The organism is Danxiaibacter flavus (genome assembly GCF_041060425.1).
Taxonomy (GTDB): domain Bacteria; phylum Bacteroidota; class Bacteroidia; order Chitinophagales; family Chitinophagaceae; genus Danxiaibacter; species Danxiaibacter flavus.
This window is the reverse complement of the sequence record NZ_JAULBC010000007.1, coordinates 431,071-488,741: the sequence shown is the minus strand read 5'-3', so window position 1 is coordinate 488,741 and position 57,671 is coordinate 431,071. Positions and strand designations below refer to the sequence as shown.

Genomic DNA, 57,671 nt, shown 5'->3' with positions numbered 1-57,671 from the left:
CAACATCGGGACGCAATTTTTTTATTTCGTTTCCAACTTTGATCCAGTTAAATGGATTGATGGAATTGATGGCAACTTTAATATTCAGATCTGTTGGCGCAGGCTCTGTTGAATACTGCGATGATCCGGGAAAAAGAAATGAAGGGTATTGCAGCGAAAAAGTGTAGATAGTAGTGTCACAACCCTCCGTCTGAAATTGCCTTGCAAGCCTTTCATTAAAAGTGGCAATGCCACCGCCACGCAGCGGGTGTGCGGAACCTATGATCACTACTTTCTGCATGCCTTATTATTCTGCTGAAGTTTTATTAATGCCCAGCTTCTTTTCGATCAGGTAAAAATTACGGCCGGGTGAGTTGCGCGAAATTAATTCGCCAATAAAGCCAGCCAGGAACAACTGTGAGCCAATGATCATTATTGTTAAGGCGATGTAGAATGGCGGCCTGTTACTCAAACCGGTCTCGGGATACATTAACCTTGTTATTACCAGGTAAATGCTCATGATAAAACCCAGAAAGAAACAGATGCTTCCCCAAAAGCCAAAAATATGCATGGGTCTTTTGCCATACTTGCCTACAAACATGATGGATGTAAGATCAAGAAAGCCATTTACAAAACGTTCCCAGCCAAACTTGGTGGTTCCGTATTTGCGTGCCCTGTGTTCAACAACTTTTTCGCCTATCTTTCTAAATCCGGCCCACTTAGCCAGCACCGGAATGTAGCGGTGCATTTCTCCGTACACTTCAATGCTTTTGATCACTTTGTTTTTATAAGCTTTCAAACCGCAGTTGAAGTCGTGCAGGTAAATACCAGACGCCTTGCGCGTTGCCCAGTTAAAAAATTTAGAAGGTATATTCTTGGTAAGCGTGTTATCAAAACGCTTTTTCTTCCACCCACTGATCATATCATACCCATCAACCATAATAAGGTCATATAGTGAAGGAATTTCATCAGGAGAATCCTGCATATCAGCATCCATAGTAATAACTACATCACCCAGCGCGGCTTTAAAGCCTTCGTTCAGCGCCGCTGATTTACCGTAATTGCGTTGGAACTTAATGCCTTTGATACAAGGATTTTTAGAAGATAGCTCTTCTATAACCGCCCAGCTATTGTCAACGCTTCCGTCATCCACCATAATAATCTCGTAGGAATAATTATGAGCAGTAACAACACGCACAATCCAATCGGCCAGTTCCGGTAAAGATTCGTCTTCGTTATATAGTGGAATTACAAGCGATAAATTCATTGTAAAAATTACATGGGTTGTTGTACAGAAAATGGATCTTGTGGTTTCTTTTTAGCAACGGCAGCACCAATTGCCGATCCGATCGCGCCGATAATGGCAAAGAACAACACCAGTCCTCCAATAACAAATGGTACAAAATATTTTCTTCCTATCTCAAGGCCTTTTTCTATCTGTTCGTCGCTCATCTGATTTTTGCTTTCCATTTCTTTTCTTGCCTGCTCCAGGGCCTGGTCAATCATATCAGGAAAAATAAATTTCAGTGCGAGAAAAGTATAAACACTTAGTAAAGCAATAACAACAGCCGTTGTTTTAAAACCATGTGCAAAAATGTTTCCAAACGTAACGTAACCGTCCATTTGATTGGCATAGTTGATACAGGCCCAGATAATGCCAACACACAATATTGCATATTGCACAGAGCCCAGCACTTTATTTTGCATGTTGCCGGTAAAATAAATTACCAGTCCAAACACAATTAAAATCAGTGTGATAATAATGCCCTTAACAACCGGAGTGGTTACTTTTTTTTCCATAAGAGTTTATTTATTGATAAAGATATTCCCTTTATTTATAATTCCTACGACTTCACCTTTCAAAGACTTATCGAAGAAAGGCGAGTTGGAAGATTTACTCTTATTGGTCTCTTTAGCTAAAGTTGTTGTGCCCGATGCTTTAAACAAAGTAAGTTCAGCCTGGCTACCTTCTTCAATTGATGCAGCAGAAAGATGAAAGATGCTTCGTGCATTTGAAGAAAAGAGTGCAGCAATTTTATTCGCAGACAGATCAGGCAATACCGACTGCACAACCGCGTAAGCAGTCTGCAGACCTAACATGCCAGCTTTTGCGTATTCAAATTCACAGACCTTATTGTCCCAATCCTGCGGCAAATGATGTGAAGCAATGCAATCAACCAAACCGCTGCGAACACCTTCTTTCAAAGCTTCTACATCCTCTTTGTTCCGGATAGGAGGCGTTACTTTAAGATTGGTATCGTAAGAGGCAAGATCCTCATCATTAAAATACAAATGGTAAGGTGTTACGGAGCAAGTAACCTGAATACCTGCTTCTTTTGCTTCGCGGATATATTCGAGAGACTTTGCAGTAGATACTCCTGTAAAGTGAATGCTTGAGTTTGCGTATTGCGCCAGCTTAAGATCACGTTCTATAATGATTTCTTCGGCCATTGCAGGAATGCCCGGAAGACCAAGTCTTGTAGATACAACACCCTCGTTGATCAATCCGTACTGGCCGATGCTTTTATCCATAGGAACCTGCACAACCACGCCATTAAATGCTTTTACGTATTGAAGCGCTTTTACAAGTAGTCCCGCAGATTGTACCGGATTAGTACCATCGCTGAATGCTGCAGCCCCGCTCGCCTGCATATCATACATTTCAGCCAACTCTTTTCCTTCACCATTTTTGGTGATGGAACCCAATGGCTGAATATAAACAGGCAGGGAAGAAGATTTTTGAACGATGTATTCAACCTGTGTCTTATTCTGAACAACGGGATTTGTATTAGGCAACACAAACACCCTTGTAAAGCCACCGGCAGCGGCAGTGTTGGCACCCGATTCCAGTGTTTCCTTAAATTCATAGCCTGGGTCTGCAAAATGAGCAAATATGTCCACCCAGCCAGGTGAGACCGTTGTGTTTTGCCCATCTACAACCTGGTCGGCACTATCATCAATATTGTCAGCGATCTTCTGAATAATGCCGTTAGAAATGAAAATATCTTTTACTGAACTGTTGTGAGCAGATACTGGATCTGCTATTGTTACCTTCCGGAGCAGAATATTCATGCGAGGCTTAAAAATTTGTGCGCAAGATAGTAGATTTTTCCAAAAAGCCTTTACATTTGCAACCCGTTAAACGGAAACTTTACAGATAAAAGCAGAAATGTTTTGATTTATAAAGTACAGATTCTCTGTCGTTTTTGTTTTGTTTAACAGTTCGGGTGGTGGCGCAGCCCGGTAGCGCACTTGTATGGGGTGCAAGGGGTCGCAAGTTCGAATCTTGTCCACCCGACAAATAAGGTTTCAAACCGATTCAAAAGCTCGTAAATGATTGATTTACGGGCTTTTTTATTTTAGTTTTATTTCAAATAATATCAAAAGAATTCAAATAATTCGAGAGACATTCTATGAGACTTTTTTACGGCCTAAATTGTCTCTTGAAAATGTTATAAGTCATTTTAAATCAGAACATAAGTGTTCTTTTGATATATTTTGAAACGTTTTGATCAAGTAGATTTTTCGATGAACAGCGTGAGTAAAAACACTAAAAATGTTCGTATGAAAAAAATTAAAACCTTTTCTATTGATTTTATATTAAGGAAGACAAAGTCAGATTTCAGTATAGGATACCTATCTGCCAAAATAACGGTTAATGGAAGATCCATTGAATTTTCATTGAATGAGAAAATTCAAATATCTAGCTGGTCGTCTAGCCATGAAAAAGTAATTGGGAAAGGTATCGAAGTCGACTCGATTAATAATTATATCGGTGATGTAAGGTTTCGAATTCTCGAAAGCAAAAGAGCACTTGAGTCAGGTCGATTTGAAATTACCTGTGAATCAATTAAAGATCATTATAATAATTGTCATATAAGCCAGAAACCGCCAGAGTCAGGTCACACATTAGTAGAGCTAATAGATAAACATAAAAAACTTGAATGCCGAGGTGACAACTTGAAGCCAGGTACTACAAAAAATTATGATACAACAGAAAAATATCTTAAAAACTTTCTCAAGGATTACTTTAAAAAAGATGACGTCGATCTGCTGCATTTGGATTATGAAGCTTTATTAGAATTAGAAAATCATATTAGGACGAAACCTTTAAAAAAACATGACCCCTGCCTGGGCAACGGACTTTATAAGCACATGGAACGTGTCGGAAAAATGTTCGGAATGGCGAAGAAGATGAAATGGATAAAAGATAACCCCTTTGATCAATATACTAAGAAACCTAAAAAGGTTTCAAGAGAAAATTTAAAAATTCACGATTTTATTAAAATAGAAAGGGCGTCGTTTAACGATGAAAGATTGCAATTTGCAAAAGACCTTTTTGTATATGATTGTTACATGGGAGTAAGTTATATTGATCTGGTTGGCCTTGAACCAAAACATTTTGAAGGTATCAATGGCAGGTTGTTTTGTACTGTGTACCGTAATAAAAATACAGAACTTTGCGGAATCCCAGTTCCCGATGCTGCCAAAGAAATAATGGATCAATATGCATCATCGTCAAAAGCCATCTCAAGTGGTAAGATATTTCCCTATATCAGTAACCAGGAACTCAATCGATCTCTCAAAATTATTGCTGAGATCCTTAACATACCTCTCGAACTAGATACACGCATGGCAAGAAGATTTTTTGCAAAGGAGATTAACCTAAAAAATGGTGTTCCGATGGAAACAGTTAGCAAGTTGTTGGGTCATAGCAAGATTAGCACAACAAAGAATAACTATGCTGATGTTGATGAAGAAAAGATACTGGAGGATACAGCTGATGTGCAAAACAAGTTTAGTAGAAAGAAAAGTGCTTTGCGATAGGATGTATTAATTATTAAGTGATCGCAGTTAAGTGACTGTTTTGTAACGTGTATCAACTCGTCAGGATTCAAACTATTATTTGAAATGCTTTACCAGTAAAGGTTTTAAGAACTTGTTGGATGGTTGTTCACCAGTTTGTTCACCGCGATGCAAGATAGTTTTTTTCTTTTAATTTTTTCTGATAGCTGGACCGGACGAACCCCTATCTTCCAGTCAGCAGGTGTAATTTCTCATAAAATAAACAAAGATTTAAGTGATAAAGTTAATAATCGTTTTCCGCAAACAGACGGAATAGGCATTCATTAGAATAATTTTTTTAATGCTTATTACAACTTCATTGTTTGGGCAAAAAAAGATAGCAGCTATTGAAAGAATGTGCCAGTATTGATGTTTGGATACCTGCTAAATGAAAGGAGGCATTTGGAAAACTAGCATGTTATTAGTCGAGTAACGCGCCTTTACCTTTTGGAATTGGGATGAAGGCGCTAGTAATTTGTAAGAGTTGTTGTGTTTTTGCCCTAATATCTCTCCTTGAACCATATATAGTGGAGTATAACTGTTTTTAAAGACTAAATCAGTTACCTTGAGTCCAACATGGAATGCAATAGGAATTCTGTGTTAAACGGTTACTTTGAAAAAAATATTTTAAATCTCCCCAATCATCAGTTTAATCACCTTCTTGCCGATTACCATAAAGGTCTTACAGCTGCATTTTCAAAAAAAATAGATATTAGTCTTGTAATTAAGATTTACTGAGACAATCTATAACAGATTTTAGAACAAATAATAGATATTTGTATTTTAATATATTATATGAGTTGTTTGAATCTTGTCTACCGGACATTCAATTTTAAATCGTTTTAGAAGCATGTAATTTTTTCCAGGGAAAAGTGAATTTTGACTTGTTCATAAAGCAAATCATATTAATTCATTTCAAATTTTGCAAAGGTGAGTAAATACGGGAGTGTCTCTACTGATCAGCCATACCACAATTATCAATATTGACTTCTAATAACCAGGTTCTGTTTTTTATGAGAGTAAAATGTGTAGATGGGTTCGAACGATGAAGTGAAAAGAAGAAACTCGTATGTAAGTCAGTTTGAAATTTCTACAAGCCCATTTTTAACTGCATACATAGCCAAGCCCACCCTGCTTTTTACATTTAGTTTTTCAAATAAAGCGTTCCTATAGCCGTCAATTGTTTTAGGGCTAAGGAACATTTTGTGGGCTATCTCATTATAAGTCATTTCAGTACAGGCAAATTTCAAAAACTCCATTTCCCTTTCATTTAGCAAATGAAAAGCATCCTGGGTTTCATTCAGTTCAGAGGGATGTTGAATTGAATGAATTAGTTTACCAGTAATAAAGTCTGTATAATAATAGCCTTTATTGACAATTGAATTAAGTGCATTTTTCAATTCATTCGGTTCAATATCTTTATACAAATAGCCCTTAACTCCTAGTTTAAGCATTTTTACGATCTGCTCCTCTTTTTCGACCATGCTTATTACGAGTATGTTAACTAGCGGATATGTTTCAACAAGCCATTTGACAGCGTCGAAACCATCCATGCCCGGCATGTTTACATCCATCAGAATAATGTCTGGTTGATTATCTTTTTGAATCTTTTGTTGGAGATCAATTCCATTTTCCGCTTCAAATATAATTTCATATTCCTTATCCATCATTTCGAGAATGCCAATCAAGCCCTTTCGAAATAATTTATGATCGTCAACCAACGCTAATTTTATCGGGGCTGTATGTTTCATACGCAAGGTATTTTAATTATTACAGTTGTGCCAACGCCGACAACACTGGTGATTGTCAGCTTCGAATTTATCATTTTGGCCCTTCGCATTGCCTTCATCAAACCTCCTGAAGTGTTAGTTGACAATGTTTTCTCAACATCAAACCCTCTGCCATCATCCTTTAAAGTTAATGTAATTAAATTTTTGGTAAAATGAAGTTTGATGTTTATCTGCTTAGCATGGCTATGCATAATTGCGTTGTCAAGAATCATCTGGGCTATGCGATAGGCAATTAGAGTTTTTGTATGTTCAAGTTTTATTGGTTCACTACTGCACTCAAAAACAACCGGTAGCGATCCCGCTCGGTTGATGCGACCTGTTTCATGTGTCAATGCACTAAAAAGATTAGTGTTTGCAATGCTTTCCAGCTCAATGTCGAATGACAAAGTCTTAACACCTGCCATTAGCTGCCTTGTCATCTCCGTCATCTCTTCGAGTTTTTTCGCGGTTTTATCATTGTCGCTAATGTCCACAGTGTGCAGCGTCATTTTTATTACACTCGCAACCTGGTTGATGTTGTTGTTTAGTTCGTAGTTGATGTGTTGCAGCGTGCGTTCCTGGGTTTCCATACGAGATTCTAGTTGTGCCTCGGTTATACGCGCCTGCGTTTGTCTGTATTTGTTGTTGATGTCACCATTGATTCTACTAAGGATACAGAAAAAAACTAATCCCGTTAGAATCAGCAAAATTAATATTGCGGCAATAGCGTAGAGTATCATTGTAAACCCTCCAATTTAAATTTCTTTTAAAGCTGTTTATTGTCGTGCTACTATCAATAAGATCAATCGATCTTTCAGCTATAGATGTTGTTTTAATAGAAAATAGGTTGATGCAACTTTTTTTCTCAGATGAATCATTCAAACCTACAACGAATTTAATTTTCCATTGATCGAGATTCAGGAAACCAGTTATTTCCAGCAAACAAAACAGGAAAAAACCCTTTATAAGTTGGGACTTTTTCCCGTTGTGCTGGAATGCGGAGTGTTACAATTTTACATCAGCATTTATTTTAATCGTTATAAAAAATTTTATGCTAACACTTCTAAACATACACCTGGATATTTTGGAGTTTCTACCTTCCATGAAAGCATGGGTGTGGTTCTTCGTGATATTTTTTTTAGTGGTATTGACTATTTATCTCTTTAATTGGAAGAGCAGAAAGTTTGTTGTATCGACTAATGTGTTGAAACTGGATGATGATAATAGTAAAAAACCAAAGAAACAAAGATTCGAAAGATTTAAACCGATACTCCCAATGATTGACAAAGTAATTGGAGAGCTTGAGACGAAAAAAGGCAAAGATGATGCGGAAAGCAAAAATATGCAAATGCTTGAGGAACTTCGTAGTCAAATAGATGGCAATGATGAGGCGATAATGATACCTGAACAACCTTTCATTGCCGACCAATGTTATTACTTGCCAACAGCATCTCTAAAAATAACTGCTACTGCACAAGTAACTGTCCTAAGATCAATTACAGACAACTCAATAATCGAGGCAATCTTGTCGGACTTAACTTTGGATACTACAGTAGCAATTGAGCCAGACACGTCCTTATTGTTGGGATTGAACTATAACTCTTTTTCCTTTGCAAATGACGAACTACGACTCAATGTTAACTCTTCATGCTTATTAGAAGGCGTGTCCGTAGTAACAGAAGACAGACTGAGCAATATTATCGCAGAGATAAGCGAGGCGCCAAAGAAGATCCTTTCGGCACAAGCTGCTGCCTCCTTAATGCAGGAGATTGTATTGCCGCAATATGCAATCGCAGAAACTACCACTTACAAGAAAATATTCATTGTTACCTCTGATGAACTCCAAATAACTCCAATAATTTCCAAAGATTGGATTATCGCGATAGATGGAATTACAAAAGAAGATGTGTTGGTGGATGCTACTTTTGAGATTCAACATAATTGCCCGAAGCAATGCTTCAGTCAAAGCCCTGGTAACATCTATTATGGCATTCTCACTCGGCCACTGTTCAAGCTTGCCATGCAGGCTTTGGTAAAAGCGCCTTCCTTTAATAACCAAAGTCCTGTTCTTTATAATGTGCTAATTCCCGACCCGTCAATTGTTATAGAAGTGCCCATTCAAAGATCCTCTTTGGTTAAGAGAACCAATACGCCTAAATTTTCAAATGGCTTGCTAGTAGAAAACTATATTGTTAAACCAAGCGAGTTTGAAAGTTTTGTTTCTATTCCTATCAACATACTCAAAGCAATATTCTCAATTCCTGCACAGCTTTTGAATTTCAAAATTACTCATGTTAAGCAATTGACTGAATTGGAAAATGCTAATCGCGATTTAAACTCCGCAATTGCATTAAATGATCTGTCTAAAAAAATGCAGGATGTTCAAAATTCAATTAATAATTCTGGACGGACAACAGGCGACCTAAGTCTTAGCTCAAATTCTGAAAATAGAAAAGACACTAGAAATGAATTAATGAACGAAATGAATCAGTTGAAGGTTAAGAAGAACTTACTCGAAAAATTGTCAGCCGTCCCAAGAAATAATCTATTTGCCCAGGATATCGAAAATATTAATAACCTCATTCATCAAATTCAGTTGACCCAAACTAAAATTGATGACTTAAGGATGAAATTGATGTCGATAACAAGTTAAAGAATTATTTTATGAACAAGTATGCTGTATTGTTATGTTTGGGGGATTATTATTCCGATAATTCAACTGGATTTTCGCGATTAGGATTCACGCTTAAAAACACAAACGATTTTAATGCCTTCCTCAATAATCAGAATAGCCCTTGGATAGTATCGCCTATGTTGTATGATAAGACTGCTGGCAAAGCCAATATTCAGTTAAAAATTGAAGATGCTATTAGTCGATGCACCAATAATACAGACTGGTTGCTAATCTACTATACAGGGCACGCTTCAAGATTAATGACCAAAACCCCCGCAGGCTTTCCAGATTTCATTACATATTGTGTAACATATTCAGACAAACTTAAGTTTAACTTTTTCCCAGGATTGGATGAATTCTTTACCGAGATTGATTACAATACTGTTATTGATTCTTTTCATGAAAAAGTACCCAATGGGCATTTAATCACTGTATTAGATTGCTGTAATGCGTTTGGGCTGATAGAAAACTTTGGACAACAAACGGATTTTCATACGATCATTTCATCTTGTTCAGACGGAGTTCCAAGCTACTATAACACTAATAGTGCATTTTTTACGGCTTTTAGAAGATGCTGGGACTTGCCGTTTCAACAGCTCGCGTCAAGTCTAAGAAGCATTATGGCTAGCATAAGGGCACCTAACCGACCTGTAACACAAATAGCAAACAATTTTAGTAATCAATCATTAAATGGATAAATATGAAATACACATTTGTTACATTGATACTGTTTTCTTGTTTCACAATAAACACTCTGGCTCAAAAAGGCCTTAATGAGTTTGAAAAAACAAGAGTTGAGGCAATTCTTGATGAACCCAATTCTATAGCACTAAACAAAGTTCTAAAAGGCGATGATGGTTCCGTTGTCACGACCTTGCAAGCAATTCTAAGAAGTCATGCACTGCAGCTAAACAATGTTCCGGGAACCTACACTACTACAAAAGGTTCGCAAAATTCTATGATTTCGTTGAGTGATTTAATTGATGCAACGATTACGAATATCAATAAAGGAGAAAACGCAGCGGTAGTTGTGGTGTATCGAGATATTGTATTTGGTACCTCTGCAGTTCCAACAAAAATTGATTTTACATCGTTAAAAACAATAATAATTCACAAAAATAAGGACGGTTCAAGCTTTTCCAACTATTTGTTAGCAACCAAAAATATTTTTTTTGTTTTTATTGATGTTGACGATGATTTTTACGCTAATCAAGCTGAAAATGAGGACAAAAAATTATCGAACACAATTATTAAAATTAACTACAAGACGAGTTTCTTTAAGAAAAGTTTCCAAGACACAAAAAACGTTTGGCAAGGTGTTATGGGTGGAAACCCGATAACTAGTACACCTAGGCTCAAAATTACTTTAGTCGAAGTGAACTCACAGAGGATAAAAGATCCATGTGATGTAATCGCAAGCAACAAAACAATTGAGGAAAGTCGATTAACCTTTCCAATTCACGAAAAAAATCTTGCATCTTTTCAAATCGGAGTGGAGAACACCAAATATGCCTTGAATAACTTTTCTATAGAAGATGGTAACCTCGTTGTTAAACCTAATGAAGAACAAAAAGAAGCGTGGAAAAGCAGTCTATATTCCATAATTGAAATACATCTTCCTCGGGACATAGACAACTTCAATCCTATTTGGAAGGATGTTTTTGGTAAGGGACGAGGCAGGTCATTTGGACAATATATACATGATGCTATTTTCCAACGAATCGGTATCTATGGTGGTATTAAGATTAGTAAAGATCCTCTGTCCAATCTTTATTCCGGATTCAATTTCGCAATAACAAAAGAGTTAAGCGTAAACCTAGGATGGACCTGGACCAATCAGATTAACCCACAAGTTACAAATATAGGCGAAATTACGTCTTTGGATGACGCGAAAGAATATGCACAAAGGAGTTATACCGTGGGCAAATTTTCCTGGGGCTTAAGCTTCTCGCCTTCAGCTATTGTTGATATGTTCAAATCGAAATAGTTTTTTGTTTTCGAGAACATGTTTGCTTAACTACTAAACTCCTTTTATGCTAATACAAGTCCCAAACATTGGCAAAAAGTTTTGCAACAAAACTCGTTGCCAGGTACCGCCCTCACCAAACTTATTATTGGAGCTATATGCCGCTTACAGAGGTTTGCAGGATTCAAATCGTTTGCCCAAAGACATCTCCTTCGAACAATATTTTTACATCTGGAGTTCGGGAAGAAGAGGGGAAGATGTTGCTGGGTTAGATGATGGAAAAATCAGGGAAGCAACTGGCGCCGACGAACCCCAGCTAATCGACAGGCCGCCCCAAAAATTGAAGGGTGTTATCAGAACTCTCGTGCTCCTGGTTGATTTTGAAGACAGACCACATGCTGAATTTCGAGAACCATCTTTTTACGAGCAAATGCTTTTTGGCAGCATAGATATATTCCCAACCGGAAGCATGGCTGAATACTATAGGAAAATTAGCAACTACGTCCCAGACAGCAATGGAATTGATATACAAGGAAAAGTATTCGGATGGTTTAGGCTGCCCAATAGAAGCGACTACTATACCAACTCTGCTTCCGGTATGGGTAATTATCCGCGTAACTCACAAGGCATGGCAGAGGATGCGATAAAAGAAGCAATAAAACAGGGTGTTGATTTTAACGGATATGATATGCTGGGAGAGGGTTCGGTAACAGCATTGTTCATTATTCACTCCGGTAGAGGTGCAGAAGAAAGTGGAAGTCGTAATGATATTTGGAGCTTGAAATGGTTGGTGCCTAATGAAATTAAAGTTGGGTTAGAGCTTGTAGCCAAAACATTTTTAACCGTGCCGGAAAATTGCCAGATGGGTGTTTGTGCACACGAATGGGGGCACCTTGCGGCAAGATGGGCTGATTTCTATGACACCGGTAAAAGCAACATAACAAAATCTAATGGGCTTGGTAATTATTGTTTAATGGCTTCCGGTTCATGGAACAATGGTGGCATCACGCCCGGGTTGCCAAATGGAATGCTCAGGATGTTTCACGATTGGATTGCGCCCACAGAAATAACGCAAACAACTAAAGGCATCGTATTGAAACCAGCATCAGAGAAGGGCAGTATTGTGCTGATAAAAAATCTTGCGCGAATGCCAAGGCCGCAGCAATACGTGTTTGTGGAATACAGGCGCCGCAGTGGGCAGGATAGTTTTTTGCCGGATGAAGGCGTGGCAATTTATACAGTCGACGAAGATATAGACAACGTGAATGATGAAAACAATCTTGCCATAGAGCTAATGCAGGCTGATGGTCGACGAGATCTGGCAAAAGTGTTTGGCTTGGGTAACAGGGGAGACGGCGATGATTTATATCCGGCAACTATCAATGGCAACCTTGTCAATTCAATTGAGCAGACTGGAACACCAAGTCTCAAGTTAGCTGATAATAACTGGTCCGGCATATCAATCCTCATCAAAGGAAATCCCGGCGATAATCAGATGGTTATCGACGTAATCATAACACCGTAAAAGTTTTCGGCAGTAAATTAAGGTATGGGAATGATATAGTAACCCCTAAATCTTTTTTCTTCAAGTTCATTTTACATACCTGCAAACAAACTATTTGTAACAGTCGGCTCAGAAAAAGCGCACACCCCTTGCGAGGAAAGAAAAAAATAAATAACTTAAACAAACGGAGCAACCTATTTGTAAAACCTAAAACTTAAAATTATGCCAGTTGACGTAACAAAATCAATTTTTTTTGCCGGAGGAAGAGTAGTACATCCGGAAAATGTAGACGACTCTGTAACACAAGGAATAAAACTTACTAAAATCGATGGCGAGAATGGAGGTTGGGTTATTGATATCCAAGTTTTTATTCCGGATGTGGAAGCAAAGGGTATCATCAACAAATATGACGACTTTATTTTGGACGCAGGCGACGACTTTGAGAAAAAAATACAGAACCAGGTTTATTTTGAAGCGTTTGATGCAGACAAGAAATCGATCGTGGTGAAGCTTGATGCCATAGAGCTGACCGTGTTAAAAGGATTTAAGCAAGAGGATGGTCAAATCATGTTAAGAATGAGTCCATCTGGCGGTGTTGGAAAAACACAAAACTCAAACATTAAAACACAGAACGCAGACACAACGCTGGCTGCCGCAATGCAAGAACCGGTCCACAGTTCAAATTAACAAATAGTCGCTGGGTTAGGATGGAGCTGATAATAATCGCTTCCATATTAATAACGGAAAGTTTTTCAGGCATCACTAGTTGAGTACTTGAAAAGCTTTCTGCAGTTATATCAACTAGAATTAAGCAGGATTAAACTCTATTCATGTCACAAAACGCATCGTAAAATTTTAAGAAGGGCTGGCTTCCTCCATCATTTAGGAAATCCGGAAAACAATTGGCTAGGTTTGGATTTTGTGAATACACCTGGTTCTGGAGACTTAAAGGTGGATATTTAGAATTCTGCAGCGTTAGCCCAAATCCATAATTAAGAAGATTAAAATATTTTTTATCAATAAAGCTGTCGGTGCTGTTAAAAAATGAAACGCCAACGAATGAACTACTTTGAACTGCTTGCAATGATTGCTGAAGGCTTACTGCAGCAGTTTTTAAATTGACAAATTTGGAGAATCCCTTATTTATTTTTTCGATCAGGTAAGTAGTAAACACTAAAAGGTCAATTTGGGCTTCGTTGCTGGGCAAACAATAGGTGGCATAGTTAAAGCATTGTCCCAAAGTTTGATCCAAACAGGCAAACACCCGTGTGCCTTGCTGCTTCAAAAGCAAAATCTCGTTCATCAAATCCGAAAAAGATTTCTTGATGGCAACATATTGCTCAGGCACTAATTTCTTACAAACAATTTTCCATGTACCATCGATGTCTTTCTGAAATTTTTTATAGTATTTATCCTTTTCATCTTTAATTGTGCTCAAAAACAACATGGCCAGATCTTGAGTACCTACCGGGGGCTGTGCCGCTTTCAACGCTTCAAAAATACCGCGGTAATTAAACCCCGGGTGACTGATTCCCGAAACCGGTGCAACAAAGTAATCGACACAGTCTTTTAGCTCAAATTGAGTAAATACACTCTGCATTAAACAGTTAAACATTACGAGAAGATCAAGCTTGCCATAAACGTCCTTTATCGTTTCTGCAATATCCCTGTTGCTTAGGATGATATCTTTGTCGATTTCTTCCAAAATCTTCTCCCTACTTCCTATCAGTTCTTTTTTCAACGAGCCGTCATTGTTGAAAAAATGCTCAGGCGTAGCAGCGTTATTCACAAAATACTGATTTACATCAATTTTATCCAATATATTGACTTTCGTAGGTGTAGGCTGGTCCTTAGATTTTGGCTGCTGATTGCAGAACGACAAATCTACTAGTCTGTTATAAACCGGCTGCAGGGAATAGTTGGGTGATGAAATCAAGTTGATGCCGAAAATAGAACCATGTCCAAAAGTGATTAATGCATGTTTTTTTGCAGTGACTTTCGATTTTATGTCTTTCAATAATTTGGATAATTTCGCACTCGATGTCATATCGCCATCTGAAGGAATGTGCCTTGCAACTGTATCGAGTCTTGAAGGGTCTTTGTTCACTATATTAATTACTTCTCTAACTTTAATCTGTTTATTCTCCTCGAAAAATTCCAGCCTGTTTTCTACAAGAACTACTTTATAATTATTATTATATTTTATATCTTCAAACGCATTAAACAGGTGATTCTTTTGACATTCCATTGGAATAAACCCAGCCGTAGGACCGTTAAGCTGGTCAAGATATTTGTGATTATAAACAAGTATTATAATCAACCATTCAGGGTTAGTGGTATTATCGTCGCTCATGTTATGTTGCATTTATTTTTTTACGTAATAAATTTGAGTGTATACGCTCAAGATGTGGAGACCCGGGATTTAGCGTTTTATTCTCAAAGAGATGGCATTAGTAACTACAATATACATAAAATAATTCAGGATAATAAAAAGTTTATGTGGATTGCTACGCAGGATGGGCTTAACCGTTTTGATGGCAGAATTTTTACAATTTATAACAAAGGATTGGAGAAAAAGAAAGAACTGTTTTCCAACGACATCAGGGATTTGATTTATGATGAGGGACGACAGATAGTGTGGGCGATATGCAATTTGGGGGGCATTAACGGCATTGATGTAATTACCGGAGAGGTTAAGTATGCTATTCCTTTTAACAACGATCACCTGAGTGAAAGCTGGCGTATTGCGGCTAAGCGGCTAAATGACTACATTTATATTGCAACCTCAGGTGGACTGGAGATTTTTAACGTCCGGACAGCTGCGTTTGAGGATGGTAAAATTCATGGCACCAAGAATCTAAACTTGCTGCAAAAGGATATTCGAACGGTAGAGGTTGACAAAAATGGCAACGTTTGGTGCGGCATTTTGGATGTTGGATTAGTTATATACAACCCAACGAGAAATTCGATTATAAAAACCATTCCTTACTTTTCAATTACACAAGTTTCCGACAACTCTACGTTTTGGCCGTTGTCTGGCACAATAACCAATGAGAACACTTATTACCTGGGTACCAAAAACGGTTTGTATAAACTGACGTTTGACAGAACCTACTCGCATGTTGCACAACAGATCTACTTCAACAAAAGATCGCCATCCTATAAGCAGGAAATAAACTACATCTTGTCAAAAGGAAACAGCTCCTTATATCTATGCGCCAATAACCTCACGGTGTATAATCATTTGACGAATAAAAGCATTGAGTTGCAACCGCGAAAAACTAGCGACAGGAAGCTACTTGCTGATCTAACTGTTTGTTATGAGGACTCGAACAAAAATATATGGGTAGGCTGTAAACAAGGGCTCGCAGTACTTAAAAACCTGAAAAGTCCATTCTTTCCGATAATCAACTCAAGACTTTTTAATGATAAGTTGAGTCATTTGTATGCCGTGCAACCGCTGAATGACAAGCAAACGCTGGTTGGAGTGAAGAGCGGGCTGCTTCTCGTTAATGGCGACAGCTATGTTAAACAATTAACGCAGGGTAATCGTGTGCAAAATGTTTTTTGCATTAAGCGCGGAGAATTTGTCATTTCGGGCAAGGATGAACTTAAACTGTTTGCTCATGGCAAAGTAAACATGCTTGCAAATGTCTATCGCGAATTTGTACCCTACAGGCATTGGGAATTGAACAGCGCTGTGGGGATTGGTGATTCAATGCTCATCGTTGGTTCTGAAAATAATGAAGGCGTGCTGATATGGAATTATAAAAAACATTCAATCCAACGATTGGAAGACGACGAAGCAAATGAGCAATCCCGGTTATTTTCAAACAATATCAATTCCATTTTTCTAAATGGCAAGGAACACCCGGTCATTCTATCAGATTTTGGACTGACCGAGTTTTATCCCGGGGACATGAAAACGAAACGCGTTACTTTTCAGAATCAACAACTGGGTAATAAGATAGGAGTTCTTATGGATATGACTGAAACCGCTGATTATTATTGGATAAATGCTTACGGCGAAGGGTTGCTAAAGACCGACAAGAATTTTAACCTCTTAAAAATCTACACACTAAAACAAGGATTAGGAAATTCAGGGCTATACAAGGTGTTTAATTTTAAAGACAGCCTGTTGCTTCTTACAAGCAACTATGGGTTATCCATTTTTGACATTAAGTCGGAGACCTTTACACGATACTATGACACAGATGGCTTGCAGGATAATACGTTTGAAGAAGCGTGCGGCGCTGTATATAAAAATAAATATTACGCTGGTGGCGTCAATGGTTTTGTTATTGTTGATCCCAAATTCCTTGCTGTTCAAAACACTCCTCCGCTGTTGTATATCGAAGGCGTAAAAATCCAGACTGCTGACAACATTATAGACTCTTCTAATCTCGAAATGCAAACGCTTAACATTCCCAGCAGTGCTTCTCAAACAAACGTGTATTTTACCGTTGTAGATTACGTAAGTCCTTTTAACATCAAATATGAATATCAAATTAATAAAAAGAATAACCCGTGGATAGATATCGGTAGTCAAAATTTCATTTCACTTACAGGGTTAAAGCCTGGTGACTATGATATACATATTAGAGCCTGCAACACAAACAATGTGTGGAGTGCAACAAAAACAATCAAACTGATTTTTCTTCCAAAGTGGTATGAAACTGTTCTCTTCAAGGTCGCAGTCTTTTCACTTTTCACAAGCCTTTTGTTTGGTGCTTATAGATACCGACTAAACCAGCTAAAGGAAAAAGAAGAGGTCCGTAAAAACATCGCGAGAGATTTACATGATGATATAGGAAGTACGTTGAATAGCGTAAAAATTTTTGCGCATTTAGCAGAAACTTCTGCTGAACAACATATGTATTTTTCGCTGATTAAGGATTCGATAAAACAAGCCTCTCTTAGTTTGCGCGATATGATTTGGATATTGGATAATTCAGATGACGCATTTGAATTCCTTATTCAACGACTACAGGCTTTTATAAATCCTGTAGCTGATGCAAGTAAAATTAATGTTGAATTCAAAATTGACAATTTAATTAGGTCCCAGGCATTATCGAAAACTGAAAAGAGAAATCTTCTGTTTATAGTCAAAGAAGTTGTTACAAATAGCATCAAGTATGCAGATTGTAGCAAAATTGTTATTTCTTTTTCTATGAATGGAACTGTCAAGGAAATTAATATAAGAGATAATGGAAATGGATTTGATTTGAGTGCAGTGCCAAAGGGCAATGGGTTGAGAAATATTAAGCTGAGAGCAAATCAAATAAAATACTCCTGCTTTATACATTCTCAATTAAATCAGGGGACAGAAACCGTATTGATATCGAGGGTAATCATTGATCAAAAAAGAAAATCTTTCGCAAAAGCGCTGATGAAATCATTGTTTAGATGGAAATAATAATTGTAGTAGCCGATTACAATCAGTTACCACCAATAGTGTTGCCTCATGATATTGCATACGAAAAAACTGTAGGCCACGTGAATATTTATTATTAATTTTTCTTTTTGGTTATTGGAGCAAAAAACTTTAATAATGCCAGCTGCAATAATTTTAAAAAATTTTCCTCACTTAGTTTATCAATCGTTCTTAGGTATAGAGCGTTAATTAGGGTCTGCTGATTAAGTCAGCGGAACTGGATTTTTGAATTCCGGTAACAGGTATACTGATTTAATCCAGTCCATTAATTTGCAGATAAGAGATAGGGATGCCCTCCCGATAATATTTACCAGGTTAAGCACCAACACAATTGAAGCTATCCATGTTTGGCTTGTTTCTGCTAGCCTGGCTTTTATTCTATTCATTCCGTAAGCCGTTTTTGCCTGGCCAAATTTGCCTTCAATTGGATTTCTTTCTCCGGGTCTTACAGGAATCGACAATGCCCCGCAGGAAGAGGGACGCCCTAGTGGCTTGGCTCGTAATTTAATGTTGTTATCTTTTAACCACTTTCTATTTGCTCTGTTGCAATATATTTTATCTGCTAATACTTCTTTAGGATGAAATCCAAACCGGGTTTTATACTGCTTCACAGAGTGTTCCAGTCTTGTTCCCTCATTAAAGGCATCCCACGATAATTCATCCAGAAAGGCTATCCCATTTACCAGACTCACTTGTATTTTAGAACCAAATTCTACATCTGCATTCATCTTACCTCTAACGATTGGGCGTACATGTGGCTGGTGTATGCTTACTATTCTATCTTCTACACTATGAACCTTGTTATCATACATATACTTTTGTTGATGATACACGGTCTGTATCACAAGCAAGTATTTATATTGCTTTTTGCGCAACGGTATTTTATCATACTGCATCAGTAGTTAGTGGATGCTGTTGATATTTCTTTTTAAATACTGTAATTGTTGCCTGATAGCGTTTCTGATTTCCTTTTTGGTCTTTTTCTTTTTTTGTGCTGTTTTAAGGTATTTTCTTCTCGCTACTTTCCTATATGTCCTGGGTTTGACGGTTGATAGGTTTGACTGAAGTTCATCTATTAACTCTTCCGACTTTTCCCTGGCATCATTCAAAATATTTAGGTCTGTCGGATAGGCTATGTCCTGCGGACACGCCGTAGCATCCATCAACAAACTACCCTTATGTGTAGGAGCCGGAGGCTCACCCGCATCTTTGATCTGCCCTGATACATTTTCTTCTGCAGACTGCCTGTTACCCATCGGATCCTGCTCATTCATATCATTACTGGCCTGCTCTTTATCGGTATCTGCTTTTTTATCTATTATCGCCAGTATCTTTTCATTAATCTCATTTATTTGTTCAAGCGTTAAGCGTTTTCGTATGTCTACAAATAAACTTGCATCAAAAGGTGCTTCATTGCTAAAGCTGCTGTAACCAATAAAATATTGCATATACATGTTTTCCTGTATCTGCAAGATGGTTTCCCTGTCACTAATATTACACAAATGCTTAATGATCAACGAGCCTATTGCAACCCTTGGATTGATGCTCCCCGCACCCGTAAACTTATTACCTAACTGACGATTATAGGTGTTTACCAATGCATCCCAGGGAATGTTATTGGCTAGCATTACCCAACGGTTCGTAGCCAGAAGCTGATTGGAAAATGGAGACTCAAAGCCGGACAAGACTAACTGCTGAGGGCTCAAGTAATCTTGCTTAGATGCACGGCTTTTTTTTGCTTTTGCCATATATCTTTGCACTTTTGTTGTTCCAAAGTTAGCTCAAACTCAATCACAGCCTCGAACCAACTTTTGAACAGCAGACCCTAATTACAATTACAATTGTGATTGCGAAACTGGTTAAAAGGATAAATTGATGGATTTTTAAAAACTGGAAAATTGTTGCACCTGTCGCAAGAACAACTATCAAAAAAAACATATTGAGTATTATCATGCGTTCTGGACGTTTTAAAGCATTTTCGGCAATCTTTTCAGGTGTCAAAACGATGGTAGAACCATCTGATGAAGTTCCTCTTATTTGAAAGCTAATTTTTTTTATTTCGTCAATACATTGAGTAATTTCATTTTGTACTTCAACTGCATAATTTCTTAAATCTTGGAAACTTCCAGTCTCTTTTGCTGTGCTAAGTTTACTTTGAACATTGAATACAACCCTCGAATATCATCCTTTAATTGTCGCTCATGTTGCTCCAGTAAAGAAAATAGTGGTGCAATTTTGTAGTGTGCCGAATAATGTGTTGATATCATTTTATCTTTAGCATCTTCCCAATTGTCACCAAAGGAGCTTGTGTATTGAAGTTGTAAAGAAAAATCACTTTGATGTCGTGATGCAAGAACTGCAAGTTGGTCACAAATGCCTGCAACTTCTTTAAACCATTTACTATCTGGGGCTTCGTTAATTTGCCCGATAACATCATCGACCTTTTTCTTAGTTGATTGGGAAGACAAATTCCTGACATTCCCGAGTGCTTGAGAAAGACGATTGTAAGCCATTTCGCAGCAGCTGTTAACTTCATTTACAAAGTCAAAAAGTTGCTTTCCTATAACTGGATGTTCTTTTTCGATTGCAGCAAGGGATTCTAATCCATCTACAATAGTGTGTAAATTGTAAAGCTCCATTTTATTTTTTTTTTAATGGTATGTCACCAAATGCTTGCAGCCGAAAATATAGTTTATGGTACTACCCGAGTAAATTTCCATAGAAGGGTCTGTTCACAATACTTTTTCTACTTTCATTTCTTGTTCTAATGCTCTGCAAATAATAGCTCATGCCCGATGGGTACCTGCACGTTCCTTCGAAGTAATTTATTATATCAGTTTTAGGCTCTAACCATATACACTGTTTATCGTCAGCAATGGTGTCACGTTTTTATACCATCTTTGTTTGTCCGGCATTATGATCCTTAATAAGGGATAGTATTTCAAATTCAGAATTTAATGCTATTTCATCTGCTCCATTATCATGAAAGGTGTCAAAGTCAAACAAGTTTGAAAAATCGATTTTCGTTTTCCTCTGTAGCGATTTTATGCTTATCTGGTATTCTTTAAACTCTACATTCTCGTCCAGATTAAGCTGCTCAAAATCAATATTGTCCACGTTATCAGCCTGGGATAGTTTAAATGCAGTGGCTTTTAAATCACCGTTATCAGTAAGCCATAAAACGATCTTGAAAAATTCCATAGGCACCTGTATGCCGCGGAAAACAGGATCATCATCATTAAAGATGGGGCCGTTGAACACGGTAATTTTTGAAGTCTTTCCATTTTCGAGGTTGGCACCTTTTTCCAAAACAATCGTCTCCAGTTTACCCCACAATCCCTTGCGGGTACTTTTATTGATCGTGGCTACTTGTGGACAGGCATTCGTATACATGCATGTCAGATCCGCGTTTCGTTTTGCATCGTCGGCCGTTGCCCCCCAATTCGCGTCTTCGCGGCGACTCATGTGACCTTTTTCAAATCCACTGTTTCGATAGTAGGCATCATCTAATTGTATATCAAAACTCAACCTGGTGTCTCTCAACCAAACGTCTTTCCTTTTAGAAGTGTCAAGCCTTTTATTTGGATTTCCGTCTACATTGATGGCACTAATGAGTGGCATCATGCGTACGGAATGGAATATGGAGCTGTAGTTATAATATTTCAAAACGGGATCGTCAGTTCCATTAATCTTTGCTAAAAATTTCTTTATTGAATCTTGTGTTTTCGGCATTGGAATATTATGGCCTTTCAGAAAATTGGATTGATATCCTTTACACTTGTCAAAACTTGTGGTCTCCTCAAGTTTCTTGATTTCTTCCCCATCTGTTTCATCGTTGCTAACAGTAGCATCAGGAGATCGCAAAGCGGCTGGGGAGATATTATTTACCGATGGTGTAGGGGAAGGTACTCCCTGGTTAATGCTTATATTAATTACTCCATTTTTTTCGAGCACCTCAGCAGGTACGGTAATGTGTATATCGGTGATTGAATTAGTGGTAGCCATATCAGTTTCATTTGAATTAAGTGTATTTGCTATCAACGGTCTGTGAGAATCAGGCTGATGATTATCGAATCCTGTATTGACCGACGCTTTCTTTTTTAAATTATTTACAATATTAGAATCCGGGTATCGGGCAAAAATGTCATTCAAAATCACACTTATCCTGATGCCTTCGTTGGCAATCCAATCAACTTTGGAAGCGTCGATCTTGCCCTCCACCACGGGTATCACATTTCCTTTCTTATCAACATATTCGCCATTCGCATTTTTTCTGCCAACGCCGGAGTGATGCAATGCTACCACCTGCCACTGGTCATTGAATACCGGTCCTCCGCTACTTCCGGGAGCTGTATCCGTTTTGTACCAAATAGTTGTTGGGGTGATGTTTACAAATAAATTCTGCCGGATAGAGAGCTGCATATATTTTCCATCAGGATGATGTATAATATTAAGCAGCTCTACATTTTCCTTTCCGACTTTACCCAGTGAAGGATCTAAGTAAATATGCCCGATATCTGTGAGTGACGACTGGCCACTGTTGTCTATATGGTTAACGGCTACCAGGCAATAATCAAGGGCTTGGTTGGAGTAATAGAATACATCACTTCTAAACGAGAATGATGTTGGTTCTAATGGGTTTCCAAGTATGTCGTATTCATAGCCAAAGTCAACGTAACTGTCAGCAACTGCCTCAATTGTTTTGAAAACATGCCAATTAGTTAATAGAAGATTTTCCGTCACCATAAAGCCTGTCGCATAGCCGACAATTCTGATGCCGTCTTTTACAACGATCCGGCCGACCTTTCGCTTGACCACGTGTATCAATTCTACGAAGTTGCTATATACGGCGTCGTTTTCTCCAATCGAACGTTCATAGGCAAACTCCGGCGGTTCGTAACGAACCTTCTGAAGCATCTTTTTTCTTTCCTGATTGTTTACTTCAGTAGGCAGGATATTTCCTTCAGTGATCCCTTCAGGGACATTTGAAATCAATACTTCGTCAGCAAGGTTGTCTATATTTTCCCTTACCGGTGCATTGGGTAAAGCGGCATACTTTATCTCAGATTGGTCTAGTTGAGTTACAGGGATGATCATGGGTAGATGGTTGGTATTATAAATCTATGCAAAATGAATGTGGTTTGCAATAGCGTATGAGCAAAACTGAAATAACTAATAAAATTTTAACTCCTATAACGAACAGGTATAAGTGCATCAATATATGTTTTTAAAGGGCCAAAGCAATAGCTATAAATAGCTATTTTGAAATTTTGATCAATCATAAAATCACATTAAACGCGTTTACTGTCTTGCATTTGTAACTTTTTAACGGATTGAAAAGAAAATGCCCAGGCCATATCACACCAAAAGTAATAAGGCAGAACAGACAGCCTTGTTTTTTTTAAAAAACCTCTTTGAAAATTTGGCTGCCTAGGTAAGTGTTATGATCAAGGCAATTGGGGAAAGGCAAACTCTTCGTTCTTTGTTCTGTTGCAGGGTTAGGTGGTAATTATGACTTTTGTACGATTAAATGCATTAAAGAAGGGGTGTTAAAAATCCGTTCCATTTCAGCTTGAATTAGCTCTTCAATATCCGATTTTACCTGCAGGTAGGAAAGCTGTACTACTTGGTTGCTCAAATTCTTTATAATCGGTAGATTTCTGAAGGACCGTTCTTCGTTTTTTATCCGGTCATGTTCGTTTATAATCTCGCAGTTAAAGGCTACGAGATGAATTTTTTCATTCGGATCATCAGCTACAAGACCTACAAATTGTCCACTCGATAGTGCCGATATTTTTGACGCGGGCACAGCTGTATCCAGTTGCCTTGAACGACTTATCGAAGTATCTCCGCTATTGATTGTCAAACTTTCTTTTTCCTGGTTGATTTTCCCTATCCTTTCAGACAACTGTTTGGCTGTGTCTCCAGTAACCTGTCCTGAAATTATATTGCCGACAATATTTGTGATTACATCTGCCTGTTCTTTGCCATAATCTTTACGTAGCTGGCTAAAATCCTGGATGCCCAGACAGGTAGCTACTTTGTTGCTTCTTGCGGTGGCAATCAGGCTGTCAATATTATTCAAATAAATTGTTGGGAATTCATCAAAAATTAGGCTGCATTTCAGCTTGTTTTTTTGATTAACCAGCTTAATCAATCGGTTGACATATAAAGACAAAACGGCACCATAAATCTGTATTTTTTGAGGATTGTTTCCCATGCAAACGATCTTTGGCTTTAGAGGATTATTGATGTCCAGAGTAAAATCATTTCCTGATAGGATGTAATAGAGCTGAGGGGAGGATAATCTTGCCATAGCAATTTTTGCCGATGCAATCTGACCCTCCAATTGTTCCATCACGTCATTGATGTAAGCGTTTACAAATGGATTGATCAACACTTCGATTTCTTTTTCAGTTCTAAGAATGCTGAAAAGACGATCATAGTCGACCTGCATCAATTCTATCACATGAGGCAAAGTGCAAAATTCACCGTCCCTGTATCGCCGCAAATACCATATGATGGCTGTGAGAAAGTTAATTGGGGACTCCACAAAAAAGTCACCTTGTTTCCGGATCCATTCCCGATTCAATCCAAGCAGGATTGTTCTAGCAGACTCCGCTGCGTCGGTAATATCAGTCATGGCAGATGGTTCAAGCGGATTACAACGATGACTTCGGCTTAAGTTATCAAAATTAATTACATAAAATTCCGGGTATATTGAATATTTACTTTTCGATCGAAGCCAGGTATTGTATACGATTTTAGTTAGATCGTCAAATTTAAAATCATAGACAAACATGGAGAAGCCTTTTTGAATATGCTGCGTAATTACATGCCTTATAACAAAATAACTTTTTCCCGAACCTGGTGTTCCGGAAACAAGCAGGCCCCTGAACGGATTAATAATATTAATCCAGCTTTTTCGAATTTTGTCCTTTAGATGATAACGGGCTGGTAGATTAATGGAATACTCATTTTGCAGTAGCCTTTCTTCTTGAGGAAAGGTCTCGTTTTCGCGGTTAAATATGTCCGTATCATTTAGCCTTTTATGGATGATCCTTGATAGCAGCGTGCCACCCGTTAAAGCGAGTATATATCCTATTGTTGTTACGCATATATAAGGCAGGTAATTCATCGTTGAATTATCAATGCCAGGATAAATGAAATAGCTCAAAAAATAGAGAGTCAATCCAACGCTTATATAGGCGAATGTTGTCTTGGTTTTTAATTTCTCGCTCTTACGGCCTTTGCCTCCGAGTAAGGCTATAATAAGAAATGCCAAAGCCAGCAGTTTCGACTTGTGGAAACTATTAAATAAACCGGTTTTTTTGATATATAGTAATAACCTGTCACCAAGATTATTCGTCCATCCTAGCTCATAAAAACCAGTATAACAATAATAGTAGAAATGCAAGGTTAGAAGCAGTATACTTACCAGCCTGGTCATATCAAGAATCTTCCTTAATGCTTGTTCGTTTTCACCGGTTTGAAATGACATAACAACTATAATTTTAGAGATTGTTTGATTGTTTTCTTTTTCTCTTTTTAGTTTTCTTCTTAAAGCCGGGAGAAACGTAGTCAAAATTGGCTTCAGGTCGAAGCGCATCCTTCACAAGTTTTTCAAAGAAATATTCAATCTTATCAGGATGATATCTGTACGGAGAATATGAGACGGATGGATCTTTTGATGGCTTTGCAAAATTTCGTTCGTTGTTAGGGACACCAAGTCTTAATTTGTCGCGACTACTGAAATCAGTAGTCCCTTTGCATCTGTCTATAATGGCCCTGATACTATAATCCTTTCCGAGGTCGCTTCCATTAAAAACAGCCCTGGTTTGATGATCGATATAAGTAATGCCATAGTTAATTCCCTTTGCATTTTGTCTTAGGACAACATGTATTCCATCCTTTTGCAGAATATCTACAAAACTTTTTAAATCAATATTTTGTTTTTTGTAAATGCGATGTTCACTGCATTCTTTATCCTCGATTTAAAAGGGAGTTTTTTATATTCATTTTCGTTAAAACGTTCAGTCAAAAATTTTAGTCCGGGATTGTTATAGAAAAGACTTGCTTTTATTGGAATTCCTACAGGTTTCCCTTTGCTATCCAAAAGACGGTAAAACAAGCCGTTGTTTCTAAATGTTCTTGAGTTGGTATTGCATCCATCAACTGCTACATTATACTGCTTTAAAACTGCATTTAATTCCGGCAGAGATGTATATAAATATTGAGGTAGGACCTTTTCAAGAACATTACTGATGGCACGCCGCGTTTCAGACTTGCCATACCTGGCAACCTCAATAGTGTTTGCCGATTTCGTTATTGTCTGTTTTCGGCCCTTTGCAACAGTGAGTTTGTATGCCTTTTCCAGTGATTCACAAGCCTTGCGAGACTGATTTCGGCCGATGTTTTGCATGTCTATACGGCTGCCATCGTTTCTAACTTTAAATGATACCAGGTGTAGATGCGGATGTCCTGCATCAAAATGTTGATAGATAAGATAGGGCTGATTTCCGAATCCAATCTCCGTCATATAAGAGTGAGCAATGGATAACATCTTCTCTGCGTCAAGCCGGTCTGATGGATCGAAATTCAGTGAGATATGTACACTATTTCGTTTCACATTTTCATTTAGTTCGGCTTGCCTTTTTAGCATGTTTAATTTCTCATGAAAATTGAGCTGATCAGGGTCTTTTGGATAATTAACTGCACCAATGCATTTGGCTTTTCCTTCCTGAACTTTTTGCTCATTGTAATTGAGTGTTCGGCTAATCGAATTTCCGGTATTTATTACTGCAACCATTGCGCTGAAATTTGATTAATCTTTAATTGGATTTGCTCCGTTTTTTCGACTACTTTTTGCCGCTGCAACTGAGCTGTTTCCAGCCAGCTTTTAAACTCGTCAATGGCTTGAAGGGTATGCAGTTTTTTTACGGTTTGATTGAGGTTATTTCCAATAGCATTCAGCTCCTTTCTGAGTTCAATTAATGCTGTCATAAAGTCATCTAGTGACTGGTTGCGATGCTTGAATACAACTGCTTTTTGAAGTAAGACATTACGTGCATACTGACTTAATTTTCGACAGGTTGTTTGTTGATAGTAACCATTAATCTTTTGATATTCCGGTTCGCTTAAACGTATATGCAGCCATCTATTCTTCTTGTTTTGTGCTTTTGTCATCACAGTTCATTTACAAATTTTAAAGCTTGTTTTTCAAGGGCATTACCGCCCACGAGTTCCGAGTGAAGAGCGGCAGAAAAACGTTTGTGATACAAACGGACATCTTGCCGATCGCGGATAAGGCGATCTAAACAACTTTTCGATAAGATCTTCATGAGCTTGAAGATTTTCAGCCAACTTGCAACTGGTGTTTACGTTTTGAATCCTAATCCTGAATGCTTTTGCTTTTGTTGTTTACCGAATAGTATCAACCATTCATTCAGGTCTTTATTTTGAGAATAGAGCTTGCTTTGATCTTTGTAATTACTATTTTCTTGGCATGCTGCCTGGCTGCAATTTTGTCCGGGTGCATCGTTGTCGAGGAATAGGTCAACATTATCATACCTGTTTAAAATATGCTTTGCCTTTTCAAAAAATGAGAGTGAATTTAAGATCAGGAAATCGGCAGAAGGCTGTTGGTTTTTAGTGATGGCAATGAAGGAGAGAAAATCAAAAAATCCCTCAAAAACACAGATTCTTGTTGCATTGTTTAGGAGGGTTGTATGATCCTTAGGCGAAGTACTTAATTTCATGTATTTATTCCTCAATTCATAGCCACCGGAATCATTTTTAAATCCTATGGCGTAGTATTCCTTTTCGCCTAAACGGTAATGAATTTCAGAGCAATATTTTTGTGCTACATCAAGAGGAATTTTCCTGGACTTTAAATAGTCAACCAAAGGGTAGGAGCTGATTGTTTTTGAAGAGAGGATTTCAATCTTATGGTCAGCTTTTTTATTGATTGCAGGGGCAGGTATATTAGAAATTGAATTGGGATAATTTCCATTTGAATTTCTAATAAGATCACCAATTGTCCAATCCTTATAAAGTAAAATAAAGTCGATTAATGAGCCTCCTTTTCCCAGTCCAAAATCAAACCAGAGATTCTTTGTTCTATCGACCTTAAATGAGGGTGTCTTTTCGTTGCGCAGGGGAGATGTATACCAATAGTTACAGTTAACAATCTTTGAAGGATATATGTTAAGCGATTCGAGATGATCAACAATGTTCAATTGTTTGATGTAATTGAGCTTTTCTCTTATGTCCATAATTAACGTTTTTGATTTGAATGTGTGGTTGACGAAAGTAAAATGGCACTTTGTTGAAAATTGAACTCCTTTAATTTCTAAAGGACGGTTTTAACCTCAATGCTTTCTGGATACTTTTGGACTTGAATTAGCAAACCAAAAACATAGCTATGCTTTCAAAAAATGATTTAGAAAAAGTGTATAGTACAATACTGTGTTCACCCGGGATGAATGAGTCCGTCAAAGTGCTTTTGCAGTTGCCAAGAAAAAATATATTATGCCTTGTCAATGCAATAGAGCATTCCTTGTTAGATGGCGATAAGGACAAAAGAGGATTTGACATGGATGTAGAACAAACATTAAAAGCTGTTTCTATTGAATTGTTGGAAAAATCCGGGCTAAAAGAAATGTATGATCACCTGGCCAAGCTTGCATGAAATCAATTGAGCCAATGCACTTAATCTATCTGGTGTTGACCTTAAAATTTCTATCCGCTATTGACATTGGCAAAGGCGGCTATTAATTTTGGTGATCATTTGCTTCCCTTACAGCATTAGTCACCTAACACTCAGCTATATGAAATCAATCCTCTACACTTCGCTTTGTTGCTTCATCTCCTGCGTTCTTTTTGGTCAGAATAAACCGATAGTACAATGGCAACACAGGTACGGCGGCCAGGCTAATGAATATCTCAATTCTACGATAATGAGTCATGATAGTGGGTTTTTAATGGTTGGCTCAACATTTTCTCACAATAATAGCGACGTATCCGGTGGCCATACGGGCTACGAGCCATTTCTGGATGCGTGGGTCGTTAAGACTGATAGCCAGGGAAATCTCGAGTGGGAAAAGTCCCTGGGTGGCATTAAGCCGGATGACATATCGCAAATTATCGCTAACACTGATGGGGGATACACAATATTGGGCTCAACTTCTTCAAATGACGGAGATGCAGCGGGATTTCATGGAGGTGCTTACATGGACTTTTGGCTCGCTAAATTAGATAGTGAGGGCAGCGTGGTATGGAAAAAATGCCTGGGCGGATCAAAGAGCGATGTTGGACGATGTATCAAACAAACCAACGATGGTGGGTTTGTAATGATGGGTTTTACCAATTCAAATGACGGCGATGTATCCGGATTGCATGGCAATTCCGGCTTTAGTGATATCTGGGTTGTCAAGGTGGATAATACAGGACAATTGCAATGGCAGAAATGCCTTGGCGGACGATCACAGGAAGATGCAAACGCGCTTGAATTAACGCAAGATGGTGGGTTCCTCATTGCAGGGACGACTAATTCAAATGATGGAGACGTTGCTGGTAACCATGATCCCAGTGGCTTCTATGGAGATGGATGGTTGGTAAAACTTAGTTCAACAGGCCAGCTTGAATGGCAGAAATGTATTGGCGGCGGTTTCGATGAGAAGGTTGGACAGCTTAAGGCTACTGCAGATGGAAATTATATCCTGGTTGGTTCCACCAATTCTTCCAATGGAGATATTAGCGACAAGCGTTTTTCAGGTTATGATTACATGGTTTTAAAGCTAGCGCCAAATGGAAATATTTTATGGGAAAAAACTTATGGTGGAAATAGCCTTACAATTTATCAAAATGGTGATCACGCAACCAGTGTATGCTTAACCAGGGACGGCGGCTACCTTGTTGGCGGACATAGCTGGTCAAATGATGGAGATGTTTCAGGACATCACGGCGCCACAACTACTACAGATATTTGGCTTGTTAAACTGGATGGACAAGGGTTGTTACAATGGCAACAGAGCTATGGGGGATCGGAAAATGATCTTGCACGTGACATATTCGAAACAGCCGATTCCGGTTATGTAGTTTCGTCAGCATCTGAGTCACCTAATGGTGATGCTTCCAATAGTCGTGGCAAATTTGATTATTGGATAATGAAGATCAATACACCACGTATTTCTGTAAGCAGTTCGCCTACAAATATTTGTGATTATGATCGACCTGGCCTTCTAGCAACTGTGGCGAATGGAGGGCCAAATTCATTTGTGAGATGGGTAAGAAACGGGAAGTTTACTGCCGTCACAACCAATTACTGGATTCCCGCAAATATGAAAAACAACGATACCATTTGGGCGGTGTATATGACAAAACACGGACAGTATGAAAGTAATAAAATTGTTTACAAAGTAGATCGAATTTTACGTGCAGTAGTGGAAGTTATTCCTGATCATATAAATAGTATTTGCAAAGGCACGCCTGTAGTGTTTACGGCACAAACGCTCAGAATTAGTTCAACCGCTACTTATCAGTGGAAAAAGAATGGAATTGTAGTTGGCGAAAATTCAATAACCTATAGGGATGATTCACTATTAAATGGCGATCAGGTAACTTGTAGTGTGATTATGAATTACCATTGCGCAATACCTGCTATAGCCACAAGTAAACCGGTTGTATGCAAAGTCTTTGATAGTATTCCACCGCCTCTTTCAGAAATTTCGGGGCCCGCATTCCTGCAGAAAGGAGCGCTGGGTGTCTTCAGTGTGAGTCCGTCTTATCCTGACGGATTGTATGCCTGGCTTATTCCGCAAAATGCCGGTATTATTTCGGGTAAGGGAACAAATTCTGTTGTGGTGAAATGGGGAGATACAACAGCAAAGATTTCAGTGAAACTATACAATGCGTGTGGAGCGCCGCCGGTTAAAACTAAAACGGTGTTCATTCAGACTCCTGAAATGTCGTCATCAAGAGTTGCAGGTATAGCTGACCAATCGAATACGTTTAGATTATATCCTAATCCTGCAAAAAGTACAGTGACAGTAGAATTTGTATCTTCTGCGGCTGATGAATATACGCTGTCTGTATTGAGCATGAATGGTGTTGAGGTTTATAAGGAAAAGGTTGTTCCAATTAAGGGAATGATATCTGTAAGATTAGATGTAAGCCGTTATCCTGTAGGTTTATATACGATAAGATTGTTTAACAAATTATCAAGTAGTGAGAAGAAGTTGATGGTTGGTAGCGATTAATAGTTGAGTTTTATAAGTTGATGACGAATAAAAAAAGGGCTCACATGAGCCCTTCATCACAAATTGATAAGTAACCATCCGCTGTGACGATTAAATGATCAAGAACTTTGATATCTAAAAGTTTACCGCATTCAACTAGTTTTGTAGTCAGATTTAAGTCTTCCGGGCTTGGTTTGAGGCAGCCTGACGGATGGCAATGAGAAAGTATAATAGCGGAGGCATTAGCCTTTAAAGCTGTCGTAAAAATTATTTTAGGGTCAGCTATTGTTGCTCTTCCAGAACCACTGGATATGTGACTAATTCCTAAAACAGCATTGGTAAAATTCAACAAGAGAATTTTAAATTCTTCAACATACTCAATTTTATCTTTATTCCAATTTGCAAGTAAGATTTGATACGCGTCTTTAGAATTGTGAATAATTGGTCTTTCAGATACTCTCGTCTTGTTGCGATATCTGATTTCAACTTCTGCCACTTTGTTTAATGATTTGAATGATGACTGTTCCATAACTTAATTTTTAATTGATGAATTAATTATGGCAACATCGCCGGCAAAAGGCAAACTAGCACAAGAAGCAACGGAATAAATAGCGCCAGCGTTTTATGCCGGAAATTCTTGTGCGCTTCAGATGCCTTTTGCCGAACTTGGTGGAATGATTAATAAGGAAAAAACAGACAAACTGAAACAGGATATATAGGAGCGCTGTATATTCAGGAATTTTAAATATTCCTACCATAACAAAATTGAAGTGTATTCTGAAAGATAGTATTCTGGTCCACGGAGGTGCGACACTGGTATCGAGTTTATTTCAATCGCGTTTTATCGACGAGCTATACCTGTTGATTAATCCGGTAGTTATCGGCGATGGTTTGACTGCTTTTCGGTACTATCAACAATTTGATGAAAAGATGCTTTGCCTTATTCTTCGGGAATGATCCGTTTGCATTATTTATTTAACCTGTAATGCTTCGATACGCGGGAGTTTTTTTAAACCATTGAGATGTTTAGATGCAAATTAAGCCGAATAACGGAGGAAAGATGAATGCACATACCTAACAACAAGCAAAGCTGCATGTTGGGATTAATGCTTAATTTTAGTGAGCAATGGTAGAATTTCTATTTCATCCTGTTACGCCCCATCCTGCGCTAATCCCATATGTGGCTAAGATGTGGGTGTTTGAAAGTAGCGGCCGGCTTCCGGCGGAGGATATGAAGCTAATCGTACCCAACGCTAATTTCAAGCTCACGCTTACCTGTAAAAATGGTATGGTAGCGCAAATAGACGGTAGAAGCTTCACACAGAAAGAAGACCAGTTGAGTTTATCCGGTCTTATAGATAGGCCCGTTGTGTTGGACCCTAGCGACGATATGCCGACCAGTACGATCGTCATTGAGCTCAACCCGATCGGCGTATATCGACTGTTTCATTTACCCTATGCAGCGCTCAACAACCAGCTGCACATGCTGCCGGAACTCTTAGGTAAGCCTGGCCACGCTCTCGAAATACAGCTTGGTGAAGCGCCTAACTTGGCCATGAAACTTCATTTGTTACAGCAGTTTCTTCTCGAGCAATTACACATCGGCAAGGCCGACTCCATTTATGACTACTGCGTTAATCGCATTACGCAAGCCAGGGGCATAGTTACCGTTTCACAACTTGAAAAAGCAACAGGCTACAGTGCGCGGTGGCTGCATCGCAAGTTTAGTGAGCACATGGGCACCGGCGCCAAAAACTTCGCGGAAATTGTTCGCTTCAAGCAATGCTACCAGGTTTTTTCATCAGGCGTCAGTTACGACATGCTAAAAACACATATCTACGAATATTACCACGACCAATCACATTTTCTTAGGTCATTTAAGCGTTTTACAGGAAGCACACCAACCGAACTGCAGCGTAGACTAAACGAGCTTGCAACAAAGCATTATACAAGCTAGTTCCGATTTGTACAACGGTAATTGTTTCGGCCGTTCTAGCTTTGTATAAAACAAAAAAAAGATGGAAGCGAACAACTACAGCAGAAACTTTACAGTCAATTTAAGTGCGGCAGAGATAATGCAAAAAATCAGCAATGTACCTGGCTGGTGGGGTGTCTCCTTTACTGGCAGTGCTAGCAACAAGGATGACAACTTTGTCATCGAAATGGGTGGAGATTCTTTTTTTAACTGCACGGTAAGTGAACTTGTACCGGCTAAAAAAATTGCGTGGCTGGTTGCCGATTGCAACATGCCCTGGTATAAAGATAAAAAAGAGTGGGCTGGCACGAAGATGGTCTTTGACCTTGATGAACATGATGGAAGCACTCATGTAATGTTTACACACGAAGGGCTGACTCCAGATTCAGAGTGTTATGTAGATTGTGAACCTGGCTGGACGCATTGGATACAGACAAGCCTCGTTTCATATTTGACGACAGGAAATGGTGTTTTTAGAAAATCTACGAAATAAGTGTAGGCAATGGAAACACAAAAGTACAAGCCAGCGATTTACCAGATTGCTATCGCAGTCCCTGGAATTGCTGACGACATATTTGACCAGATAATAGATCTTGTTAAATGGTGGCCGGAAGATCTGGAAGGTGAAAGACCCGGCCCTGGAGTTGAGTTCACATTACGAGCGGGTGAGGATCATTATTCTAAAAACAAGGTAATTGATTTCGAACCGGGCAAACGATTTGCATGGATCACAACCGAAAGCCTTCGCAAAACCGATGGCTTTGAGTGGACGGGCACCAAAATGATTTTTGATCTGGTTGCTACAAATGCTACAACACAGATTACATATACCTATGACGGTATCGTTTTGGCCGATGAAGTCGAAAGGCTTGTTCATATCTGCCAATTGACAGTGAAGGAGTTGCTGTATAATTATCTCGTGCATGGTAAAACAAAAGACGATTTTTCGTTGGCAATTGAATTCAATAAATCGGCAGGAGTGGTATTCAATGCACTGACCAAAGATGTCGCTAGATGGTGGGGCGGCAGGGATCTCACCGGCAGCGCGCTGAAGTTGCATGACGAGTTTTCGATCGGTCATCCTGGCGCACATTATTCAAAACAACAGGTCATTGAACTTGTACACGATGAGAGACTGGTATGGCTAGTCACCGAAAGTGAACTTGCCTGGCTACAACAAGACAAGCATGAATGGACGGGGACTAAAATGATCTTTTGGCTTTCGGGCAATAATGGTAAAACTGAACTTCGGTTTACCCATGTAGGGCTTACACGGGATAAAGAATGTTATGAAACTTGTAGCCACTCTGGTTGGGGAATTGTCATCAGCGATTATCTGTACCTTTTTGTTTCAGAAGGTAAGCCGCATTTTACATAATTCTATGTGATCCGTTCAAACTAAAAGAAGGATCGACGCAGCATATATCGAGATGTAAGTCCAGGGTACATTCTTTACCAGACACTCTCCGACATAGATTATTGTGACCGTAGTAATAATTGAGCCACTTTTCTTAAATGCAACGCGAGGAAAAACAACGTTCGTATTAGGGATATTCTTAAAAAAATGTCATGGTTCAATGAGATCAAGACGGTTGATTTTTTCCGATGATTCATATAAATGATAATTCATCCTTGATGGAAAAAAGATCAGAGCATATCCCAGCATGGCGCAAGCCGAGCGGGTTACAGACGTTTTTGCTACACAAATAGGTGGCTATTTGTCGGGTAAAATAAGACTGCACTAGGCTTTGTGTGGCGCTTAACTTAGGACAGCTGTTACCAGAGTGTAAAGCTATAAGGATTTGTGACGCAGATTAATGCTTATTTAAGTCTTTTCCGGGTCTGCTTGATACTCGCACATACTTTCTCTATATATTTTAAGCAAGAACAGCTTTGTTATTTGAAGATTAGAACAATGCCTGTAGTGGTTTTGGGAATTATCACAAACAATAATTGTACTGCAAGGATGTTTTTATTTCCACCTTCTTTACCAATTAACCGCGCCCGTGTCCGCAAGACACGGGCGCGGGGGGCTTTGATTCGACGCTATTTTTGCCAAACACAGGAATGATTCTTTGAATATTACCGTTAAAGTTTACGAATAGTTCTAAAAAGCAGCGGCTCCTTGGCCGCTGCTTGCAATTTTAATTCTTAAAACTGTTATTTTTCAAAAAAAACAGGCAGATATTAAAAGCTGCCTGTCTGCGCATTTGTGCTATGCCGCCACAAAGAATGGAATTCATTTTAGTATCGGCATCTTTATAGTTGCGAACATTTTGAAAATAACCAGTTACTGCATTATATGCGCCAAACAATGTGCCTTTGGTGGTTTCCAGTTGCTGTGTTTCACTTGTCATTGCATATTCATAAACCTGGTTGCACATATTTTGAAATATTGTACTGGTTTCGTCGAGCTTTCCGAATTCCAGCTTGGCCAAAACTTCTTTATTCGGACACATGGCGCGCCGGATCAATTCCATTACCTGAGGATCGGATATGCGAATTTTAGAAAATTGGTTGAAGATGCTTTCGATAGTTGGTGTTAGTGTGTTTACCATTCCCATTACCTTATGCGCTTCTTTCAGCCTTTCAATTGCATTAGCGGTATGGCGGATCTTAATAACATTAGAACAGTTCCGCAATGCTGCGTTAAGTGTGTTGTTACACACTATTCGCACAGGTGTAAATGCGGCAATAATGCTTCCACTACCATCATGCGAAGTGGTCAAAAAAACATAATTTTCTATTAAGTCATCATTGTCGACTTTGATATAAGAAGGTAGTTTCGCTGTAATGAAAATTCGTTCGCCTTTTCCAAGTGCGCCCGCTGTTTCATAAAGAATGCCTTCACCGCCTCCTACAATCTCGTCAAAAAAAGAAAATGCATCAACATTTTGGACAACCTTGTAATCTTTGCCGACAACGCCGAGAACGGCATTGTTATCTGCCCGAACAGTTGCATAGTAGTCCGGAACTTTTATTTTTTCTTGTGTAGGTTCTGGTGTGTCAGTTTCACTGCTGGAGTGCGTAAATAATTCACGTTTTTGAACAGTATAATCCAGCCCTGCAAATTGTAACGCTTCAGCGCTTGGTGGGTAATCTGTAACGATCTTGCCCAGGCTATGCCAGGGTTTTTCCTGTACGCTAAAGAAACTGTGGTTTCCTGTCTTTTCATTGTAATTCAGATTGTGTGCCATTGTAAATGATTTTAATTGTTTAAAAATTTCTTTGCTGGTGAAGAGAAAAATTAAAAGGGTAGATCATCCGGATTTGCATCACTAGTTAAAGCTGCAGTAGTGTTGTTTGCTTGTTTACTGCTTTGCGACCTCCCATGGAGTTTGATATTGCCAACATGAAATACAAGGGCTGCACGTGCTTCATTGTTGCCGCCAATCCATGCGTTCACACTCATGCGGCCGCTTAGCTCGATCATTGTTCCCTTTGTTAGTAAGGGAGCAATAAATGTTGAACAGTTAAAACATTATTGGGTTTTAATAGACCAACAAAACGGAAATATTCTTTAATTGGCGAAATGATTTTACAACCAAGCCTTGCTGACGCAACGGAGAAATTTAATGAAACTACAATTCTTACTCAGCTAAATGAAAGCAACATTTTTGACATTGAAATGCTTCATCAGGATGGCGACACACTGCAATTGCATTTTACGCTCAATGCTAACTGGGATAAATATATCGTTTTCCCAGGAGATGGAAACTCCTTAGTGTATGAGTTTAAATTTAAAAAAAGAGTTTGGAAAAGGTCACAATACGATCCATTTAAAGTAAACTTTGATGAACTTCAACAGCGAAAAATTGTTCGGCCATTTCAGAAAAAATAATAGCGAAAAAGGCAATTATAACAAAAAGTGATTGTCAAAAGGATGATGGTAAACGATGGTTAAAATAAAACTCATCGTTTCATCCAAGCCTTCAGATCAAATCGTTTGGTTTGAAGATATGATTGAATACTTTATAATGGTTTTGGCTCACAATACGGGAGATGATAGCTTTTATTTTAGCCAAGCTTCTAATTAGGGCTGTAATTTTTTTAATGTTTAATAACGGCTCGTAAGAAGATATTTACTTTGTATTTTGAATTAAAAGGGCGGTCAAAACTTGGCTGCCCTTTTTTCATTTTTACCACCGCTTAATTTTTCTTCCTTTCCTGGTTAAAATTTGCAGCACTGGTATTCAATGTATAAGTGATGCCATCAGGATTTAGCGTTACTTCATTTTCTGCAATACTATACGCCCTTGCGCATCGGATTGCCCCTGTGCTACAACTATAGGCTGCTGGTGGATTGTCACCTTGCTCACCCATTGAAGAATGAAGCGGATTTCCACTTGCATTAACTTCAAACCAAACCAGGTCAGATGCTGGTTTTGTCTTGATGTGCGTAAAAGCACTGGCGCTTATGGCAACAACTATAGCCGCTACGCCGAACAATTGTTTTTTCATATTAAAATTTTTAGTGAAAGGCTCGGCCTGTTTTAACGGGACATCCGAATAACCTGCCTGTAGGAGCTCATCTACAGGATATTGCAATTAGGTGTAGCTTATCTTTCTCGCTAATTTTATAGCTATTAGGTTTAATAGCATTAAGAGGCAATTAAAAACCAGGTGCTGATGCCAACTCAGCTGTTCAATAACTCCGCCGCACGAACAGGGTAGGTGAGGAGCAAAGCTTGTTAGTACGACAATGTATGCTGTAAAAATGGACAGCAGCACGAATGATCCCCACAGCGCATATTTGATGTCATTAGAAAATGCAAGTGCGGTTGCAAGTAAAATTTCTGAAACGGGAATGGCAATAGCAAAAAGTCCTGAAAAATTACCAATAACGGGCATTCTTGATAATTGATCTCTGAAGCTTTTCCATTCAATCAATTTGTTTAAAATTTGACTTTACCGAAATGCAGACTTCGGGACAACAAACCTTTAACGCCCAAGAGACGGTTTTACTTGGCGACACTGTTGATGCAAAAATTAAAATCGTATCGCCAGACCGTTTTGCGGGTAGTTTGACAGAAGAAATGGAGTTTGAATTTAGAGAAGGTGCGACAGTTATCGGCACAGGAAAAATTGAATATATTATAAATGACAAGCTTCAGGGAGCAGGCTAATGCGGCTAGAATAAGAGCAATTATTATCCAGAATGATAAACCTGCGGCAATTTTCTACTTCCATCTGGCCGATAATAATTCGGAATTAATCAGGCTTAAGAGAATTAGAAAATGCATGTTTTATTGCCTCTAATTTTAAAATGGTTAAAGGCTTAGTAAGAAATAACTGAACATGCTGGTTTTCTTCCGCTCTTTTTATATCTTCCGGATTGGCAGAACTGGTATTCATGATAATAAAGCAATTATCTTTCTTTTTTATATTCAGTTTATCGAACCTTTCCAGAAATTCAAATCCATTCATTTCAGGCATGTTTATGTCAAGAATAATTATGCAGGGTAGAGAAAACGAATTTTCTCTTAAGTACTTTATGGCTTCACTTCCCGTTTCACAACTGATGATCTCATTGGCAAAATGATACTTTTTAAGCATTTTTGTCACGAGCGTTCTAACAATATAGTCGTCATCGATCATCATCACTTTTTTAAAACAAAAATTATTTTTCATAGATATGATTGAGTTTATTCTAGAGACAAAGACCCGGGCATATGGATGGTTTCGTAGTGCTCCATATCAAGAAAAGAACACTTATTGTGTATTATTGAAGAGGGTTTTAAAGTTCGCTGAACCTTTATAACCTCATTTTTTTTCCACAGATTTTTTTTTATTTCACTACTTCTTCAAAACGTTGCCTTATTAAGTGTTTAAGCGTTTTCTCATCTTTTGATAACGGTCACAGGCATTACTATTACCTTCAAAAATTCCCGAAGGGCTGAAGGCAGGTCCTTTCTTTTAGGCGATTTTTTAACTGTTCTTCCAGTAATTTATTTACCGCTTTCTTTTCTCGAAATGATTATTATAGTGAAATAAATAATCGATTCAAGATATTGATTGGATCCGCCTGTAAATGTGATTGTATTTCCCAAATCTTATTTTGCGAATTGATTTTTACATAATACCTGGCCAGGCTTTGGAAATGAAATCAGGCATGGTCTCAAAATCATTTTCCTTATCAAAAAAATGTTCAGTTCCCAGATTCAGGTACAGGCTGTGGCGATACCCATCTGCCTGGTTTGTAACCAGTATACCAAGGCAAGTCCTGGCATTCGTATTTTGATGATTTTTTCTACTTCTTGATAGCTTAACCCACCTGTACTGCCGGAGGGCCGGCAACATTTAAAGTAAGGTTTCATTCTTTCAGCAAAGCGTAGTTGTCATTAACCAGCTGTATCGTTAGTGGGCTAGCAGCATCCTTTAATAAGCTCAAAGAAATGCACAATTCCACGCACAAAAAATCAATGATATTGTGATTTGTTCTGTAGTTAAAAAACTACAAACTGTAGTGACATTTAAATCAGTTTTCTTTCTAAAGCATATCGGGTCATATCAGCATTGGACTGCAGGTGCATTTTGTCTAAAACACGGGAGCGATAAGTGCTTACCGTATTACCACTTAAAGAGAGCTGATGTGCTATTTCTGAAATAGTTTTTCCCGTAGCCAATAACTTGAATACCTCAAATTCACGATCGGAAAGCGATTCGTGTGGTGGGCCAGTATGCTCATTGCTAAAAGCATCAAGCACTTTTTCCGCAATTGCCGGTGTAATAAATTTTTTCCCGTTTAGAACCGTTTGAATTGCTTTAATGAGATCATAATGAATGGAAACTTTGCTTAGATAACCTGCAGCTCCTGCCTTTAAAGATCTGATGGCATACTGATCTTCAGGATACACGCTCATGATCAAAATCGGCAATTTCGAAAATGATTGCCTGATTTGTTTCACTGCATCTATTCCACTTCTGCCCGGCATATTCAGATCACAAATAACCACATCCCAGTTTTGTGCAATTACTTTTTTTACTAACTCTTCTGCATCAGACGCTTCCCCTATTTCAGCAAATGGGTATTCTTCATGTATAATGTGCCTTAGACCTCTTCGAACAATAGCATGATCGTCAGCAATTAAAATCCGAACCATTATTGGTCTCCTTTTTCAATAAGATATTCTTGTAGTTACCGTCGTTCCTTTGCCAGGAATACTTTCAATATTATAACTTCCTGACATCATCTCAGCTCGCTCTTTCATTCCTAATATACCTAATGTTTTCTTCTTTGCGGCTTCGCTAATATCAAAACCCCGTCCGTTATCATATATACGTAAAATAATTTCATTGGTTTCTTTGACAATTTCAACCTGCACATGGCTTGCTTTTGAATGTCGTGCGACGTTAGTTAGCGATTCCTGGAAAATGCGAAATAAGCCTGTTTTTGTCGAATCATCAAGGTCTAATTCTTCTTCAGATGAATAGAAAGATGTTTTGATGGCTGACCGCTTTTCAAATTCTTTCAAATGCCATTCTATGGCGTCATCCAATCCCAAATCAAGCAAGTTCGGACGCAATTCATATGAAATTTTTCGCACAGTTTCCATAGTTGCGTCAAGTATTTCTGTCAAATCGTGAAATCTTTGCTTAACAATATCATCATTGTCGCTTATCTTCTCGCTGAGGCATAAAAGATCCATTTTAATTACGGTTAACTGTTGTCCCAATTCATCATGGATTTCCCTCGCAATATGGGTTCGTTCCTCTTCACGTATATTTTGAAGGTGTTCGGACAATAAACGGATTTCACGATAAGATTCAGTCAGCTTTTCTTCTGCTTTTTTTCTTTCGGTTACATCATGTGTTAAAGATAAAATGGTGATCACGTTTCCCTGGTTATCTTTTAAAACAGAGTTGTACCATTTGCAATAAACTACCTTTCCGTCTTTTGTATAATTGCGGTTAAGGCTCAAATTTCTCTCAACAAGACCGTTCATTAATTCATAGTCGACTTTTGCAACTTTCTTTTCATCATCTTTGTAAACTATCAGGAAATCAGGATCGTACCTGTTTCTGCCTAATACTTCTGATGCTTTCCATCCGAAAATTTTTTCAGCCTGTCCCGACCATCTGGTAATATTCAGATCTTTGTCCCACTCGATCACTGCAAGAGGAGTGTTTTCCACATGATAAGACAATCGTTGATAAGCTAAACGCAGCTTGTCTTCTGCCTCCCTGCTCTCGGTTACATCCTGTGATGCTCCATATAGCCTCACTGCATTTCCTTCTGCATCCGTCATTACAGTACCGCGCGCATGAATAATCCGCACTTTTTTATCAGGCATAATTCTGCGGAAATAAAAATCATATGGTGCACGGGCTGTAATTGCTTCTTTTACAACACGCCTCACAAGGCCCCGATCATGCGGATGAATAAGATTGAACACCGATTCCAGACTATGATCGAAATCCGATTTTTTAATACCAAACATCCGGTAAAGCTCATCCGATGATGTTGCGATATTGGTATGCAAATCCAGACTCCAGCTGCCAACATGGGCTATTTTCTCAGCCTCAGTCAAAAGGTTCTCGCTCTGTCTGAGCTTCTCTTCGGTCCGCCGGCGATCTTCTATGTCAATTGATACTCCGAACCACTTAAGAACCTGTCCGTGTCTGTCGCACAAGGGTGCGCTACGGACCAGGAACCAGCGGTATTTTCCATCGGCTCCCTGCAATCGCATTTCGTCATCAAAGGGTTGTCCTGTCGCCATGTTTACCCGCCAGTTTTCCAGGATTCTTGGGAGATCATCCGGGTGAATAGGAAGCGTTGGTTGACGAATTAATTCTTCCCTGGAAATGCCTGTATATTTTATCCAACGCTTGGTTACGAAATCAAGTGTGCCATCAGGTAAAATGATCCACGTCATAACGGGAATTGTATCAATGATTTCGTTTGTCAATTCTATTTGCCGTTTGATCTGTTCTTCTGCATTTTTGCGTTCGGTAATATCAATTCCACAAATGATCAGGCATGGTTTATCCTCATAATTTATTCTTCGGCTTATAATAAAAACCTGGCGAATGGATCCATCTTTTGTTCGAATTTTAAAGTCACCGCTTATCGTTATGTTAGCAAATGCCTGCTGATGGAGATCAAAAGCTCTTTCCCTGTCAGAAATATCATGGAGGTCATTTAATATGTGGAGGTGCGGAATCTCCTGGGCAGTATAACCAGTGAAAATTTCAAACATCCGGTTCCATTCCAATATTCTGTAGTTCTCGTCAATAATATTAACGATGCCGGGAAAGCTTTCTCTAATTGCTTTGCTTAATTCTTTTTCTTTAACAAATTTGTCTTCTGCCTCCTTGCGTTCGTCAATTTCCTTTTTTAATTCTTTGACCGCATTTTCTAATTCATTGGTCCGTTCTGCTATCAAAGCATCTAAAGCTTCATTTTCTTTAACCAGATCAGCTTTCACTTTTTTAAATTCTGGTTTTTCTAAGATCGCCCAGCCGCCTTTACGTTTTGCTATAACAGCTTCATGTGCATCAGCCACATCAAGCAGTGTTGCGCCGCTGGAATGAGAAAGAGGATACGTGCATAATATAATAACAGGTTTGTTTTGTACTAAAACATTCAGCTCTTTTTCATATTCCATAAAATCCGCCCAGTCATTACTTTCCAGCCAGGTTTCATTACCGTTTATGCGTAAACCAGCATAACCTCGTTTCAACGCATTTTGAAGTAGTTCTGTAATGGCATTGGTGATGGCTTTTCCATCAAACTTGCCATCCCTAAAATACCATTCCGTATATGGCAGTATTTCAATGCTGTTTTTTTCAATATGCTGTTGAAAGTTCGGTACATGTACTTTTAGCAATTCAAACGCATCTTCTACTTTTATCGGGTAAAAAACTATCCAAAGACAAAATTCGCTGTTCGCAAGACCAGTTTTAAAATACGGTATTAGCAATTCGAGCAGGTCTTCTTTGGTTTCGTAGAATTGGCAAAAATGTGTTCCCCATGGAACATCGCCAAGGACATCAACACCGGTTTTTCGGAGGTTATTGTGATCATGCATTAAGAGGAATATTGAAGACTAAAGTTATGAAGAATATACCTTCATCTAGCGCAAGTGTTTCGCAGCGGCACTTGTATCTACCAAATCAGCCCGGATTTTATCTGGAAATAGTTAAAGCGGCCAGGTTGTAATGGCAACAGGAGCTGAATGAATACAGCTGTTTGCGTTAGTTCTATAAGTTTGATAAGTTTAAACATGAAATAAAATTATTGACGCGTTAATTTTTAAAATTCGCCAGTATAATTGACTTAGCATTAACTGGTGCAAATGGTCCTGCGGAATACTTGCGACAGGCAAGTTTTCGCAGTGAACAGCAGCTTTCATTAGTATTTAATAGCACAGAGAACGCTATGTGGCTCATGAAAGTAGAGGATGACAACCGGTTCACGCTGCAGGTTGTAAATAATTCATTTGCTGACTTTTGTAATATGGATAAAGAAGATATGTATAGAGGAAGGAAAAGTAACGCAGTTGTTGGGTATATGTAATGATATAACAGAGCGAAAGATGGCTGAAAGATTGCTCATTGACTCAGAAGAGAAATAAGGTTTTGTTTGATAAAAGTCCACTGCCAAAGTGGATCTATGATGCAGAAACATTACGGTTTTTACATAGTATAAGATAAATAAGAGTTAAATAGAAACCTACCTCACACTAAATTGAAGTCCAGTATATGCATCTTCTTAACATTACTTTTTTTACAGTAGTAAATCACTTTAAAGGTAAAAGCGCATCTGAAGCGATTTTTCCGGTGTATCAGGAATGTGCCAGCACATTAGCTTACTGCTGCATTTTGCTTCAGCAACTTTTTTAAACGCTCGTTCCGATTCTTGTTTACGCAAACTGAATAGCTAGATGACTCTCTCTCTCTTGCACTTAACAAGCGATAATCTATAGAGGGTTGCGGCATCATGAAATTTATACAAGTACAAGGTTGAAAAAAATGCATCAGATAACTATTTACTGCTAAAGTATGCCGGACAATGCAGTATCAACAATGAATTTATTTTGCTCCAAAAAATGTTTAAGTAAATCAAGATAATGGGGTTCGTCATCGACGATCATTATCATGAGAGATAAATTGATTAACAAAAATTAGTAAGGAATCGAATGTTGAAAAATTCCATCTTTCTTTAAGATTTAAATATTTCAAGATCAGATTTAACGGATTCTCGTTTTGCGTTGCCGGAGGAATAACCGCCTTCGGCTTTTTTTTCACTTCTTGTAATTGTTTCTTTTTACTTTTTTTAATCAGATATTTTTGCTTATAATCACTCAGTGGTTCACGCTTTTCCTCTCCAGTTAATGTCTTCTGCTGAGACAAAGTACCTTTATTACCGTATTGAATACTACTATCTGAGGCCTTTACTCCGCCAACTTCTTTTTTAGCAGCAACCTGCTTACTTGTATCTAAAAGAGATTGTACTTTAAATTCAAGGTTGTCTACTATTACGCCGTCTTCACTTGCTTGAATATTAAAGGTTATAGTCTCAGGAGTACAAGTCAAATTTAGATTATGTAGTTGGGCAGTATCAAGCCTGGCAGTATAAGTGCCGGGTGTAAAGCCCATAAAAGTAAAATATCCGCCGGGTTCAGTGAGCGTATGAGCAACGCGGGTAAAATTGCTATCATAAAAATTAATTATTATACGGCTCAGGCCGTTCGTTTTGTTATTATTACAAAGAGATACTATACCCGAAGCCTCTCCTGCAACCGTTACTGCAACTTCAATTAATGTCAAATGGTTTGGTTCAATGGTAACACTGATATTAGGTTTTTTAATTTGCCATGCTATATTATCAAAACTGTTCTTATCCAGTTCAATTAAATATTTACTAAATGCTTCGAGTTCAAGTATACGTATTATTGTATCGCGATCATTACGCTCTGTAATGCCACCATTGATATGCAATTTCAGGCCTGCAACTTTGGGTTCATTTAAATCACGGTGCCCGTTACCGTTAATATCAAGATAGGAGAGAATGATAAGTCCTCCCTTACCTACGCCGATTCGATTATTTGCACGCAAATAATTTGTGTTATCATCATAAAGAAAGCTTCCTCTTGCCGATTCAACGAGACTAGAAGTATGATTACTTTGGGTTGCAAAAAAAGATGCTTGCCCGAAAGAAAAATTATATCGGAATCCTATTCCTAAATAGCTTGTTTTGATGTTAAAATCTCTTTGGTAAGAGAAATTGAGATAGCCTTTTGTACTTATATTTTTTCCCGCTTCGCACTTGAACATATTAAAGCGCTTCCTGGTATAATCGAATTGCATTTGAGGAGAGAATGTGATATTATGGAGGAGCCGGTAAGTCTGAGTGAAATTACTGTACACATAAGGATGCTGCGAAAACATTCCGTAGGTCGTAAGATTTGAACTGATGCCTGCAAAAACTCCGGTTATTGTATATTCTGCAGTAGTATATTTTGTGTTTGGAAGTATAAACTGCCCGAGTTTTAAACGTGAAAGAGCGTTAAAATTTCTGCTGTGAAGAGGAATTGATAATTCAATCTTCCGCTCCTCCAGGTAATTGTATTTGACTGCGGTTTGATCTTTATCGTATTTCGTATAACTAACATTGACCTGCGCTTTGGAAGACAGGCTGTAACTGATAGTTGCATTTGACCTCACTCCGTAAGTATGGTCTGCTGTTATTAATAGTTTGGATCCTAATCTGAATGATGCATTTAAGTAGGGCATACTTTTATCAGAGGCGAGAGATGAGAGATATTCTACTCCTGTGCCTATGGTAATATGCCGGGTAAAGCCGTAATTAACATCTGTTCGGTAAAACAAGCTCTTTTGTTCATCTTCCACGCGGCCTGCTGTTACTGTATATTGAAATTCATTTTGTGGAAGAAAATTAAAGGGTATAATAATATTTTGTTCCCGGTATCGTTCCTCTCCCCACGGGCCATATACGCGCAGTTTTACAACTGAGTTTCCGTAAACCATGGGTACTTCGAAAGTAAAAAAGCCTGACGAATCGGCTTTTTTATAGTCCAGTAGAATGTTATTTACATACAACTCCACCATCCAGCCCGGTTCAGTTCTGTCAGTAAGCTTATAGGTGCCAAATGATTTTCTGTAAGTAGTAGGCGTATTGGTAAATTGAACTCCCACAACTGGTGCGTAAATAGAAGACGTAGAATGAATGAGTAACTTTCCGGCTGTTACTTGACGCAGACTGGAATGGTCGTTATTAACATACCTCCAGCTATAATACTGTTGCTTTTGATTGAAAGGCTGAGCACTCGTATAATTTAAGGATACGTTTGCTTCTCCTCCCGCAACAAATGCCCCCATATTAAGGTTAGCCCTGGTATTATCTCCCGAATTCGATTGTTGAGTGGCTACTATGGACCAATCGGCCGAACCTAGATGAAACATTGAAAATTTCCGCGCAATAGTTGTATCTGCTTGCTTTTCTCCTTTCAGCCGACTAATGTTACGTCGCATTAACTCCTGCTGCATCTCCCGTATTGCAGGTAAATCTATTTGTGTATTGAGCGTAACAGAAAGGCTTCGAAAATTAAAAATGCAATCTAATCCAAAGGCCTCCCGGAAATAATCAGCGTTTAAATACAGACCCGTTTCGGTTTTCACCAAATCATTAGGTTTAAGTTCAAATATTTTTTCATCGTACCTGATCCTGTGATTTACTTCATCAATTAAATAGGTGACCTGTGGATTGATAAAAAAACCTGTCACCGAATCCATACCCGCTGAAAGTATATTCCTGATTTTTAAAAAATCAAAAAGGTCTTTTACCGGCAAATAAATTCTTTGGCCGTGAACAATGGCCGGGATTTCAGAGCCGCCTATTTTAGGAACATTAAGGGTAATTGAAATTTCGTAGTAGTTTAAATTATCATCTACCTGCGCCTTCCCGGCATTGCAATACAAAAGAGATAGAGAAACAAAGAAAATAAAAACAAAATAAAAAAGGTGTGGAGACCTGCATATTGTACCGGATAAATATGTGTCTCTGGGAGGCATTAGAATGATTATAAATTTAAGATTTCCTATTCCTGGTTAACCGTGATTGAGAAAGAACCGGTGTAAGTGCCTGGTGCGGTGGTCATAGAGCTTCCTGCTGTAAGCGTTCCTCCGATACTTACCCTGGTTCGTTCAGGTGGGGATACTGTGGTGTTAAAAGGCATAGCAGGTTCTGTCTTATCTAAATGTAATGTAACAGAGCCGCCATTGCTTCCGGAAAGTATAATATTGTCAGGCATTAATATTGAGATAATAGTGCCTGCAGGCGCTTCTATTTCGAATATAGCAGGATGATATTGTATGCCCATATTAAACGGAATAACGCTACCTGTAACAGAACGTGAACCATTTTCTGAAATAATCACTGTTCCACCCGAAATGCCGGGAGAAAAGGCGCCAAAACTGATATTTTGAACAGGTATCACAGACACATTTTGTGAATACACACATGTGCAAGGCATAATAAAGAGCAGGATAACACAAACGAATTGAAATAATTTTTTACACACTAACCATATATTGCTTGTAACGCTCATTTCTTGTATAAATATTTCTGGCAAACCACAAATGAGTATGCGACTTAATTTTTAGTTCAAATTGATTTCCGCCTCTGAAAGTTTTGTGTCGTTTGATGAGTTATAAGTTATTTGAAGAGTTCCGGTATGATAATCAATCCCGTTAATTTTATATAATTCAAACTGAAGATGGCGTAAAGCATTAGGCGTATAAATCGCCACGCCCTTTATTGTACCTACACGTGTTACTTTACCTTGCAGCGAAATATGATCTATTTGCACATCACCATAAACCGACATGTTTCCGGTACGGTTAAAAGTAATTTTCAAAACGGGATCTGTTTCTTTTTCCAGGTGAAATGAAATATCAGAAAAACTTACTTTGGAAGTATTTTCACCTACACGTATAATCACAGGAATGGACATGCCAAAAACCGGTACAAGTTTTACCGATATGCCCGAGTCTTTTTGTAACTCTTTTTCCCCGAGCGGATCAGAATTGCGTATCGCTCTGAAATATAAATGAGAACGGTATTCACCAGTAGCCAATTCGGATGATTTTATCAGTTGCACTTTAACAGCCTGTACTTCATTAGGAGCAAGGGTAACGGTATGCGGAAAAAAACGGAAGTTCCTGTCAGCAAAATTTTGTCCAGAGTCCGGCCGGTCGATTTTTTCAACTGAACCATCATCCTTCATTCTTATTTGCATCACAGAAATAATATATGTGGCTGTATCATGACCAATGTTGGCAAGATTCAATTCCTCTGACCTCTTAACACCTTCAAAGACCACTCTTTTCGGCATAATTAAAAGGTTCCCCTGACCTGAGCATTTTAAAGAAAAAAAGCAAAGCATAATAACCGGAAATAAAATGCTGGAACGCCTTGATCTATTACTAAACGATGATCCAGGAAGTAAGCAGGACAACATAAAAAAGAAAGTAGATGGTAAATTAAATCAGTATTATTCCTAATAGGCCGCACCCTCGGAAATAATATTACTGCCGAAGAAGTTTTAAAAGAAGGAAAAACGCTGTCATCAACGTTTTTCCTTCAAAAAAATGACAATTATTCGTAATTAACGGTTACATCAAAGTCTCCCGACGTATAAACTCCGGCAGCCTGCGATGCAGCCACGGTCAATGTAGCACCAACCTTAACATCTTTTGTACCTGAACTTAAAGTACCTGAACCTGAAGGAGTACTTGTAAAAGCAGTAGCATCCATTGTTTCAGTGCCGCTTGCACGGGTAAGAGTAACCGGTGTTGTAGGTAACGTAATAGAGAATGTGTAAGTGTCGGTACCCGTAACGGTGAAATCTGCTGCCGTAACAGTTCCTGTAGTGGTAGGTAAAGTAACTCCCCCGGTTGTAGAACGTGTTCCGTCAGTTGCTAGTATTACTGTACCACCGGATGCACCCACGGCGATGTTACCAAAACTCACGTCGACATTTTTTGTAATGCTGATAGGGGTAACAATTGTTGCTGTAGAAGTAGCGCTAGCAGTTGATTGTGCGTTCGAAGCAATCGTAAAACCTGCAAGCGCAAGTGTGAGAAGGATCTCTTTTTTCATTTTTATATTGGATTTAATCGGGGCAAAGCTAAGTGGACAATTCAGGATTTCCTGTAGACTTTGGACGGTTTTCCTGTAGACTTTGGACGACTTCCTGTAGACTTTGGATGACTTCACCAATAAAAAAAGAACCGGCAAACAATGTTGCGTGCTTGTAATACTTCGGCTAACGGAAATGTTACAGTTTTTTCAATAAATGATTGATTACGTGAGGTAGAGTATGTGCAAATTTTAAAGCTTACTTTTTTCAATTTGTACATAGTTAGCTCCGGACGATGAAGCATTTTGAGGTTTTCTGCCTACGTTTTGTGCAGATTAAAATGCAGAAACTCTGTCTGTCTATTTCCCATCTGTGAACAAACCAGTGGCGATCATATCAGGAGATTATTTGTTGCCTGCTGATCATTTTCTGAGCACTTGCCGCAAAGTGAGTTATGAAAAATATTTCAAGGGTGCAACTTTCCGTATAGTGTGGAACTCTTCCTCAATATCTTACCGCGGGATGATAATTCCATGTTTCTAAAACTTTGCAAGCCTTTTGCAGTATTCCATTTAGCCTCTTAAAAGATAATAGAGCATGAACAAAAGCAATAGTACCAATATATCGCCTTCCTTACATCTTCCGCTGATTGACGAATGTCAACGATTATTCGATGCCGTCGATTTTGGTGTTGCAATCCTGGAGCCCCAAAGAGATAGAACCGGAGATATTACCGATCTGGTCTTCGGCATGTTAACCAGTCCTTTGAAAGGCACACTGGATTGACTGATGTAATTGACAAGAAAGCCAGTGAATTGTCGCCAAACTTGCTGACAACAATACTTCAATATGCGCGAAAAGCAGCGGAGTTTCCAACGCTGGTCCGGGTGGAGCAGCATATTCACAGCCTCGGACGTTGGTTTGATGCATCTTACGTTAAAATAGGAGAAGATTCTGAAGCCAACATTGCCATTTTATTTAAAGACATTACGCAGGTAAAAATTTATCAAAAAAATCAATCTTTCCTTTCGGAAATTACCAGAGATCTAGTCATGTTAAGAAATATAAGAAATGGCCTTGACGAACTAGCTGAAAAGATTGCAAAACACTTTGATGTGCCGTGGTGCAGTTTTGCGGAAATTACTGATGACCGGACTACTGCAGTAGCAAATTATGGATGGAATGCCGATTTTGTCCCATCATTAAAGGGAATATATGATACAGAAGAATTATGGAGCCGCGAAGAAGCAGAAAGAATGAATAATGGGCAAGCTTTCTGTTGCCTGCGATGCTTTTAACGACTCCCGGTTCAACGCCAAAAACTTTGCTGCTTTGGGGGTAAGGTCCTTTATTGCAGTACCACTTGCAAAGGATGGTAAATTCAATTCCTTACTTTCTGTCATTGACTTAAAAACGCGTCAGTGGACGGCAGAGGATTTGGCCCTTATGCAGGAGCTTGTGTCCCGAATTTGGGCCAGAGTTGAGCTAGCGAGGGCAGAAGAAATGCTACGGGATTCTGAATCACATCTTCGTCACCTTTTGAGGCAAAAAGATGAGTTTATCGGAGTTGCAGGTCATGAGTTAAAAACGGCTGTAACCAGTATGAAAATTTTTGGTGAGCTTGTTCAACAAAGATTAGAAGAAACTGAAAATAAGGATGATATACATCTTATAACCAAACTTAATGCGCAAATAAAGCGGTTAACATTACTTATCAATCATTTATGGAACATTCCTCGCTTTTTTAAATAGAGCGTCTTCCTTTTTCGCCTTCTAGGAAAAGTTTTCTTAAACGTCAGGTTCTATTAGGCGATATTTTGCTAGGAAGTATGAAATTTCTCGCCCTTGCTGGTGTTTTCGTCCTTGTTGGTGTTTCTCACTCTCGCCTGCTTGTTGGGTGTGCCGGACGGTAATTGAGCGAAAGCCCACTAACAACAAAGTGTACAGGTATTTACTAAAAGTAAAATCAAATAAGCCGTTCGTCGAGCGGCTTGTTTGATTTTGCATTGATATCTGTGCAGCTGTTGTATTTTCTTTCGTGTTTATTCCACTACTAGCGGAATGCATCTCGCCCGGCAGATAAATGAGGATTTTAATCCCAATACAAGTGCAGGAACTTCGCGGGATAAGAAGAGAAGATGGCAAAAACAACAATCCGAAGTGTACCTCGTTTTATTTGTAAAAAAGGCGCTCGCTGCCGCTGCTTTTACAATCTGCTCAATTGTAAATCCGCGCTTGCCGCTTTCAACTTCAATCAAATTGCTTGGCCTAATACAAATCAATTCGCACTATTCATCGTAACATAAGTAGGTGGGTTTAAAAAGCGTTGCGGGGTCCTGTACGCAGATTTTCCGTTGTTTACAGAAATATTTGCAGTGGTTTATTTATACAGCCATTTTTTTATCCATCTTGTATAGTGCGGCATAACGAGATAAACCATCAGGAACACAATAATTCCTGAGACAAAAAATGCATCAACGATTCGTGATGGAGGAACTTTTAGCATTCTTAAAAAGGGAATCAGGGCTGAAGGGATGAGTATGGACAAAGGATAAATTGCGGACCAGGTAGTTAGAAATTGTTTCCAGCGAACAGGAGGTTTTGCTTTATTGTTTTGAGGACTGAATAAAAAATCCAAACCGGTGATGATATCATAATTGTCATCTGTTTTTAGTAGTGGGCGAATTTTTTCAACCAGACGTTTCCTGTCCTCTGACTCCATCCACAGTTTCAGGTTGTCTATAGTGTCAAAGCGGATAATGATCGTATACAAATATGTCAAACCGGGAATAGGGCGAATGATCTGCCAGTTAATATGACCATTGGCATTTCTTGCAATGGGACCGATCTCATCCAGCCAGTTTTCATATTCCTGGTGTTTACCGTCTATGATTTGGTGTGCGATGACTACCGTTGCGCCTTCTTTTTCCATAAGATTAATAGCTGAGGTATTGGGAAATAAATTGTGTTCAATGAAGGTTAATGCCGAGCCCACTTCTTAGCGCCAACTGTTTACCATACGAAGTGAGGTGTAACGCCTCACGTATTTGTTGATCATTCCAATGGGGTAACGCCTTGTCAACATCACCATTATGGTAATGCAAACAATTGGCAAGTGCGATCGCATCCCGATAAGCTTTAGCAGTGCCGGAGGCAGTATGTGGTCGTACCACACAAGCGGCATCGCCAAGTATTGCCACCCGCCCGTTATACATCTTGAGTACAGCCATATCTACTATTACCTGGACAAAAGGACTTTCTGTTTGGAGTACCCGGTCTCTTAAAATTTTCGGTAGCTCCTGGTGTGCCTGCGCATGTAGGTCGCTGACAGACTTGCTGCTAAGAAAGCCGGGAGGAACTGAATACATTCTTGTTTTTTCATCTTTACCCGTCAGGATATCCGCCAGTTGCTCGTGTGATTTATTGAGATACCATACCCAATTGTATAGGCGTTGCCCTTTGTTTAATTCACCTTTTATGCCTGGTACCATGTAACAAAGCAGGTGTGAGTGATGGTAAGGATAAATGGAAAACTTGTTTTCAAAAAAAGCCACTTCCGCATCAGTCATTTCATTTTCGGGTATGAGCCCCCGGTAAGCCACATAACCTGCATAGGTAGGCGCCGTATTGGGTAGAAAGTGATTTCTTGTTACTGAGCCGTAACCATCTGCGCCAATCACCAGGTTTGCTGTTTGTCTTGTTCCGTTCGAGAAATGCACCGTTACATGATGCTCGTTTTCTTCTATAGTTTCCAATTGATGACCGAAGAAATAGCGTTCATTAGGAAAATAATCTTTGAGCTGTTGCCAGATATAGTTCCAGGAAGTAAAGGAGGTGTCGTTTTGAAATGTGTGCGTGACTGTCCCTTTACTATCCAGTACCTGTCTTTCATAGGCAGGCACACCAAAAACTTCTTTCGCCGAAATATGATATTCGTTCAAATAGTTCATCATATCGGGCTGGATGACCAGGCCGGCGCCTCTGTCCTGCATGTGCCCCGTGGAGCGTTCATAGATTTCAACGTCATATCCCCTGCAAAGCAGTGCGATGCCGGCGCTCAGCCCGCCAATCGAACCACCGATAATGATAATTTTCATAATGTCTATTTATTGATTTGCGTTTTTTGTTTTGCTAAAGACATCGGCAGCAGGTTGGCGTTTGTTATGGTATGCAGGATCTAATTGAGCCTCGTACTCCGGGTGTTTTTTTATAAAAGACGCTACGAACGGACAATAGACCATCACTTGTTTTTTCATTTCTTTTGCATGGGCAAAAGCTGCGGTTGCAAGCATGGAAGCTATGCCTTGTCCTTTCAATTGTTCCGGCACAAACGTATGCATGAATGCGATGCTTTGCTTGTAAAACCGGTAAGTGAGGTACGCTTTTGATCCGTCAGTTTCTATCTCAAATTGCTGCTCACTGCTATTGTTTACTACAGGTTCCATCTTTTGTTCTTTATGCGTTTTAGTGAAACGTACCTCGTAACATGAGGGCATGTTTTAGTGTGCCGGATTAAATACAAGGTCCGTTGCCTGTTTGATCTCATCTTCTATGATCGTGTGCCCCATATTATCATAGATTTTTTCGGTTACATTGGCGCCCATTGCACGTAGCATAGCAGATGATGCGTGTACCCGTTCTGCCGGGACATGCATGTCAGGATTAGAACTGCCAATGAAAACAGGCATGCCTTCAAAGGTGCCTGTATAGTTATCCTGGTATATTTTGTCGCCGATGAGGCCGCCGGTGAAAGCCACTGCACCTCCATAGCGTGCTGCATTTCTCGCGACGAATTCAAGCATGAGGCAAGCGCCTTGTGAGAAACCGAGAAAAAATATATTCCTCTTATCGATACCATATTCCTGTATGCAGTCTATAGTCTTTTTTAATAAGCCAAGTGCCGAAGAAAGCCAGGGCTCGTTCTCCACAGGCGGGGCCAGGAATGATAGAGGGTACCAGGTAAAGTTGGTAGCCTGTGGTGCAAGTAATGCATACTCGCTAACAGGTAAGTATGCTGCCAGTGATAGTATATCATTAGCAGACGCACCTCTGCCATGTATCATAATGAGCGCTTTAGATGCTTCATTGATCGGCTTACCCACAGTAATAATGTTTTCTTTATGCATAATTTTTTTTAAACAGGCTAACGTTTGTTGCGTTGGTATTGCAGCAACGGGTCACTGCAGGCAACCGTGCCTGCTATCTCTACTGCTTCATCTTCCATCGGAATAAACAGCAGGAGTATTGCCACCAGCGCCATACCGATTGCTGCAATCCGTACTACCATCATTACAGACAGCATGCTGGCAAGTGCGCCCCAGCCAATGCTGGAGAGTGCGATGGATGTCTGAAAAACGGTTACGTTAACCGCGAGAAACCGGCCTTTAAAGGCCGCAGGCGATAGTTGTTGCGCCAACACATTTAAAGTTGATGTTGCATTGATCCATGCAATACCCATGATGAGGAGAATGAGGTTAATGCTATAACTGTCCTTCGCCCATGTAAGTAAGAGCAGGCAACTGGCTATTACGAGGCAGCTGACGAAGATGATTGTTGCGGCGCCCGCAGTTCTGTTCCAAAAACCATACAGGTAACTGCCGATCAAAGAACCTATGCCAAGGCTTACCCAAAGCAGCGTGTATTGGCTGCTGTCCTGGTGCCATTGGTATTTGGATAGCTGAGGTAAAAACGCAAAGAGTATGCTTACAAAAGCGGTAAAGGAAACGGTACGTAGCAAAAGGTGTAAAAAAGGAGTGGAGCGGCGTACAGCAAGTAGTCCCTCCATCGCCGTTTTACCAAAAGAATTCTTTTTAAAAGTTGCCGGTGTGTTACTCCAGCTATATAAGCCTGCAATCAATGCAAGAAAAGAAACTGCATTGAAAAGAAAAATGCTCTTGATGCCTAACGCTACCAGCATGAGACCTCCGAGTGCCGGGCCGATAGCGCGTGCCAGGTTAAAGTTGACACCATTGAGCGCAATGGCTTCTTTCATTAAAGGTTTGCTGACTACTTCCGGTGTAATGGCCTGCCACACGGGTGTTGTGAATGCAATACCTGCACCGACAAGAAACGTAAACACCAATAAAGAACGCATCGTTAACCATTGCTGCTGCGAAAAAATAAATAATAGCAGCACTACGATAAAGAGGAAAACCTGCAAGCCGATTAGCAACCGCCGCCTGTCTGCGTGATCGGAGATAACACCTGCAGGGTAGCTGAACAATAGGGCCGGCAATGATGCCGCCGTTTGTATCAGCGATATCATAACGGGCGAAACCGACAACGAGGCGGCCAGCCAGCTCACACCAACATTTTGCATCCAGGTGCCAACGTTGGAGACAAATGCAGCGATCCAAAGTGTCCGGAATAAACGCTCTTTTAACGGCGCAAAAGCAGATGGTGCTTCTATCATGATATGACGATACTGCGGTTAATTAATTATTTTAAAACAGGCAATGCTTTTTCAATCTCAGCTCTCATTGGTTCATATTGTTTCGGAAGCTTCAGGTTATTGCCCAGCTCTGCCAAAGGTTCGTCAACAGTAAAACCAGGATTGTCGGTAGCTATTTCAAACAGTACACCACCCGGCTCTCGGAAATACAAAGAGAAAAAATAATCACGATCGATCTTGGGTGTTATCTGCAAACCTTTGCTCAATACTTTTTCATGAAAATTCATCTGTATTGTTTCATTAGCTACCCTGAATGCCACATGATGGTTAGTGCCTGCTGCATTATACCCGGATTTTCCGTCAGGCAATTCCAACAGGTCTATGATGCCAGCTGTTTCTACAGCATCGGTTGTAAAGCGATAGCGGTTGCCTTCCTGTGCCAGCAAATGATAGCCGAATATGTCTGTCAGTACACTGGCTGTTGCATCTATTTTTCGTAGAGATAAAGTGGTGCTATGGAAACCTTTTGTGGCCATGTCTGCTTTTACTTCTGCTGTCTGCCATGGCGCTCTTGCATCTTCTTTTTGTGGTGCTACCAGGCTAATGCTTAGTCCGTCAGGATCTGTGAAAGAAAGGTAGTGTTCGCCAAAGCGTTCTGTTGCTTCTGAGAATGGCACATTAAAACGTGTAAACCTTTCTTTCCACGCATCAAAACTTCCTGCAGGTACTGCATAAGCAATATCAGTGGCCATACCTGTACCGTTGTGGCCTTGCCCGATGCCTTTCCAGGGAAAAAAAGTAAGTATTGTACCTGGTGTACCATTTTCATTGCCATAATAAAAATGATAGGTACCCGGGTCATCAAAATTAACGGTCTTCTTTACCATCCTAAGGCCAAGGATGTTTGTATAAAAGTCGTGGTTTCGTTGTGCGTTTGCCGCAATAGCTGTAATATGGTGCAGCCCCAATATTTGATCGTTCATTGTTCAGTTTTTTTAAAGTCCGCTTTGATTGAATGCAGCGCGTAATTCATTTTCCAAAAGGCCGCTGCCGCCTCCGTAATGCCTGATGATTTTAGTGGTCAGTCCCTCTTCCTCTACGGTTGCACGAAACGCTGTTTCATCTGCTGCGGTAACACCTGCACAAAGCAATACAGCATCATAGCGATTCTTTTTCATTTTTTCTATGCCTTCCTGTTTGCTATGCGCAACAGTGCCTTTCCAGTCTGCATGGCTGTTGAGCAATCTTTCAATAACCTCCATCATGGCCGTATCGTATCCTACTGCCAATAATTGCAGTTGTGTTGCTTGTTTCATTAGTTTTCAGTTTTGATCATGTATGTCCATGGGGATTTCTATTACGAGTAACCGTGCCTCAGCACCGAGCGTTTCAATGTCGATCGCTGTTGCGTTCCGGATGCCCATACCGTCTCTTTGTGAGAGTAATTTTCCGTCCACGAAAAAACTGCCACTAATGACAAATACATCAATGCCATTGGCTGCTTTACGGATTACGTAATTAAAGGTGTGGCCACTGCTAAATACGCCATAGCTAAACCAGGTGTCTTTTCGAACGGTTAGTCCATCGAGGCTGCCGGGCCCGATAAACGTATGCAGCACATCTACGTCTGTTATCAATGGCAACACACCTAAAGTATAACGCGGCGATGTGTTGAGGTCTTCGGGGTATATCCATATCTGCAGGAATTCAGCCTCTTCTTCCACGCTGTTATTATACTCGCTGTGAAACAGCCCGCTGCCGGCGTGCATTACCTGCACTGAACCCGTAGC

General features: G+C 39.2%; 54 protein-coding genes and 1 tRNA gene (2 of these 55 only partly in view). 20 read left to right on the top strand and 35 right to left on the bottom strand.

Translation table 11 applies throughout. From position 1 onward, the window contains the following. The 4 genes in view from QTN47_RS21350 to QTN47_RS21335 are tightly spaced (at most 8 nt apart) and all read right to left on the bottom strand, a layout consistent with a single transcriptional unit that may run on beyond the window. Positions 1-280, bottom strand: partial view of a glycosyltransferase gene (locus QTN47_RS21350; RefSeq protein ID WP_369331458.1) — the 5' portion only. 854 nt of this gene lie to the left of the window's left edge; 280 of the gene's 1,134 nt are visible here — the first part of the coding sequence; it begins with the start codon at positions 278-280; the stop codon falls past the left edge of the window. A 6-nt stretch (positions 281-286) separates the two neighbouring features. After that, a complete protein-coding gene (locus QTN47_RS21345; RefSeq protein ID WP_369331457.1) occupies positions 287-1,246 on the bottom strand; it encodes a glycosyltransferase family 2 protein in 960 nt (319 codons plus the stop codon). A gap of 8 nt (positions 1,247-1,254) precedes the next feature. Further along, positions 1,255-1,779, bottom strand: a complete 525-nt coding sequence (locus QTN47_RS21340; protein ID WP_369331456.1) for a DUF4199 domain-containing protein — start codon at positions 1,777-1,779, stop codon at positions 1,255-1,257. Between the two features lie 6 nt (positions 1,780-1,785). After that, positions 1,786-3,051: a dihydroorotase gene (locus QTN47_RS21335; RefSeq protein ID WP_369331455.1), complete on the bottom strand. Its 1,266-nt coding sequence runs from the start codon at positions 3,049-3,051 to the stop codon at positions 1,786-1,788. Positions 3,052-3,203: 152 nt separating this feature from the next. Here QTN47_RS21335 and QTN47_RS21330 point away from each other — a divergent pair. Both QTN47_RS21330 and QTN47_RS21325 read left to right on the top strand, forming a co-directional pair. Then, positions 3,204-3,277, top strand: a tRNA-Pro gene (locus QTN47_RS21330). A gap of 266 nt (positions 3,278-3,543) precedes the next feature. Beyond that, positions 3,544-4,806: a site-specific integrase gene (locus QTN47_RS21325; protein ID WP_369331454.1), complete on the top strand. Its 1,263-nt coding sequence runs from the start codon at positions 3,544-3,546 to the stop codon at positions 4,804-4,806. A gap of 1,094 nt (positions 4,807-5,900) precedes the next feature. Here QTN47_RS21325 and QTN47_RS21320 read toward each other — a convergent pair. After that, positions 5,901-6,575 (bottom strand): response regulator transcription factor, encoded by a 675-nt coding sequence (locus QTN47_RS21320; protein ID WP_369331453.1) that lies wholly within the window; start codon positions 6,573-6,575, stop codon positions 5,901-5,903. Continuing rightward, complete coding sequence (locus QTN47_RS21315) at positions 6,572-7,183, bottom strand: sensor histidine kinase (RefSeq protein WP_369331452.1); 612 nt, start codon at positions 7,181-7,183, stop codon at positions 6,572-6,574. Before QTN47_RS21315 ends, QTN47_RS21320 begins: the two co-directional genes overlap by 4 nt. A 461-nt stretch (positions 7,184-7,644) precedes the next feature. On the opposite strand from QTN47_RS21315, the gene QTN47_RS21310 reads away from it, so the two are divergent. From QTN47_RS21310 to QTN47_RS21290, 5 genes are all read left to right on the top strand, one after another. Beyond that, entirely contained in the window at positions 7,645-9,246 is a 1,602-nt protein-coding gene (locus tag QTN47_RS21310) for a hypothetical protein (RefSeq protein WP_369331451.1), read from the top strand. Between the two features lie 11 nt (positions 9,247-9,257). After that, positions 9,258-9,965 (top strand): hypothetical protein, encoded by a 708-nt coding sequence (locus tag QTN47_RS21305; RefSeq protein WP_369331450.1) that lies wholly within the window; start codon positions 9,258-9,260, stop codon positions 9,963-9,965. Between the two features lie 2 nt (positions 9,966-9,967). Beyond that, a complete protein-coding gene (locus QTN47_RS21300) occupies positions 9,968-11,254 on the top strand; it encodes a hypothetical protein (RefSeq protein WP_369331449.1) in 1,287 nt (428 codons plus the stop codon). 46 nt (positions 11,255-11,300) lie between these two features. Continuing rightward, positions 11,301-12,758 carry a M6 family metalloprotease domain-containing protein gene (locus QTN47_RS21295; protein WP_369331448.1) on the top strand — a complete coding sequence of 486 codons (1,458 nt, stop codon included), beginning with the start codon at positions 11,301-11,303 and terminating at the stop codon, positions 12,756-12,758. Between the two features lie 201 nt (positions 12,759-12,959). After that, positions 12,960-13,424 carry a hypothetical protein gene (locus QTN47_RS21290; RefSeq protein ID WP_369331447.1) on the top strand — a complete coding sequence of 155 codons (465 nt, stop codon included), beginning with the start codon at positions 12,960-12,962 and terminating at the stop codon, positions 13,422-13,424. A gap of 130 nt (positions 13,425-13,554) precedes the next feature. Here the strand turns inward: QTN47_RS21290 and QTN47_RS21285 are convergent, their stop codons facing one another. Then, the gene (locus tag QTN47_RS21285) at positions 13,555-15,090 is read right to left on the bottom strand and encodes a clostripain-related cysteine peptidase (protein ID WP_369331446.1); all 1,536 of its coding nucleotides are present in this window, start codon (positions 15,088-15,090) and stop codon (positions 13,555-13,557) included. A 33-nt stretch (positions 15,091-15,123) separates the two neighbouring features. Here QTN47_RS21285 and QTN47_RS21280 point away from each other — a divergent pair, with 33 nt between their 5' ends. After that, positions 15,124-18,153 carry a sensor histidine kinase gene (locus QTN47_RS21280; protein WP_369331445.1) on the top strand — a complete coding sequence of 1,010 codons (3,030 nt, stop codon included), beginning with the start codon at positions 15,124-15,126 and terminating at the stop codon, positions 18,151-18,153. A 221-nt stretch (positions 18,154-18,374) separates the two neighbouring features. On the opposite strand, the gene QTN47_RS21275 is transcribed toward QTN47_RS21280, so the two are convergent. The 8 genes from QTN47_RS21275 to QTN47_RS21240 all read right to left on the bottom strand — a co-directional run bounded on the left by QTN47_RS21275 (position 18,375) and on the right by QTN47_RS21240 (position 28,445). Next, positions 18,375-18,983, bottom strand: coding sequence for a transposase (locus QTN47_RS21275; protein ID WP_369331444.1), 609 nt, complete (start codon positions 18,981-18,983; stop codon positions 18,375-18,377). 90 nt (positions 18,984-19,073) lie between these two features. After that, positions 19,074-19,919: a transposase gene (locus QTN47_RS21270; protein WP_369331443.1), complete on the bottom strand. Its 846-nt coding sequence runs from the start codon at positions 19,917-19,919 to the stop codon at positions 19,074-19,076. A 360-nt stretch (positions 19,920-20,279) separates the two neighbouring features. Continuing rightward, positions 20,280-20,810 carry a hypothetical protein gene (locus QTN47_RS21265; protein ID WP_369331442.1) on the bottom strand — a complete coding sequence of 177 codons (531 nt, stop codon included), beginning with the start codon at positions 20,808-20,810 and terminating at the stop codon, positions 20,280-20,282. Between the two features lie 250 nt (positions 20,811-21,060). Next, the gene (locus QTN47_RS21260; protein WP_369331441.1) at positions 21,061-23,268 is read right to left on the bottom strand and encodes a DNA/RNA non-specific endonuclease; all 2,208 of its coding nucleotides are present in this window, start codon (positions 23,266-23,268) and stop codon (positions 21,061-21,063) included. Positions 23,269-23,680: 412 nt separating this feature from the next. Then, a complete protein-coding gene (gene mobC, locus QTN47_RS21255) occupies positions 23,681-25,672 on the bottom strand; it encodes a conjugal transfer protein MobC (RefSeq protein ID WP_369331440.1) in 1,992 nt (663 codons plus the stop codon). A gap of 435 nt (positions 25,673-26,107) precedes the next feature. After that, complete coding sequence (locus QTN47_RS21250; RefSeq protein ID WP_369331439.1) at positions 26,108-26,980, bottom strand: relaxase/mobilization nuclease domain-containing protein; 873 nt, start codon at positions 26,978-26,980, stop codon at positions 26,108-26,110. Beyond that, positions 26,968-27,357, bottom strand: coding sequence for a plasmid mobilization protein (locus QTN47_RS21245; protein WP_369331438.1), 390 nt, complete (start codon positions 27,355-27,357; stop codon positions 26,968-26,970). The genes QTN47_RS21250 and QTN47_RS21245 overlap by 13 nt, the downstream gene beginning before the upstream one ends. Positions 27,358-27,548: 191 nt before the next feature. Further along, positions 27,549-28,445 carry a DUF8464 domain-containing protein gene (locus QTN47_RS21240; RefSeq protein WP_369331437.1) on the bottom strand — a complete coding sequence of 299 codons (897 nt, stop codon included), beginning with the start codon at positions 28,443-28,445 and terminating at the stop codon, positions 27,549-27,551. A gap of 149 nt (positions 28,446-28,594) precedes the next feature. Between QTN47_RS21240 and QTN47_RS21235 the strand changes: the two genes are divergently transcribed. Further along, entirely contained in the window at positions 28,595-28,861 is a 267-nt protein-coding gene (locus QTN47_RS21235) for a hypothetical protein (RefSeq protein ID WP_369331436.1), read from the top strand. A gap of 139 nt (positions 28,862-29,000) precedes the next feature. Beyond that, on the top strand, positions 29,001-31,430 hold the full coding sequence (locus QTN47_RS21230) for a T9SS type A sorting domain-containing protein (RefSeq protein ID WP_369331435.1): 2,430 nt from the start codon (positions 29,001-29,003) through the stop codon (positions 31,428-31,430). A gap of 40 nt (positions 31,431-31,470) precedes the next feature. Here the strand turns inward: QTN47_RS21230 and QTN47_RS21225 are convergent, their stop codons facing one another. After that, complete coding sequence (locus QTN47_RS21225) at positions 31,471-31,938, bottom strand: JAB domain-containing protein (RefSeq protein ID WP_369331434.1); 468 nt, start codon at positions 31,936-31,938, stop codon at positions 31,471-31,473. A gap of 236 nt (positions 31,939-32,174) precedes the next feature. On the opposite strand from QTN47_RS21225, the gene QTN47_RS21220 reads away from it, so the two are divergent. From QTN47_RS21220 to QTN47_RS21205, 4 genes are all read left to right on the top strand, one after another. After that, on the top strand, positions 32,175-32,366 hold the full coding sequence (locus QTN47_RS21220) for a dihydrofolate reductase family protein (RefSeq protein WP_369331433.1): 192 nt from the start codon (positions 32,175-32,177) through the stop codon (positions 32,364-32,366). A gap of 169 nt (positions 32,367-32,535) precedes the next feature. Next, complete coding sequence (locus tag QTN47_RS21215; protein ID WP_369331432.1) at positions 32,536-33,366, top strand: helix-turn-helix domain-containing protein; 831 nt, start codon at positions 32,536-32,538, stop codon at positions 33,364-33,366. Positions 33,367-33,427: 61 nt separating this feature from the next. Continuing rightward, the gene (locus QTN47_RS21210; protein ID WP_369331431.1) at positions 33,428-33,877 is read left to right on the top strand and encodes an SRPBCC family protein; all 450 of its coding nucleotides are present in this window, start codon (positions 33,428-33,430) and stop codon (positions 33,875-33,877) included. 9 nt (positions 33,878-33,886) lie between these two features. Then, on the top strand, positions 33,887-34,762 hold the full coding sequence (locus QTN47_RS21205; protein ID WP_369331430.1) for an SRPBCC family protein: 876 nt from the start codon (positions 33,887-33,889) through the stop codon (positions 34,760-34,762). Positions 34,763-35,528: 766 nt separating this feature from the next. Here the strand turns inward: QTN47_RS21205 and QTN47_RS21200 are convergent. Further along, positions 35,529-36,581 carry a DUF932 domain-containing protein gene (locus QTN47_RS21200; protein WP_369331429.1) on the bottom strand — a complete coding sequence of 351 codons (1,053 nt, stop codon included), beginning with the start codon at positions 36,579-36,581 and terminating at the stop codon, positions 35,529-35,531. A gap of 50 nt (positions 36,582-36,631) precedes the next feature. Continuing rightward, positions 36,632-36,817, bottom strand: coding sequence for a hypothetical protein (locus QTN47_RS21195; RefSeq protein ID WP_369331428.1), 186 nt, complete (start codon positions 36,815-36,817; stop codon positions 36,632-36,634). 99 nt (positions 36,818-36,916) lie between these two features. On the opposite strand from QTN47_RS21195, the gene QTN47_RS21190 reads away from it, so the two are divergent. Continuing rightward, positions 36,917-37,225: a hypothetical protein gene (locus QTN47_RS21190; RefSeq protein WP_369331427.1), complete on the top strand. Its 309-nt coding sequence runs from the start codon at positions 36,917-36,919 to the stop codon at positions 37,223-37,225. 308 nt (positions 37,226-37,533) lie between these two features. On the opposite strand, the gene QTN47_RS21185 is transcribed toward QTN47_RS21190, so the two are convergent. Next, positions 37,534-37,845 (bottom strand): hypothetical protein, encoded by a 312-nt coding sequence (locus QTN47_RS21185; protein ID WP_369331426.1) that lies wholly within the window; start codon positions 37,843-37,845, stop codon positions 37,534-37,536. 87 nt (positions 37,846-37,932) lie between these two features. Then, entirely contained in the window at positions 37,933-38,235 is a 303-nt protein-coding gene (locus QTN47_RS21180) for a MauE/DoxX family redox-associated membrane protein (protein ID WP_369331425.1), read from the bottom strand. Between the two features lie 65 nt (positions 38,236-38,300). On the opposite strand from QTN47_RS21180, the gene QTN47_RS21175 reads away from it, so the two are divergent. After that, a complete protein-coding gene (locus QTN47_RS21175; RefSeq protein WP_369331424.1) occupies positions 38,301-38,510 on the top strand; it encodes a hypothetical protein in 210 nt (69 codons plus the stop codon). A gap of 85 nt (positions 38,511-38,595) precedes the next feature. On the opposite strand, the gene QTN47_RS21170 is transcribed toward QTN47_RS21175, so the two are convergent. The 3 genes from QTN47_RS21170 to QTN47_RS21160 all read right to left on the bottom strand — a co-directional run bounded on the left by QTN47_RS21170 (position 38,596) and on the right by QTN47_RS21160 (position 43,415). Beyond that, on the bottom strand, positions 38,596-39,015 hold the full coding sequence (locus QTN47_RS21170) for a response regulator (protein WP_369331423.1): 420 nt from the start codon (positions 39,013-39,015) through the stop codon (positions 38,596-38,598). Positions 39,016-39,857: 842 nt separating this feature from the next. After that, the gene (locus tag QTN47_RS21165) at positions 39,858-40,487 is read right to left on the bottom strand and encodes a response regulator (RefSeq protein WP_369331422.1); all 630 of its coding nucleotides are present in this window, start codon (positions 40,485-40,487) and stop codon (positions 39,858-39,860) included. Positions 40,488-40,502: 15 nt separating this feature from the next. Continuing rightward, a complete protein-coding gene (locus QTN47_RS21160; protein ID WP_369331421.1) occupies positions 40,503-43,415 on the bottom strand; it encodes a PAS domain S-box protein in 2,913 nt (970 codons plus the stop codon). Between the two features lie 359 nt (positions 43,416-43,774). Here QTN47_RS21160 and QTN47_RS21155 point away from each other — a divergent pair, with 359 nt between their 5' ends. Further along, positions 43,775-43,903, top strand: coding sequence for a hypothetical protein (locus tag QTN47_RS21155; RefSeq protein WP_369331420.1), 129 nt, complete (start codon positions 43,775-43,777; stop codon positions 43,901-43,903). Between the two features lie 563 nt (positions 43,904-44,466). On the opposite strand, the gene QTN47_RS21150 is transcribed toward QTN47_RS21155, so the two are convergent. From QTN47_RS21150 to QTN47_RS21135, 4 genes are all read right to left on the bottom strand, one after another. Further along, complete coding sequence (locus tag QTN47_RS21150) at positions 44,467-47,421, bottom strand: hypothetical protein (protein ID WP_369331419.1); 2,955 nt, start codon at positions 47,419-47,421, stop codon at positions 44,467-44,469. 26 nt (positions 47,422-47,447) lie between these two features. After that, complete coding sequence (locus QTN47_RS21145; protein ID WP_369331418.1) at positions 47,448-47,846, bottom strand: DUF4402 domain-containing protein; 399 nt, start codon at positions 47,844-47,846, stop codon at positions 47,448-47,450. Positions 47,847-48,008: 162 nt separating this feature from the next. Then, positions 48,009-48,743, bottom strand: a complete 735-nt coding sequence (locus QTN47_RS21140) for a fimbrial biogenesis chaperone (RefSeq protein ID WP_369331417.1) — start codon at positions 48,741-48,743, stop codon at positions 48,009-48,011. 263 nt (positions 48,744-49,006) lie between these two features. Continuing rightward, positions 49,007-49,510 carry a DUF4402 domain-containing protein gene (locus QTN47_RS21135; RefSeq protein WP_369331416.1) on the bottom strand — a complete coding sequence of 168 codons (504 nt, stop codon included), beginning with the start codon at positions 49,508-49,510 and terminating at the stop codon, positions 49,007-49,009. 577 nt (positions 49,511-50,087) lie between these two features. Here QTN47_RS21135 and QTN47_RS21130 point away from each other — a divergent pair. The 3 genes from QTN47_RS21130 to QTN47_RS21120 are packed head-to-tail and all read left to right on the top strand — an operon-like array spanning position 50,088 to position 51,242. Continuing rightward, positions 50,088-50,276: a hypothetical protein gene (locus tag QTN47_RS21130; RefSeq protein WP_369331415.1), complete on the top strand. Its 189-nt coding sequence runs from the start codon at positions 50,088-50,090 to the stop codon at positions 50,274-50,276. Then, positions 50,273-50,788, top strand: coding sequence for a hypothetical protein (locus QTN47_RS21125; RefSeq protein ID WP_369331414.1), 516 nt, complete (start codon positions 50,273-50,275; stop codon positions 50,786-50,788). The genes QTN47_RS21130 and QTN47_RS21125 overlap by 4 nt, the downstream gene beginning before the upstream one ends. Then, a complete protein-coding gene (locus QTN47_RS21120) occupies positions 50,754-51,242 on the top strand; it encodes a GAF domain-containing protein (RefSeq protein WP_369331413.1) in 489 nt (162 codons plus the stop codon). Before QTN47_RS21125 ends, QTN47_RS21120 begins: the two co-directional genes overlap by 35 nt. Positions 51,243-51,870: 628 nt before the next feature. Here QTN47_RS21120 and QTN47_RS21115 read toward each other — a convergent pair. The 8 genes in view from QTN47_RS21115 to QTN47_RS21080 are tightly spaced (at most 54 nt apart) and all read right to left on the bottom strand, a layout consistent with a single transcriptional unit that may run on beyond the window. After that, positions 51,871-52,422 carry a putative antibiotic biosynthesis monooxygenase gene (locus QTN47_RS21115; RefSeq protein ID WP_369331412.1) on the bottom strand — a complete coding sequence of 184 codons (552 nt, stop codon included), beginning with the start codon at positions 52,420-52,422 and terminating at the stop codon, positions 51,871-51,873. Positions 52,423-52,459: 37 nt separating this feature from the next. Further along, positions 52,460-53,587, bottom strand: coding sequence for an FAD binding domain-containing protein (locus QTN47_RS21110; protein WP_369331411.1), 1,128 nt, complete (start codon positions 53,585-53,587; stop codon positions 52,460-52,462). A gap of 9 nt (positions 53,588-53,596) precedes the next feature. Beyond that, entirely contained in the window at positions 53,597-53,935 is a 339-nt protein-coding gene (locus QTN47_RS21105; protein WP_369331410.1) for a GNAT family N-acetyltransferase, read from the bottom strand. 54 nt (positions 53,936-53,989) lie between these two features. After that, on the bottom strand, positions 53,990-54,616 hold the full coding sequence (locus QTN47_RS21100; RefSeq protein ID WP_369331409.1) for an alpha/beta hydrolase: 627 nt from the start codon (positions 54,614-54,616) through the stop codon (positions 53,990-53,992). Positions 54,617-54,633: 17 nt separating this feature from the next. After that, the gene (locus QTN47_RS21095; RefSeq protein ID WP_369331408.1) at positions 54,634-55,902 is read right to left on the bottom strand and encodes an MFS transporter; all 1,269 of its coding nucleotides are present in this window, start codon (positions 55,900-55,902) and stop codon (positions 54,634-54,636) included. A 26-nt stretch (positions 55,903-55,928) separates the two neighbouring features. Next, positions 55,929-56,864, bottom strand: coding sequence for a ring-cleaving dioxygenase (locus tag QTN47_RS21090; RefSeq protein ID WP_369331407.1), 936 nt, complete (start codon positions 56,862-56,864; stop codon positions 55,929-55,931). Positions 56,865-56,876: 12 nt separating this feature from the next. After that, complete coding sequence (locus tag QTN47_RS21085; protein ID WP_369331406.1) at positions 56,877-57,197, bottom strand: hypothetical protein; 321 nt, start codon at positions 57,195-57,197, stop codon at positions 56,877-56,879. A gap of 6 nt (positions 57,198-57,203) precedes the next feature. After that, positions 57,204-57,671: the 3' portion of a pirin family protein gene (locus tag QTN47_RS21080; protein ID WP_369331405.1), read on the bottom strand. It continues 261 nt past the right edge of the window; 468 of the gene's 729 nt are visible here — the last part of the coding sequence; its start codon lies off the right edge, out of view; the stop codon is at positions 57,204-57,206.

What these genes read in the sequence shown, in the direction of transcription:
- QTN47_RS21265 (WP_369331442.1), bottom strand. Translation starts at nt 20,810, where the DNA reads ATGGAGCTTTACAATTTACACACTATTGTAGATGGATTAGAATCCCTT.
- QTN47_RS21195 (WP_369331428.1), bottom strand. Translation starts at nt 36,817, where the DNA reads ATGATCGAGCTAAGCGGCCGCATGAGTGTGAACGCATGGATTGGCGGC.
- QTN47_RS21205 (WP_369331430.1), top strand. Translation starts at nt 33,887, where the DNA reads ATGGAAACACAAAAGTACAAGCCAGCGATTTACCAGATTGCTATCGCA.
- QTN47_RS21140 (WP_369331417.1), bottom strand. Translation starts at nt 48,743, where the DNA reads ATGCCGAAAAGAGTGGTCTTTGAAGGTGTTAAGAGGTCAGAGGAATTG.
- QTN47_RS21320 (WP_369331453.1), bottom strand. Translation starts at nt 6,575, where the DNA reads ATGAAACATACAGCCCCGATAAAATTAGCGTTGGTTGACGATCATAAA.
- QTN47_RS21275 (WP_369331444.1), bottom strand. Translation starts at nt 18,983, where the DNA reads ATGTATGATAACAAGGTTCATAGTGTAGAAGATAGAATAGTAAGCATA.
- QTN47_RS21095 (WP_369331408.1), bottom strand. Translation starts at nt 55,902, where the DNA reads ATGATAGAAGCACCATCTGCTTTTGCGCCGTTAAAAGAGCGTTTATTC.
- QTN47_RS21120 (WP_369331413.1), top strand. Translation starts at nt 50,754, where the DNA reads ATGGGCAAGCTTTCTGTTGCCTGCGATGCTTTTAACGACTCCCGGTTC.
- QTN47_RS21290 (WP_369331447.1), top strand. Translation starts at nt 12,960, where the DNA reads ATGCCAGTTGACGTAACAAAATCAATTTTTTTTGCCGGAGGAAGAGTA.
- QTN47_RS21185 (WP_369331426.1), bottom strand. Translation starts at nt 37,845, where the DNA reads ATGAAAAAACAATTGTTCGGCGTAGCGGCTATAGTTGTTGCCATAAGC.
- QTN47_RS21100 (WP_369331409.1), bottom strand. Translation starts at nt 54,616, where the DNA reads ATGCATAAAGAAAACATTATTACTGTGGGTAAGCCGATCAATGAAGCA.
- QTN47_RS21225 (WP_369331434.1), bottom strand. Translation starts at nt 31,938, where the DNA reads ATGGAACAGTCATCATTCAAATCATTAAACAAAGTGGCAGAAGTTGAA.
- QTN47_RS21315 (WP_369331452.1), bottom strand. Translation starts at nt 7,183, where the DNA reads ATGGAAACCCAGGAACGCACGCTGCAACACATCAACTACGAACTAAAC.
- QTN47_RS21160 (WP_369331421.1), bottom strand. Translation starts at nt 43,415, where the DNA reads ATGCATGATCACAATAACCTCCGAAAAACCGGTGTTGATGTCCTTGGC.
- QTN47_RS21115 (WP_369331412.1), bottom strand. Translation starts at nt 52,422, where the DNA reads ATGGAAAAAGAAGGCGCAACGGTAGTCATCGCACACCAAATCATAGAC.
- QTN47_RS21305 (WP_369331450.1), top strand. Translation starts at nt 9,258, where the DNA reads ATGAACAAGTATGCTGTATTGTTATGTTTGGGGGATTATTATTCCGAT.
- QTN47_RS21285 (WP_369331446.1), bottom strand. Translation starts at nt 15,090, where the DNA reads ATGAGCGACGATAATACCACTAACCCTGAATGGTTGATTATAATACTT.
- QTN47_RS21235 (WP_369331436.1), top strand. Translation starts at nt 28,595, where the DNA reads ATGCTTTCAAAAAATGATTTAGAAAAAGTGTATAGTACAATACTGTGT.
- QTN47_RS21345 (WP_369331457.1), bottom strand. Translation starts at nt 1,246, where the DNA reads ATGAATTTATCGCTTGTAATTCCACTATATAACGAAGACGAATCTTTA.
- QTN47_RS21090 (WP_369331407.1), bottom strand. Translation starts at nt 56,864, where the DNA reads ATGAACGATCAAATATTGGGGCTGCACCATATTACAGCTATTGCGGCA.
- QTN47_RS21105 (WP_369331410.1), bottom strand. Translation starts at nt 53,935, where the DNA reads ATGGAACCTGTAGTAAACAATAGCAGTGAGCAGCAATTTGAGATAGAA.
- QTN47_RS21325 (WP_369331454.1), top strand. Translation starts at nt 3,544, where the DNA reads ATGAAAAAAATTAAAACCTTTTCTATTGATTTTATATTAAGGAAGACA.
- mobC (WP_369331440.1), bottom strand. Translation starts at nt 25,672, where the DNA reads ATGTCATTTCAAACCGGTGAAAACGAACAAGCATTAAGGAAGATTCTT.
- QTN47_RS21260 (WP_369331441.1), bottom strand. Translation starts at nt 23,268, where the DNA reads ATGATCATCCCTGTAACTCAACTAGACCAATCTGAGATAAAGTATGCC.
- QTN47_RS21085 (WP_369331406.1), bottom strand. Translation starts at nt 57,197, where the DNA reads ATGAAACAAGCAACACAACTGCAATTATTGGCAGTAGGATACGATACG.
- QTN47_RS21130 (WP_369331415.1), top strand. Translation starts at nt 50,088, where the DNA reads ATGAACAAAAGCAATAGTACCAATATATCGCCTTCCTTACATCTTCCG.
- QTN47_RS21340 (WP_369331456.1), bottom strand. Translation starts at nt 1,779, where the DNA reads ATGGAAAAAAAAGTAACCACTCCGGTTGTTAAGGGCATTATTATCACA.
- QTN47_RS21165 (WP_369331422.1), bottom strand. Translation starts at nt 40,487, where the DNA reads ATGGTTCGGATTTTAATTGCTGACGATCATGCTATTGTTCGAAGAGGT.
- QTN47_RS21250 (WP_369331439.1), bottom strand. Translation starts at nt 26,980, where the DNA reads ATGGTTGCAGTAATAAATACCGGAAATTCGATTAGCCGAACACTCAAT.
- QTN47_RS21210 (WP_369331431.1), top strand. Translation starts at nt 33,428, where the DNA reads ATGGAAGCGAACAACTACAGCAGAAACTTTACAGTCAATTTAAGTGCG.
- QTN47_RS21245 (WP_369331438.1), bottom strand. Translation starts at nt 27,357, where the DNA reads ATGACAAAAGCACAAAACAAGAAGAATAGATGGCTGCATATACGTTTA.
- QTN47_RS21200 (WP_369331429.1), bottom strand. Translation starts at nt 36,581, where the DNA reads ATGGCACACAATCTGAATTACAATGAAAAGACAGGAAACCACAGTTTC.
- QTN47_RS21175 (WP_369331424.1), top strand. Translation starts at nt 38,301, where the DNA reads ATGCAGACTTCGGGACAACAAACCTTTAACGCCCAAGAGACGGTTTTA.
- QTN47_RS21110 (WP_369331411.1), bottom strand. Translation starts at nt 53,587, where the DNA reads ATGAAAATTATCATTATCGGTGGTTCGATTGGCGGGCTGAGCGCCGGC.
- QTN47_RS21295 (WP_369331448.1), top strand. Translation starts at nt 11,301, where the DNA reads ATGCTAATACAAGTCCCAAACATTGGCAAAAAGTTTTGCAACAAAACT.
- QTN47_RS21170 (WP_369331423.1), bottom strand. Translation starts at nt 39,015, where the DNA reads ATGAAAAATAATTTTTGTTTTAAAAAAGTGATGATGATCGATGACGAC.
- QTN47_RS21135 (WP_369331416.1), bottom strand. Translation starts at nt 49,510, where the DNA reads ATGAAAAAAGAGATCCTTCTCACACTTGCGCTTGCAGGTTTTACGATT.
- QTN47_RS21180 (WP_369331425.1), bottom strand. Translation starts at nt 38,235, where the DNA reads ATGCCCGTTATTGGTAATTTTTCAGGACTTTTTGCTATTGCCATTCCC.
- QTN47_RS21190 (WP_369331427.1), top strand. Translation starts at nt 36,917, where the DNA reads ATGATTTTACAACCAAGCCTTGCTGACGCAACGGAGAAATTTAATGAA.
- QTN47_RS21240 (WP_369331437.1), bottom strand. Translation starts at nt 28,445, where the DNA reads ATGGACATAAGAGAAAAGCTCAATTACATCAAACAATTGAACATTGTT.
- QTN47_RS21300 (WP_369331449.1), top strand. Translation starts at nt 9,968, where the DNA reads ATGAAATACACATTTGTTACATTGATACTGTTTTCTTGTTTCACAATA.
- QTN47_RS21150 (WP_369331419.1), bottom strand. Translation starts at nt 47,421, where the DNA reads ATGCCTCCCAGAGACACATATTTATCCGGTACAATATGCAGGTCTCCA.
- QTN47_RS21215 (WP_369331432.1), top strand. Translation starts at nt 32,536, where the DNA reads ATGGTAGAATTTCTATTTCATCCTGTTACGCCCCATCCTGCGCTAATC.
- QTN47_RS21230 (WP_369331435.1), top strand. Translation starts at nt 29,001, where the DNA reads ATGAAATCAATCCTCTACACTTCGCTTTGTTGCTTCATCTCCTGCGTT.
- QTN47_RS21335 (WP_369331455.1), bottom strand. Translation starts at nt 3,051, where the DNA reads ATGAATATTCTGCTCCGGAAGGTAACAATAGCAGATCCAGTATCTGCT.
- QTN47_RS21270 (WP_369331443.1), bottom strand. Translation starts at nt 19,919, where the DNA reads ATGGCAAAAGCAAAAAAAAGCCGTGCATCTAAGCAAGATTACTTGAGC.
- QTN47_RS21155 (WP_369331420.1), top strand. Translation starts at nt 43,775, where the DNA reads ATGAAAGTAGAGGATGACAACCGGTTCACGCTGCAGGTTGTAAATAAT.
- QTN47_RS21310 (WP_369331451.1), top strand. Translation starts at nt 7,645, where the DNA reads ATGCTAACACTTCTAAACATACACCTGGATATTTTGGAGTTTCTACCT.